The organism is Vibrio sp. 10N.222.51.C5 (assembly GCF_041474575.1).
GTDB lineage: Bacteria > Pseudomonadota > Gammaproteobacteria > Enterobacterales > Vibrionaceae > Vibrio > Vibrio crassostreae_C.
Genome location: NZ_JBFRUJ010000032.1, coordinates 115,343 through 161,116, shown reverse-complemented (window position 1 = coordinate 161,116; position 45,774 = coordinate 115,343). Strand labels below are relative to the sequence as shown.

General features: G+C 43.6%; 38 protein-coding genes (1 of these 38 running past the window's edge). 16 read left to right on the top strand and 22 right to left on the bottom strand.

Translation table 11 applies throughout. The annotated features are described in order from the left end of the window. Positions 1-99: 99 nt before the first annotated feature. The 5 genes from AB4558_RS11355 to AB4558_RS11335 all read right to left on the bottom strand — a co-directional run bounded on the left by AB4558_RS11355 (position 100) and on the right by AB4558_RS11335 (position 7,045). Complete coding sequence (locus AB4558_RS11355) at positions 100-600, bottom strand: YfbU family protein (RefSeq protein ID WP_017070032.1); 501 nt, start codon at positions 598-600, stop codon at positions 100-102. A 224-nt stretch (positions 601-824) separates the two neighbouring features. Further along, positions 825-1,565, bottom strand: coding sequence for a pyruvate formate lyase 1-activating protein (gene pflA / locus AB4558_RS11350; RefSeq protein ID WP_010437353.1), 741 nt, complete (start codon positions 1,563-1,565; stop codon positions 825-827). 164 nt (positions 1,566-1,729) lie between these two features. Further along, on the bottom strand, positions 1,730-2,719 hold the full coding sequence (locus AB4558_RS11345; RefSeq protein WP_372158810.1) for a lipid A deacylase LpxR family protein: 990 nt from the start codon (positions 2,717-2,719) through the stop codon (positions 1,730-1,732). A gap of 200 nt (positions 2,720-2,919) precedes the next feature. Beyond that, positions 2,920-5,196 (bottom strand): formate C-acetyltransferase, encoded by a 2,277-nt coding sequence (gene pflB, locus AB4558_RS11340; RefSeq protein WP_102427865.1) that lies wholly within the window; start codon positions 5,194-5,196, stop codon positions 2,920-2,922. Positions 5,197-5,503: 307 nt separating this feature from the next. Beyond that, a complete protein-coding gene (locus AB4558_RS11335; RefSeq protein WP_016767646.1) occupies positions 5,504-7,045 on the bottom strand; it encodes a DUF3360 family protein in 1,542 nt (513 codons plus the stop codon). A 791-nt stretch (positions 7,046-7,836) separates the two neighbouring features. Here AB4558_RS11335 and AB4558_RS11330 point away from each other — a divergent pair. The 4 genes from AB4558_RS11330 (at position 7,837) to AB4558_RS11315 (ending at position 11,015) form a co-directional block, all read left to right on the top strand. Continuing rightward, positions 7,837-8,607 (top strand): ABC transporter ATP-binding protein, encoded by a 771-nt coding sequence (locus AB4558_RS11330; protein ID WP_004736532.1) that lies wholly within the window; start codon positions 7,837-7,839, stop codon positions 8,605-8,607. A gap of 137 nt (positions 8,608-8,744) precedes the next feature. Beyond that, positions 8,745-9,515, top strand: coding sequence for an ABC transporter substrate-binding protein (locus AB4558_RS11325; RefSeq protein ID WP_017062125.1), 771 nt, complete (start codon positions 8,745-8,747; stop codon positions 9,513-9,515). Between the two features lie 79 nt (positions 9,516-9,594). Further along, entirely contained in the window at positions 9,595-10,335 is a 741-nt protein-coding gene (locus AB4558_RS11320) for an ABC transporter permease (protein ID WP_017062124.1), read from the top strand. A gap of 2 nt (positions 10,336-10,337) precedes the next feature. After that, positions 10,338-11,015: an ABC transporter permease gene (locus tag AB4558_RS11315; protein WP_017063494.1), complete on the top strand. Its 678-nt coding sequence runs from the start codon at positions 10,338-10,340 to the stop codon at positions 11,013-11,015. A 75-nt stretch (positions 11,016-11,090) separates the two neighbouring features. On the opposite strand, the gene xthA is transcribed toward AB4558_RS11315, so the two are convergent. From xthA to emrD, 3 genes are all read right to left on the bottom strand, one after another. Then, the gene (gene xthA, locus AB4558_RS11310; protein ID WP_372158809.1) at positions 11,091-11,897 is read right to left on the bottom strand and encodes an exodeoxyribonuclease III; all 807 of its coding nucleotides are present in this window, start codon (positions 11,895-11,897) and stop codon (positions 11,091-11,093) included. Positions 11,898-12,066: 169 nt separating this feature from the next. Further along, on the bottom strand, positions 12,067-14,157 hold the full coding sequence (locus AB4558_RS11305) for a S9 family peptidase (RefSeq protein WP_372158811.1): 2,091 nt from the start codon (positions 14,155-14,157) through the stop codon (positions 12,067-12,069). Positions 14,158-14,506: 349 nt separating this feature from the next. Further along, on the bottom strand, positions 14,507-15,712 hold the full coding sequence (gene emrD, locus AB4558_RS11300) for a multidrug efflux MFS transporter EmrD (protein WP_017065927.1): 1,206 nt from the start codon (positions 15,710-15,712) through the stop codon (positions 14,507-14,509). Between the two features lie 508 nt (positions 15,713-16,220). Here emrD and AB4558_RS11295 point away from each other — a divergent pair. Then, the gene (locus AB4558_RS11295) at positions 16,221-18,338 is read left to right on the top strand and encodes a methyl-accepting chemotaxis protein (RefSeq protein WP_372158808.1); all 2,118 of its coding nucleotides are present in this window, start codon (positions 16,221-16,223) and stop codon (positions 18,336-18,338) included. Between the two features lie 112 nt (positions 18,339-18,450). Here the strand turns inward: AB4558_RS11295 and AB4558_RS11290 are convergent, their stop codons facing one another. From AB4558_RS11290 to dinG, 5 genes are all read right to left on the bottom strand, one after another. Next, positions 18,451-19,584 (bottom strand): cupin domain-containing protein, encoded by a 1,134-nt coding sequence (locus tag AB4558_RS11290; RefSeq protein ID WP_017062116.1) that lies wholly within the window; start codon positions 19,582-19,584, stop codon positions 18,451-18,453. Positions 19,585-19,634: 50 nt separating this feature from the next. After that, a complete protein-coding gene (rsmS, locus tag AB4558_RS11285; protein WP_017055021.1) occupies positions 19,635-19,805 on the bottom strand; it encodes a pleiotropic regulatory protein RsmS in 171 nt (56 codons plus the stop codon). Then, complete coding sequence (locus tag AB4558_RS11280; protein ID WP_017062115.1) at positions 19,795-20,343, bottom strand: primosomal replication protein; 549 nt, start codon at positions 20,341-20,343, stop codon at positions 19,795-19,797. Before AB4558_RS11280 ends, rsmS begins: the two co-directional genes overlap by 11 nt. Positions 20,344-20,365: 22 nt before the next feature. Then, positions 20,366-21,145, bottom strand: a complete 780-nt coding sequence (locus tag AB4558_RS11275) for a TSUP family transporter (protein ID WP_017062114.1) — start codon at positions 21,143-21,145, stop codon at positions 20,366-20,368. A 128-nt stretch (positions 21,146-21,273) separates the two neighbouring features. Next, the gene (dinG, locus tag AB4558_RS11270) at positions 21,274-23,349 is read right to left on the bottom strand and encodes an ATP-dependent DNA helicase DinG (protein WP_136978344.1); all 2,076 of its coding nucleotides are present in this window, start codon (positions 23,347-23,349) and stop codon (positions 21,274-21,276) included. Between the two features lie 513 nt (positions 23,350-23,862). On the opposite strand from dinG, the gene AB4558_RS11265 reads away from it, so the two are divergent. Continuing rightward, on the top strand, positions 23,863-24,828 hold the full coding sequence (locus tag AB4558_RS11265; protein ID WP_372082689.1) for a porin: 966 nt from the start codon (positions 23,863-23,865) through the stop codon (positions 24,826-24,828). 133 nt (positions 24,829-24,961) lie between these two features. Then, a complete protein-coding gene (locus AB4558_RS11260; protein WP_372116047.1) occupies positions 24,962-25,633 on the top strand; it encodes a DUF2057 family protein in 672 nt (223 codons plus the stop codon). 63 nt (positions 25,634-25,696) lie between these two features. Here the strand turns inward: AB4558_RS11260 and AB4558_RS11255 are convergent, their stop codons facing one another. Continuing rightward, entirely contained in the window at positions 25,697-26,425 is a 729-nt protein-coding gene (locus tag AB4558_RS11255; RefSeq protein WP_102332492.1) for a pseudouridine synthase, read from the bottom strand. Positions 26,426-26,746: 321 nt separating this feature from the next. Between AB4558_RS11255 and AB4558_RS11250 the strand changes: the two genes are divergently transcribed. After that, a complete protein-coding gene (locus AB4558_RS11250) occupies positions 26,747-28,972 on the top strand; it encodes an NADP-dependent isocitrate dehydrogenase (protein ID WP_372158807.1) in 2,226 nt (741 codons plus the stop codon). A gap of 327 nt (positions 28,973-29,299) precedes the next feature. On the opposite strand, the gene cspD is transcribed toward AB4558_RS11250, so the two are convergent. Next, a complete protein-coding gene (cspD, locus tag AB4558_RS11245) occupies positions 29,300-29,521 on the bottom strand; it encodes a cold shock domain-containing protein CspD (protein ID WP_004736548.1) in 222 nt (73 codons plus the stop codon). A gap of 586 nt (positions 29,522-30,107) precedes the next feature. Here cspD and clpS point away from each other — a divergent pair. Together clpS and clpA are read left to right on the top strand one after the other, a co-directional pair. Beyond that, entirely contained in the window at positions 30,108-30,428 is a 321-nt protein-coding gene (clpS, locus tag AB4558_RS11240) for an ATP-dependent Clp protease adapter ClpS (RefSeq protein ID WP_004737430.1), read from the top strand. A 39-nt stretch (positions 30,429-30,467) separates the two neighbouring features. Continuing rightward, positions 30,468-32,741, top strand: coding sequence for an ATP-dependent Clp protease ATP-binding subunit ClpA (gene clpA, locus AB4558_RS11235; protein ID WP_017062108.1), 2,274 nt, complete (start codon positions 30,468-30,470; stop codon positions 32,739-32,741). 215 nt (positions 32,742-32,956) lie between these two features. On the opposite strand, the gene infA is transcribed toward clpA, so the two are convergent. From infA to aat, 3 genes are all read right to left on the bottom strand, one after another. After that, positions 32,957-33,175 carry a translation initiation factor IF-1 gene (gene infA / locus AB4558_RS11230; protein WP_001040192.1) on the bottom strand — a complete coding sequence of 73 codons (219 nt, stop codon included), beginning with the start codon at positions 33,173-33,175 and terminating at the stop codon, positions 32,957-32,959. An 81-nt stretch (positions 33,176-33,256) separates the two neighbouring features. Next, positions 33,257-33,955 (bottom strand): arginyltransferase, encoded by a 699-nt coding sequence (locus tag AB4558_RS11225; RefSeq protein WP_017062107.1) that lies wholly within the window; start codon positions 33,953-33,955, stop codon positions 33,257-33,259. After that, positions 33,955-34,665, bottom strand: a complete 711-nt coding sequence (aat, locus tag AB4558_RS11220) for a leucyl/phenylalanyl-tRNA--protein transferase (RefSeq protein ID WP_017063504.1) — start codon at positions 34,663-34,665, stop codon at positions 33,955-33,957. The genes AB4558_RS11225 and aat overlap by 1 nt, the downstream gene beginning before the upstream one ends. 53 nt (positions 34,666-34,718) lie before the next feature. Between aat and AB4558_RS11215 the strand changes: the two genes are divergently transcribed. Next, positions 34,719-35,174: a glycine zipper 2TM domain-containing protein gene (locus tag AB4558_RS11215; protein ID WP_004736438.1), complete on the top strand. Its 456-nt coding sequence runs from the start codon at positions 34,719-34,721 to the stop codon at positions 35,172-35,174. Between the two features lie 162 nt (positions 35,175-35,336). After that, positions 35,337-36,617, top strand: a complete 1,281-nt coding sequence (gene aroA, locus AB4558_RS11210; protein WP_017062105.1) for a 3-phosphoshikimate 1-carboxyvinyltransferase — start codon at positions 35,337-35,339, stop codon at positions 36,615-36,617. A gap of 61 nt (positions 36,618-36,678) precedes the next feature. Here the strand turns inward: aroA and AB4558_RS11205 are convergent, their stop codons facing one another. After that, entirely contained in the window at positions 36,679-36,924 is a 246-nt protein-coding gene (locus AB4558_RS11205; protein WP_017062104.1) for a YciN family protein, read from the bottom strand. Between the two features lie 439 nt (positions 36,925-37,363). Here AB4558_RS11205 and topA point away from each other — a divergent pair, with 439 nt between their 5' ends. The 4 genes from topA (at position 37,364) to AB4558_RS11185 (ending at position 44,275) form a co-directional block, all read left to right on the top strand. Then, positions 37,364-39,994, top strand: coding sequence for a type I DNA topoisomerase (topA, locus tag AB4558_RS11200; RefSeq protein ID WP_017067846.1), 2,631 nt, complete (start codon positions 37,364-37,366; stop codon positions 39,992-39,994). Positions 39,995-40,518: 524 nt separating this feature from the next. Next, positions 40,519-41,748: a glucose-1-phosphate adenylyltransferase gene (gene glgC, locus AB4558_RS11195; RefSeq protein ID WP_080582251.1), complete on the top strand. Its 1,230-nt coding sequence runs from the start codon at positions 40,519-40,521 to the stop codon at positions 41,746-41,748. Continuing rightward, on the top strand, positions 41,738-43,192 hold the full coding sequence (glgA, locus tag AB4558_RS11190) for a glycogen synthase GlgA (RefSeq protein ID WP_371720703.1): 1,455 nt from the start codon (positions 41,738-41,740) through the stop codon (positions 43,190-43,192). The genes glgC and glgA overlap by 11 nt, the downstream gene beginning before the upstream one ends. Before the next feature lie 285 nt (positions 43,193-43,477). Further along, positions 43,478-44,275 (top strand): alpha/beta fold hydrolase, encoded by a 798-nt coding sequence (locus tag AB4558_RS11185; RefSeq protein ID WP_017062100.1) that lies wholly within the window; start codon positions 43,478-43,480, stop codon positions 44,273-44,275. 131 nt (positions 44,276-44,406) lie between these two features. Here AB4558_RS11185 and AB4558_RS11180 read toward each other — a convergent pair whose 3' ends face one another. The 3 genes from AB4558_RS11180 to AB4558_RS11170 all read right to left on the bottom strand — a co-directional run. Continuing rightward, the gene (locus tag AB4558_RS11180; RefSeq protein ID WP_017062099.1) at positions 44,407-44,724 is read right to left on the bottom strand and encodes a DUF2007 domain-containing protein; all 318 of its coding nucleotides are present in this window, start codon (positions 44,722-44,724) and stop codon (positions 44,407-44,409) included. 64 nt (positions 44,725-44,788) lie between these two features. After that, a complete protein-coding gene (locus tag AB4558_RS11175; protein ID WP_017072239.1) occupies positions 44,789-45,469 on the bottom strand; it encodes a TVP38/TMEM64 family protein in 681 nt (226 codons plus the stop codon). 134 nt (positions 45,470-45,603) lie between these two features. Beyond that, a protein-coding gene (locus AB4558_RS11170; RefSeq protein WP_019820997.1) for a TfoX/Sxy family DNA transformation protein crosses the window boundary here: on the bottom strand, positions 45,604-45,774 show its 3' portion. It continues 420 nt past the right edge of the window; only the last 171 of its 591 coding nucleotides appear in the window; its start codon lies off the right edge, out of view; the stop codon is at positions 45,604-45,606.

The window sequence follows — 45,774 nt, the reverse complement described above, 5'->3', positions numbered from 1 at the left end:
ACATTTCAGGACGGGACAAACATTAAAAAAAGGGTTACTCATGATGAGTAACCCTTTTTCTTGAAACTTTTTAAAAGTTATCGCTGATCTATTAACGAATTAAGCGCTAAAGATTTGAGATAGCTCTGTCGCACATAGGTGGTACTGACGAGGGCAGTTGCGCCATGTTGTTAGCATGCGACGGTACTTCTCTAGCATTGGCATCTGGCTATTGAAGTGGTGATCGGCTTTGTCGAATTGAGGGTAAAGACCTTCAGAATCAACAAGGAAACGCACGTAGTGTACGATCTGCGCTTCAGAAGCGATATCAAAACCTAAGAACTGCAGGCGACGTTGGTCTACTTCAGCACGCTCTTGTTCTGCAAGCATTTTGTTCGACTCTTGCATTGCATGGTACATCTCCATGATGTCGATAATTTCGCGACATTCTGCTTCAGTCAAACAACCAAACTCTTTGTTAAGTTCACGCATTTGGAGTTCGTAACCACGTTCTACAATCGTTTGTAGACGCTGGTATTTCGCCGAGTTCTCAGGGTTCATTTGAGACATTAGGTAGTATTGATTTGATAGAATTAGACGCTGAGCATTGGTCATTTCCATGGGATGAGCCTCACTAAAAAACTAAATGTTATATTCTTTTGTTGCAGTAAGAGTAACAGCATTCCTACGCGTGGAAACATGATCTCAACACGGATTTAATATGATTTTTTTAATTGATAAACAAAAGTTGTAAAGAAAAGTGAAAGGATAGTTAGCGCTAGAAAAGAAAACGCCCCAATCGAAATTGAGGCGTTTAAAATAGAGGTTGAGCATCGTCTGCAGTATTAGTATTTTACGTTTGAATGATACTGGCTAAGAACAGCAACAATCTCATCCATTTTCTCTTTGCTTGGCGGATTTGTACCTTCAAGAGGGTAGTCAAAACCAAGTGCTTCCCACTTATGTGCACCCAGCTTATGGTATGGAAGCAGCTCTACTTTCTCGATGTTATCCATGTCTTTGATGAATTCACCTAGCAGATGAGCATCTTCAGGCGTGTCCGTGTAGCCAGGGACAATCACATAACGAATCCACGTCTTCTTACCGATTTTGTGTAGGTAGCGCGCAAAATCCAGAGTACGTCTGTTTGATACACCAATGAAATCGTGGTGAATCTCATCTCGCATGTGCTTAAGATCGAGCATCACTAGATCAGAGGCTTCTAGTACTTCGTCAACCACTTCAGTGTGCTTACGAATGTAGCCATTAGTATCAAGACAAGTGTGGATGCCTTCAGCTTGAGCTGCGCGGAAAAAATCACGAACAAACTCAGGTTGTAGCATCGCTTCACCACCAGAACAGGTGATACCACCGCCCGAAGCTTTCATGAAATGACGGTATGATTTTGCTTCGTTGATGATCTCTTCGACCGTTACTTCCTTTCCGTCATGAAGATCCCATGTATCACGGTTATGACAGTACATACAACGCATTAAGCAGCCTTGAAGAAACACAATAAAGCGGATACCAGGACCATCGACAGTACCACAAGATTCGAATGAGTGAATGCGACCAGTTGTAGACATGAGCTATTCTCGTAGAGGAATTTATACCGTTTATTTTATTACAAAATCGGTACATAAAATAGGGTCAAATGGTAACGAGACCTTTAAAAATAAAGGCAACCACCTGTGAAGATGATTGCCTTTATTAAACTTGAAAAGTAAAGGACGAAAGCCCTTACTGGTGGCTAGAAGAAAGCAAACATTGTGATACCGCCAGTGGTGTACACTGACTCTTTCGCTTCTTCGTAATCCGGTGTTTTTGCTGTTAGCGCGAAAGATGCACCAACGTATTGGTTATACCAAGCCACACCAAGCACAGCAGTAGCCTGAATGTTCTCTAAAGTCACATCGTATTGTTCTGGATTCGGCCAATTATCTTCGATTTCAGAACGATCGCCTTCGATAGTCAGGTCGTTGAATCGGTAGCGACCTTCGAGGCCTGCATAGGTAAACCAACCAGCGTTTGATGCGCCGATCATGCCCGGTTTGAATGGGTTTTCTGTGGTGATGTTAGCTGCACCAAAGTTACCGCCTAAGTCTGTACCCCAACGAAACATGAAGCCCGTTGAAATGTCACTTCTAAAGTTACCGACGTTGATTTCAGAAACGTTAGAGATTTCGTAGTCAGTATTCGCAAGAGCTTGATTACGCATTAGGTTGAAATGGCTTAGGTAACCAACGCTTCCCGCCCATTCATCATCGACTTGGTATTCCCAACCCATCGGCTCATCCGACTTAGTGATTGAGTGAACCAGCTTTTGAGCATCTTCAGACAGTGCACGTTCGCCCGTAGTACCAAACGTGATATTAAAACGCTGGGCTTGCTGTGGGTTTAAGCTGATGTAATTGAATTCAGTGTGAAGGTAACCTGCGTATGGGCGATCATTAGGCGATGGCGTTTCTAACTCAATGTCAGAAGGCGTATACATCTTGTGGCCAATGGTGATTTCCCACTTGTCTAGAGAGCTTGCGCCCCTGTAGGAAAGACTCAATGGTTTTACCCAGTTATATGGCGTAATACTTGATGATGTGTAACCCAGAAATAAGCCGTTGGTATAGTCTTGGTCGACACCAAAAATACCATCATTATCTAAAGCAAAAGTTAACGTAGAACGCTCAGAGGCTAAAGATGAGAAAGAGAGAAGAATCAGGGGTAAACAACGCAGGTATTTCATGGAGCAGTTACTCTTAAATTATGAACCGCGATATTACCGTAATTTGACAGAATTTGTGGAAAAAAAGTGAATGGCAGGGTGCTTTTTTGCTCAACCTAACATTTCGCGGGATAGGTGAGTGTAGTGCGATTTATTTCAGATATAAAAAAGCCCCGCACATTGGCGAGGCTAATATTATTTACTGTCTATTGAGCGTGAGCTTATAGAGACTCAGTAAATGTACGTGCGATTACGTCAGCTTGTTGCTCTGCAGTTAGAGAGTTAAAGCGAACAGCGTAACCAGATACACGGATTGTTAGCTGAGGGTATTTCTCAGGGTGCTTAACTGCGTCTTCAAGAGTTTCGCGGTTAAGAACGTTAACGTTAAGGTGTTGACCACCTTCAATGCCAGCTTCGTGGTGGAAGTAACCATCCATTAGGCCTGCAAGGTTAGCACGTTGGCTGTCTTGTTCTTTACCTAGTGCGTTTGGCACGATAGAGAACGTGTAAGAGATACCATCTTGTGCGTCAGCAAACGGTAGTTTACCTACAGACGTTAGTGATGCTACAGCACCTTTCTCATCACGACCGTGCATTGGGTTTGCACCAGGAGCGAAAGGAGCGCCAGCACGACGACCGTCTGGAGTGTTACCAGTTTTCTTACCGTATACAACGTTAGACGTGATAGTAAGAACTGACTGTGTAGGGATAGAGTTACGGTAAGTCTTAAGCTTACGGATCTTGTTCATGAACGTAGAAACTAGTTCACAAGCAATATCATCTACACGAGAGTCGTTGTTACCGTATTTAGGGTAATCGCCTTCGATTTCGAAGTCAGTTGCGATGCCATCTTCGTCACGGATTGGTTTAACAGTCGCGAACTTGATTGCAGATAGTGAGTCAGCTGCAACAGATAGACCAGCGATACCACAAGCCATAGTACGACGAACGTCACGGTCATGAAGAGCCATTAGAGACGCTTCGTAGCTGTACTTGTCGTGCATGTAGTGAATGCTGTTTAGTGCAGTCACGTATTGCTTAGCTAACCAGTCCATGAATGTGTCTAGGCGACCCATTACGTCATCGTAGTTAAGAACTTCGTCAGTGATCTTGTCTGAAACAGGACCAACTTGCATCTTAAGTTTCTCGTCCACACCGCCGTTGATTGCGTAAAGCATTGTTTTCGCAAGGTTAGCACGAGCACCGAAGAACTGCATTTGCTTACCAACGATCATTGGAGATACACAACAAGCGATAGCGTAATCATCAGACTCTAGGTCAGGACGCATTAGGTCATCATTTTCGTACTGGATAGAAGAAGTATCGATAGATACCTTCGCACAGAAACGCTTGAAGCCGTCAGGTAGTTGCTCAGACCAAAGAACAGTGATGTTTGGCTCTGGAGAAGGACCCATAGTGTATAGAGAGTTTAGGAAACGGAAGTTCGAACGCGTTACTAGCGTACGACCGTCGATACCCATACCACCCATAGACTCTGTTGCCCAGATTGGGTCGCCAGAGAACAGCTCATCGTACTCAGGAGTACGTAGGAAACGAACCATACGCAGTTTCATTACGAAGTGGTCGATCATTTCTTGTGCTTGTTCTTCAGTGATCTTGCCAGCAGCGATATCACGCTCGATGTAGATGTCTAGGAAAGTCGAAGTACGACCTAGAGACATTGCAGCACCGTTTTGAGATTTAACAGCAGCTAGGTAGCCGAAGTAAGTCCACTGGATAGCTTCTTGAGCTGTTTGAGCTGGCTCAGAGATATCGAAACCGTATTTCTCAGCCATTTGCTTGATTTGACCTAGAGCACGATGTTGCTCAGAGATCTCTTCACGCAATTGCATTGTTGCAGAAAGATCTTCGCCGTTCTCGAAACGCTCTTGTAGAGAAGCGAATTGAGCCGCTTTGTCTTTCATTAGGAAATCAATACCGTAAAGTGCAACACGACGGTAGTCACCAATGATACGACCACGGCCGTAAGCATCAGGAAGACCAGTCAGAACACCAGACTTACGACATTTTAGGATATCAGGAGTGTAGATATCGAAAACGCCAGCATTGTGTGTTTTGCGGTATTCTGAGTAGATTTTTGAAACCATTGGGTCAAGAGTTTCACCGTATGCTTTACAAGAACCTTCAACCATACGCACACCACCGTTAGGGATGATTGCACGTTTTAGTGGCTTCTCAGTTTGTAGACCAACGATAGTCTCAAGATCTTTCTCAATGTAACCTGCATCGTGAGCAGTAATGGTAGAGATAACAGAAGTATCGAAATCTACAGGTGCTTTAGTTGCGTTTTCCTGTTTGATACCTTCCATTACCGAAGACCAAAGCTTGTTAGTTGCTTCAGTACCCTCAGAAACTAGGAAAGACTCGTCGCCTTCATACGGCGTGTAGTTCTTTTGAATGAAATCACGAACGTTTACTTCGCTTTGCCACTCACCTGCAGCAAAATCTTCCCAAGCTTTAGCAAATTGCTCTGCCATGACATACCTACCTTTTTAGTAGAAAAAATACGTACATTAACACTGTTGAGCCAGCGCCCCTCGTAAGGGTAGTACACTCTTATTAATAACAATATATATGAGCATATAAGCGTCATATGGTTATATATATTGTCACTACCTTTTATATGTTGTCTTTACTCTATGAATTCAAGACTACGCTAAAAAATTTCTGTAAACCTTAAACTAAATCAATAAATGCCAAAAAAAGTTGAAAAAATTTGAGTGGCAGGGGTTGCCACCCAAACTTTTTTTTAATCCTAATACTACTTTTGTGTAGTAAGGACCATTATAGCCAAGCTTTTAGGCCATATTGACTTTCTAGCATACCAACTGCAAGCATTGCTACCAGACAGATAACTAAAACGCCAACTGGGATAACAATCTTATCTACAAATGATAGACGCTTCGCACGCTCTTTATCACCAATTAGACCGTTATTATCTAGAAGCATAGTCAGTGCCCATGCTAATACTGGGTTAACAACCGCTGAACCGAAGATACAGATACCAGCTGCTTGAGAGTCTTTTGAATCTTTAACCATCTGCATACCCGCTTCAAGTAGAGGTAGAGATACACCTACAAGTAGCGCAACACGCATCACTGGTGGCCATACTGCTACGTCCATTGGGAAGCCAAGAATCGCAACAATAATACATAGAGAGCCAAGCAAGATTGCGCCGCCAGGAATTGGACGTTTCGCGATTGCTGCTGGGATCATGTAAGTACCCCAAGAAGATGTGATGTTACCACCACCTACTGCAGTACCGACCATTTGACGAACAGAACACATCGTCATTGTGTCATCTACGTCCATCAGAACTTTTTCAGAACGTTTAGGGTAGTTCAGCTCTTGGAAGATACGGTGACCTAGGAAGTCTGGTGACCACATTGCTACTGCAAGAATAGCGAACGGTAGCGAAGCGATGAAGTGCTCAACATTTGGCAAGCCAAGCATCCAACCTTCAGAAGTCGAACCCCACCAGTAAACTGGGTTTAGGTTTGGAATGCCCATTTCAGTTTCGAACACGATATCGAAACCAGCGCCTAATGCTAATGCAATAGCAAGGCCTGTAAACGCACAAACTGGAATAGCTAACCAACGCTTGTTCACTTTTGCTAAGAAAGCGTAGATAGCAATAGTAATAGCAAGAACGATAAGACCCACGTAACCCATGCTACCCGCTTCAACAGTAGAAGATTGAAGACCAACCGCCCATGCTTGAATTGAGTTGATTTGGCTCATGGTACCGGTTAAGCCTAAGAATATGAGCAAGCCACCTGCTGTACCTTCAGAAGTTAGGTTAACAAGTTTAGATCCGCCTTTTAGGAAACTTAGGATGAGACCGAACACACCGATCAGGATGGCCAATGCAAGAGGGTGAGCACCAGCGAGAGCGATGGTACCGATAAGAGGGATCATTGGGCCGTGGTTGCCGGCAAGGTTTGCTTTAGGGTTAAAGAAACCAGAAGCAAGGATACAAAACAGTAGTGCAGGAATAAGCATTTCTACACGAGCGACTTCAATTGCGAAGTCTTTACCTAGGTTTACGTGATCCCAAGCTTGAGTTAGGCCATCAGCCCACGACATCATTACTGCAGAGTACATCGCAATGATACCAATAGTACCAGCCAGTGCAGGAACAAGATCTTCAAGTTCAAAGCGGAAGTCACGACCTGGAAGGTTTAAACCGAAGCGGCGAGGCTTCATGATTTGAAGTTCGTGATCTAGATAATCTGAGCGGCTCTCAAATTCAGAAGCAGGACGGTGTAGCTCTTTATAGCTTTTCTCTTCTACTTCAGAGTTCGCATTATTGACAACGTCTGACATAGATTCCTCATATTTTTTGTTAGTAATTCTAAAATTGAATTCTATAAGTTCGCGTAATTGCGTTATTTCTTAGTTATAACTCATTAACATTATGTTGCACGGTTTTGCTGTGCTTTATGCAGCTAAGTTAAAAGAAATGTTTGGCATTTTTAATGCCTTATTCTTTGCTGAGGAGTCTAACAAGCTTACCCTTTAGGGTGATTGATCTTGATCACTTTATGAGTATATGTGAAAGAAAGCTACAAAACGCAGCGATTCATTAACTTCCCATTGATGAATCGTGTAATTAGTTTTCACAAATTGACGTTTACCTATCTTCTTCGAGCCTTTGTCGTCATGGCTCGAGTTCAATACTCAATTCTTACTGAGTTATTTCACTATTACTTGCTTCCCAACTGTTCCGAGTGAAATGCTTACAATGTAATAACCTTAAAATAATTGTGCTTTAAGGTGAGGGCAGTGTGCTGAATGTGTGCGCTATATTTTGTCGACAGTAATGTTTATAAGTTCACAAAACGTGTTTTTCTTGTGAGACATCCAGCTACGAGAATCTCATTTTGATTAACTTTATTTAAACAATGTAAGGGGTGTAATTGCAGCTTATTGATAGAACTCATTCATTAAATTGAGGCGAAAACGCTACCTTTTGCATAATAAGTCAGAGTGAATCGCTATTTATTCCAATTTATCAGGTTAATAATTTGTTGCATGTTGTTTCGTGTGGTGCTAGTTTGTATCGCATGAAAAGGTCGGAGTACCTTGCATTTTCACAAACTTGGGAGAGAAAGCGCATGAAAGATGTACCAGCGCTGGACATAAAGGATCTACACAAAACGTTTGGTCAAAATGAAGTTTTAAAGGGAATTTCACTTTCTGCGCATAAAGGCGATGTTGTATCGATTATCGGATCTTCAGGGTCGGGTAAAAGTACTTTCCTTAGATGTATCAACCTTTTAGAGACACCAACTGCAGGCGAGATTTGGGTTAATGGCGAATTAATTCAAATGAAAAACAACCGCCAAGGCGTATCTGTTCCTGCCAACGAAAAACAAGTACAGCGTATCCGTTCACGCTTAGCGATGGTTTTTCAAGGCTTCAATCTTTGGTCTCACCTAACCGTTCTCGAAAATGTTATCGAAGCACCCGTTCACGTATTAGGTGTACCTAAAGCTCAAGCGATTGAAAATGCAGAACTACTACTTAAAAAAGTAGGCTTGTATGAGCGCAAAGATTACTACCCAGGTCATTTATCCGGTGGACAACAACAACGAGCGGCAATTGCTCGAGCGTTAGCGGTTGATCCGGAAGTGATGCTGTTTGATGAGCCAACATCAGCACTTGACCCTGAGTTAGTAGGGGAAGTACTCGGTGTAATGCGAGATCTAGCAGAAGAAGGAAGAACCATGCTTGTGGTAACACATGAAATGGCTTTTGCTCGTGACGTATCAAACCATGTGATGTTCCTGCACCAAGGTCTAGTGGAAGAACAGGGCGATCCAGCTAAACTGTTTACGGAACCTGAATCTGAACGTTTACAACAATTTATCTCATCGATTTACTAATCAGAATTGAAACGCCGTTGCCAACGGTAAACAGCGACGGTGTGAACAATAAAACACAACAAGTAAGTTAATAAGCAACAACAAACACAATATTAAAACTAGCAAAACATAAAAACCTAAATCACAGGAGTAGGGATATGAAAAAGTGGTTATTAGTCGCGGCACTTGCTGCAACTGCTGCAACGGGCGTAGCTCAAGCAAAAGAATGGAAAACAGTACGCTTTGGTATTGAAGGTGCTTACCCTCCATTTAGCTGGACAGAAGCTGACGGGTCACTGAAAGGCTTCGATGTCGATATGGCTAACGCACTTTGTACTGAAATGCAGGTGCAGTGTAAGATCGTTGCACAAGACTGGGATGGTATCATTCCTTCTCTACTTGCTCGTAAATATGATGCGATCATCGCGGCAATGTCTATCACGGAAGAGCGTAAGAAAAAAATCGACTTCACTGGTAAATACGCACTTATCCCAAACAAGTTCATCGCTAAGAAAGGTGCAGGCCTTAACTTTGATGATCTAAGCGGTCAAAAGATTGCAGTTCAACGTGCAACAACTCACGATAAATACCTAACAGACAACTACGGCGATACAGTAGAGATCGTTCGTTACGGTTCATTCGACGAAGCTTACCTTGATCTAGCAAACGGTCGTGTTGCTGCTGTACTAGGTGATGCATCTGCTCTAGAAGAAGGCGTGCTGAACAAAGCTGGTGGTGAAGACTACGAGTTTGTTGGCCCCTCTCTAACGGATCCTAAGTGGTTCGGTGAAGGTATGGGTATTGCTGTTCGTAAGCAAGACAAAGATCTGACTAAGCAATTAGATGCGGCAATCCTTTCACTACGTGAAAAAGGCATCTACCAAGATATCGCGGCTAAATACTTCAACTACGACGTATACGGTCAGTAATCTTTAGCGTCAATTCTTAAGGGAGAGGTTCTCCTCTCCCTGTCTTACCAACTTTTTCGCAGTTCTGTTGGAATCCATTATGTTTGATTTACAAGGATATGAAGCGTCGATCCTGAAAGGGGCGGTGCTCACAATCGAAGTTGCCTTGCTGTCGCTAATTTTAGCTATGGTTCTTGGTATGCTAGGTGCCTTAGCAAAACTCGCGCCTTATCGCTGGGCTCGTGCTATTGCAACCCTCTACACAACCGTCATTCGAGGCATTCCAGATCTCGTACTGATGATGCTGATTTTCTTTGGTGGACAAATCCTTTTAAACAACAGTTTGTATTCCATCAACGAGTGGCTCAACGAGTGGTTTGCATCCAGTGATCCTAACCACGAATGGACCGCTTACTTACCTGATTATATTGATGTCAGCCCATTTGTTGCTGGTGTCTTAACCATAGGCTTTATTTTCGGTGCCTATATGGCAGAAACGTTCCGTGGTGCCATCATGGCTGTCGACAGCGGTGAAATGGAAGCGGCAAAAGCTTATGGTATGAGCCCTGTAAAGGCGTTTCACCGCATACTGCTACCGCAGATGATTCGTCACGCATTACCGGGTTTTGGGAACAACTGGCTGGTATTACTTAAAACCACTGCGTTGGTTTCCATTATTGGCCTAGAAGATATGGTACGTGTTAGTGCACTGGCGGCGGGTTCAACCAAAATGCCATTCACTTTCTACATGACTGTGGCGATTATCTTCTTATTCTTCACCAGTGTTTCAACGGGCTTACTTAAGCTGGTTGAACGTAAATTCAGTATCCACGCGAGGTAGTTATGGACTTTTCATTGATAATTGAAAGCCTGCCGATTTACCTTGGTGGTTTATGGACAACGGCTTGGATGGTTTGCGTTGCTTTGATCATTGGCTTATTCGTCGCCATACCACTAGCTATCGCTCGTAACAGTCCAAATATGCTGATTAATGCTCCGGCTTGGTCATTCATCTATTTCTTCCGTGGTACGCCATTACTGGTTCAGCTGTACCTGATTTACTACGGTATGGACCAATTCTTCCCAGTGAAAGACACATTATGGGAAAACGCATGGTTCTGTGCTTTGGTGGCATTCATTCTTAACACGTCAGCTTATACCGCAGAGATCATTCGTGGTGCGATTAACGGCTTACCTAAAGGTGAAGTCGAAGCAGCAAAAGCTTACGGCATGAGTACACCGAAGACTTACCGTCGTATCATTTTACCAAGTGCTCTGCGTCGCGCATTGCCGGCTTACAGTAACGAAGTCATCTTCATGCTTCACGGCTCTGCGGTAGCGGGTATCGTAACCATTATGGACTTAACCGGTGCAGCACGTTTGGTTAACTCACGTTACTACGCTCCATTCGAGTCTTTCCTAACGGCAGGTCTGTTTTACATGGGGTTGACGTTTATCATCATTGCGATTTTCAAATTCGCAGAGAAGCGTTTCCTTGCTTATCTAAGACCCCTTAGCTAATTGCACGGTATTCACACAGTTAACAAAACGGCGCTCATTGAGCGCCGTTTTTATTGAAAGTGTCTGTTTAACTCGTTACTTGAACGTCGACCAAATTGGCGCGTGATCTGACGGTTTTTCAATGCCGCGTAGCTCGTAATCGATGCCAGCTTCAGTACACTTATCGGCAAGCTTTTGAGTCGCTAGGACTACATCAATACGCAGGCCGCGGTTGTCTACGAAGCCTTTTGAGCGGTAATCAAACCACGAGTATTGATCATTCGCTTCAGGGTGCAGCAAGCGGAAGCTGTCTACAAAGCCCCAGTCCATCAATGTTTTCAACCATTCTCGCTCTTCTGGTTGGAAAGAGCATTTACCTGTTTTTAACCAACGTTTCGCATTAGGTTCACCAATGCCGATGTCTGCGTCGATAGGGCTGATATTAATGTCGCCCATCACAATCACTTGCTCATCTTTGTTGTGATAATCGTTTAAGTAAGTCATTAAGTCTTTATAGAACTGGCGTTTGTACGGGTATTTTGTTTCATGCTTGATGTTATCCCCTTGAGGGAAGTAGCCATTTAGCACGGTAACCTTTTCACCATTTTCATCTTCAAACGTCGCCATGATCATGCGTTTTTGATGGTCTTCATTATCTGTTGGGAAACCCTTCTGCACAGAAATAGGCTCTTGCTTACACAACATTGCCACACCGTAGTGGGCTTTTTGACCGTGGAAGTAAACCTTATAGCCCATTGCTTCAACATCAGCAATTGGGAAGGCTTCATCGTGCACTTTTATCTCTTGCAGACCAATCACGTCGGGTTGGTGTTTGTCGATAATAGCTTGCAGTTGGTGAAGGCGGGCTCTAAGACCGTTGATGTTGAAGCTAATTACTTTCATTTGTTTTTATACCTCTCGTAAACCTTTGTCACTGCTTGTTTTTAAAGGTTTTTGATTTGGTGGATTTCATGGTTCATCGTATTTAACCATGCTTAATAATTTCTGTCGCCACTTTGTAGAGACAAAATGGCGACATTAAATGATGTGAATACTTACAGTTACGTAGAGTCTATTGAGTCTTAAGTAAATCCAAAAAGAACGCGTATTCAAGTGCGTCTTCTTTTAATCGTTTAAATCGGCCAGAAGCGCCACCGTGACCGGCTTCCATATCGGTTTTGAACAGCAATACGTTGTTGTCTGTTTTCATTTCACGCAGCTTCGCAACCCATTTCATTGGCTCAAAGTACTGCACCTGTGAGTCATGCAGGCCTGTCGTTACCAACATGTTCGGGTAGTTTTGTACCTTAATGTTGTCGTACGGTGAGTACCCCAGCATGTAATCGTAGTAGGCTTTATCGTTCGGGTTACCCCATTCGTCATACTCATTGGTGGTTAGAGGGATCGATTCATCGAGCATGGTTGTCACAATGTCTACAAACGGAACATGTGCACCAATACCACGGTACAGTTCTGGTGCTTGGTTGATGATTGCTCCCATCAATAGACCACCAGCAGATCCCCCAACGGCGAACACTTTATCTTTCGCGCCGTAGCCTTCTTCAACAAGCTCTTTGGTTACATCAATAAAGTCGTTGAACGTGTTTTGTTTGGTCAGTTTTTTGCCATCTTCATACCAAGGGCGACCAAGCATTTCTGAACCGCGGACATGTGCGATGGCATAAACAAAACCTCTATCCAGTAGGCTTAGGCGAGTTGAGCTGAAGGTAGGTTCAATCGTAGAGCCGTAAGACCCATAGCCGTATTGGTAGATTGGGTTAGTGCCGTCTTTCTTAAATAAGTCTTTACGATAAACCAAAGAGACAGGAACTTGCTTACCATCGCGAGCCGTAATCATGATTCGCTCTGATTGGTAGTTATCCGCTTCGAAATCACCTAATACGGGTGTTTGCTTCATGAGCTCGGATTCACCTGTACTTAGGTCGAAATCATAGTAAGTACCTGGCGTGGTTAAGCTGCTGTAATAGATACGAACTTTTGCGTTATCTAATTCATAGTTACTCGTTAGGTAAGCGGCAAATGCGGTGTCGTTAAATTCAAGTGGAAACTCGTGGCCTGTTGAGAGTTGGCGAACTTTCACTGTAGACAAGCCATCCGCGCGTTGCTCGTAGACAAGATGGTCATCAAACAACTCGAAATCTACAAGCTGAGTATTATCGTCCGCTGGGATGACATCGACCCATTTTGAGCGATCATGCATCTCTTCGGTTGTGACTTTCATTAAACGGAAGTTGACCGCTTGGTAGTTGGTGTAGATGTAATACAAATCACCTAGCTTAGCGATGCTGTACTCTATGCCGCTCTCTTTTGGGTAGAAAGCCTCAGCTGTAGCCTTTGGGTTGTTGGCATCGATGACTGAGACACCGCTGGTTTCTGTGCTCGAATGCCAAATGTAGACCTGTTCTCCATCTTTGCTTTTACTCAAAGAGGTGTAGTAAGCGCTATCGGCTTCTTCGTAGATTAACTGATCGCTTGCCTGAGCTGTGCCTAACACGTGGCGGTAAACTTGATAACCCAGCAATGTTTGTGGATCTTTTTTGATGTAGTAGAAGGCTTGGTTGTCGTTTTGCCACGCGATTGCACTTGAAGCGCCTTCAATTTCATCTTTTAGGTATTCACCTGTTGTGAGGTCTTTGATCTTGATGGTGTAAATTCGTCGGCTCAGCGTATCTTCGCCATAGGCCAACAAGTTTTCGTCTGGGCTGATCGTTAAGCCACCAATACTGAAGAATTCATGCTCTTTTGCTAGCTCGTTTACATCTAAGATGACTTGCTTGTCTGTGCCTAAAAAGTTTTTTTCACGCAGGTGAACTGGGTATTCGTTGTCGCCTGTGACCTTATTCGAGTAGTAGTAACTGCCTTTGCGAACCGGTACCGAATTGTCGTCTTTCGCGATTCGGCCTTTGATCTCTTGAAATAATTGTTTTTGTGCTGCTTCTGTATGTTTTAACACTGTATCTGCGTACTGATTCTCTTGCTCAAGCTGTTGCAAAATCTCTGGATCTTGGCGTGCATCATCGCGCATCCAGTAGTAATCATCGATTCGGGTGTCACCATGAATCGTCATTGTGTGAGGGACTTTCTTAGCAACGGGTGCTTGGGTTTGCTGAGCGACGAGTTGTGATTGAGAGTAGTGGTTCATGGTTGAGATTCCTTGATTGCTGCATCCGGCGACAAGCGCTATTGATACGGCTAATGTGGTTAAAGCGATACGCATCTATATATCCTTAGTCTGTACCTTACTCGTTTTTATGCCAGCATCCTTTGTTGTGAGAGCTCAGGTACGTTGGTGTTCTTCCAGTGATGTTATTTATAATTGGATTCTGGATATGCACCTTCATCGTAAGTGTCTGTTATTGTTTTCAAAAAATCAAAGCAATGTTAAATGAAATTACTGATACGTGAGAGTGGAAGGAATAAATGTGCAACAAAAAAAGGACACACTTTTCAGTATGTCCCTTTCTTTTGTTTGGCCGGATTTGAGCTTTACGTTAAATAGCCAATGGCATTTCGTTTGAGTGGTCAGGTTTACGATTAACCCAACGTAAACCAAGCATAGCGATGAATGACATTGCAATCATCAAGCAACCGAGTGGCAACTGGTCTTGAGCTGGGAAGAACGATGCCAATAGTGTTGCGATGCCAGCACCTAGGTTTTGCATGCCACCTAAAATCGCGCCTCCTGTGCCAGCGTGGTACGGGAATGGCGAAAGCGCCCCTGTTGTCGCAGCTGGAAATAAGATGCCAGCGCCCAAGAAGTAAATGGTGGCACCGCCAATCAGAGTCAGTGCTGTCGTTTGACCAAACAGACCCGGTATCAACACCACTGTTGAGCCTACCAATATAGCAACTAGACCAACATTCAGTGCGCGGCGCTCAGAGCGACGTTGTGCGATGTAACTAGATAAGCCTGCACCGACTAAGTAACCTGGAATAGGCAAGACAAACAGCAAGCTTACTGTGGTTGCCGGTAAGCCAAGTACGCCACCAAGCAACACACCTGCCGCTGCTTCAAATACGGCTACACCAGCAAAGGTTGCGACTAATACCAATAAGAAACCTTGGAAACGTTTATCAGACAGAACGAACTTGTAGCTGTTGGCAACCGATTCATGCTTGCGTCGTTCTTTCGGCAGTGTTTCCATCATGCTCGTCATCATAGTGATCACAACAGCAATACCAAACAGCGCAAGGAATAAGTAGCTAGAACGCCAGCCGAAAACTTCTGTTAGGTAACCACCCAGTACAGGAGCCATCAATGGTGAGAAAATCACACACATGCTAATCAAGCTGTTTGCACGGTGCAGCTCTGCGCCTTCAAAACAGTCGCGAGTCAATGTACGAGACATCGCACCACCACAACCGATGCCCAAACCTTGGATAAAGCTGCCCGCTAAGAACCATTCATATTCGTGAGCGAACAATGCTACCAAAGTACCGATGATGTAGATGATCAAACCAATCACGATGATCGGTTTACGACCTAGGCGATCTGAAAGTGGGCCGTAAACAAATTGCGACAGACCATAAGGGATCAAGTAACACGCCATCACTGCCTGCAGTGAAGATGCCGAAACTAAGAACTCACCTGCCATATGACCGATAGAAGGCACGTACATCGTTTGAGTCATTTGACCTACGGCAGTCAGAATAGCGATTAAAAAGGTAAGTTTCGCTAATGGAAACGAGGCGGACATTTGCGTATCTCTCCAAAAATTAAGACGTAAAAAGCCTTAGCGCTCCATTAAAGGAGAGCCAAATGAATAAAGTGTTCAGGGAATCTAGGCGCGAGATATTAGAGCTTGATTGCGGGCTTAGCAATCAAAAAGTGTGAAGTTGAGCAAGATAAAAATCTATAACTTGGATTATAAAAACTAATCCGAAATTACTGCATTTTAAAGAGGGAGAGGGTGGAGTGGGCTTCCTTTAAATATCGATGTTCTGGCTATGTCCGCTATGTCCAAAGCGCTAAAACCTAAGCAACACAGCCAATGATTATATGAGTACATCATTTTAAATCACAGAAAAAAGGAAGAAAACACGCTCTATTAACATTTGTATAAACTTTCGTTTTATATGTAAGCAATTTGTGCTGTAATTATCCGCTAAGCTATTCGTCTAACTTGTTTGCATTTTGTACAGCAATTCGTTGTCGATGTGATAGTTATGGTTATGGAAGTCTTTTGGCTTAAATAAGGATATTAAATGCGCTCTCTATCGGTACAGTGGAAAATAACCCTCTTAGCAGGTTGTTGTTTAATCATTACGTCACTGTCTCTTATTGGTTTCTCGATCTACAACGCAACGAGCAATCAACAAGTCATCAAATCTCAAAGTTCAGAATCAGTTATCAATAAAACTCAGCAGCTGCTGGCGTCTGTTTCTCAGCTTAATGCTCAAGAAACTCAACGTTATGTAGACGAAGCTATTTACCGCGCAGAAATGCTTGCGGCCAGTGCTCAGTTTCTAAAAAACAATGCAGACGAAAACTTTACACCAAGTGAAGAGCTTCGTACCGCCTTGGATGAAATGGTTCGTCGCTCGGTTTTAAACTTCGACTCTATTCAAGGAGCGTATCTAGTTTTCAAGCCTGACTTGCTCGATAGTGAAGATGCGAATTATGTCGATGCTGATTATGTTGGTTCTAACGAAAAAGGTCGTTTTGCTCCTTACTGGAAGGTGGCAGATAACGGTGAAAATGTTCTAGCGAACGTTCTTTCAGAATCTATCTTGAATGATGACAGCAATAGCGAACGTTTTTACTGTCCTTTGTCTTCAGGGCAAACGTGTATTAGTACGCCGAGAGTCGTGAACAGCGGTGGTGTAGCACTACTTACGTCCTCTATTTCAGTCCCTATTTTGGTTGACGACGTTGCTATTGGTTTTCTTGGTATTGATCTAAGACTTGATGGTTTAACCAGTGTGATTACTCAATCTGACCAGAGCTTGTTTAACGGTGCGGGTAAAGCTTACGTGGTTAGTCTAGATGGTTCGGTCATCGCTTCTGATGATTCAAGCATTGCAGTCGGTTCAACTTTCCAAAGTGGCAATACAAACAGTGATTTAATGACCGACTTTATCTTTGGTGGTGAAGTGACAACGCAATGGAGCGAGAACGGTGAGTGGTTACTTGCCTTTGCACCTGTTGTTGCAGCTAACCAAACTTGGGGGGTGTTGTTTGAGATCCCAAGAGACAGTGTCGTCGCTGACGCAAATAAATTGGATTCCATCATTAGCACTAAGCTAAGTGAAGGCATCAAAACAGAAGTGATCGCCGGTACAGTGTTTATTATCTTTGGCTTAGCCATTATCGCGTTTGCCTCGTTGTCTATTGTGAAGCCGATTCGCCAGGTTGTGGAAAGGTTGAATGACATCGCTTCAGGTGAAGGTGATTTGACGCAGCGCTTGGAAGTGAAGTCTCAAGATGAAATCGGTCAGTTGTCAAAAGGATTTAACCTGTTCCTAGATAAGCTGCAACACACAATCAAAGAAGTCATCCACACCACAGAACAAGTGGCAAATACTACCAGCCAAGCGAAAGCATCAGCATCAAGTACTCGTGAAAGCAGCGAGTCTCAATTTAAAGAAGTGGATCTAGTCGCGACAGCGGCCGAAGAGATGACTCAAACTGCGGGCTTAGTGGTACAAAATGCAGAAGTGGCCGTTGATGCAGCGTGCGAAGCGAATCGTTCTGCTCAACAAGGGCAACAAGTCATCGAACTTTCAGCAGGTGAAATGAGAAAGCTGGTGGAGCGTATGTCGAGTGCTGTTCCTATTGTTGAAGAATTGGCAAAAAATAACGGAAACATCACCGAGATCTTAAGTGTGATTGAAGGGATCTCTGAGCAAACTAACTTACTGGCATTGAACGCGGCGATTGAAGCGGCTCGTGCTGGCGAACAAGGTCGAGGTTTTGCTGTTGTTGCGGATGAGGTAAGAAACCTCGCAAGTCGCACCCAGTCATCGGTTGGTGAGATCAGAGCGGTGATCGACAAGGTTCATGCTGGAACTCAAGATGTCGTTGAAGCAATACAAGAAGGCAATATCCTAGCTAACGATACAGCACTACACGTTCAGAAAGCAGTTGAAGATCTGGGGTCGATCTTTACTTCTATTGAGGCGATCAGTGATATGAACAGTCAGATCGTTCGAGCAGCCGAAGAGCAACAATCGGTTTCCGGTGAAGTAAATCAAAGCGTGGCTAATATTCGCGATTTGAGTGCGAAGATCTTGGAGCAAGCCGCGGCTTCTGAGCAAGTCGGCAATGAAATTGACCAACTGTCTCAACAACAACAGAAGTTGGTCAATCAGTTCAAGGTATAAGCATTAAGCCTTAACCAGTTCTTGAATAGAAAAAGGGACAAATGAAGATTTCATTTGTCCCTTTTTTAATTGTTTATTTAGAGGCTAGGCAATAACCAGCGGTTGACGCTGCTTACTCTTCGATAAACCAGTAGCCTTTGTTGACCAATTCAGTCACGACAGTTATGCCCGAAGGAGATAGGGCAGTAGCCGAGGTAATCATGGTCTCATCGCAAAGTATGTTGAGTAACGAAGAATCCGCTTCATCAACCTTAACCACTTCGCCATTGATGTAAGCCGTGTTGCTTTCATTTTCGTGGTAGAGCGCCTTTAAGCCTGATACTCGGTGAATCTCACCTTCAGACTCTAAGTATTGAGCGATCTCTTCTTGAGTCCATAGTGGCTCTGGAGCAACGATATCAAGCTGGTGGCGTGATTGGCTTAGCAGACAACCCATGAATTCACTGATGGTTTCAGGTTGCTCTAGTGCAGATTTCAACATGTCTGTGAGATTGCTTAAGTCCGATGAACGAATTTTTCCGTAGCCATCTTGCGTTTTGAATTCTGGATCGTGAAGATGAACGTCACCCATATCATGTGCAAGTACAAAATCGGCAAAGTTGCTGATCAGTTCTTGTTCTTTAGGCGAGCGGTAGCCAATAGAGTAGCTCATTGACGGCTCTAACGTGTTCCCTTCATGTGGGAAACCTGGTGGGATATAAAGGATATCGCCCGGCTCTAAAGTTTCATCGATGATTGGGTCAAAACCTTCAATTTGACGAAGTGCAGAAGCTTGAACAGTCTCTTTGTATTGGCCAACATCTTTAGCGCCAACCTTCCATTGACGTTTGCCTTGACCTTGAATGATGAAGACATCGTATTGATCAATATGTGGGCCTACGCCGCCTTCAGGTGCTGAGTAGCAGATCATGAGATCGTCGAATAACCAGTTTGGTAACGCTTGGAACGCCTCAGTCAGCTGATTTGCGCCTTGGTGCCAGTGGTTCGCTGCTTGAACGATCAGTTGCCAATGAGTTTCGGTTAATTCGCCAAACTTTTCTTCAGAGAATGGGCCGTGTTCTGCAGTCCACTGATTGTCGAGGTTAGAGACAAAGCGAGAATCCACTTCTTCTTCCATCGATAAACCAGCAAGTTCTTCCGGCGAAATTGGGTCGACGAAGTTTTGGAAGCCACCCTTTAAGATGGTTGGTTTTTTATGCCAGTAGTTTTCAAGAAACTCGGGCATAGAAAAGCTGAGTTGGTACATGTGAATCCTGTATATTTTTATGCTAGATGCTAGATGCTAGATGCTAGATGCTAGATGCTAGATGCTAGTTTGGCTTGTAAATCTTGCTGGACAATTTTGATTGCTTCTAACGCGACTTTTGGATCGATTTCGTTGCTTTCGAGCAGATAGATCAGGTCGACAGCTAACTTAACTTCTTCTGGTGCGTTATCCAGTGGTGATGGTGTGTTATCAGTGTTCATTTCGCTTAGGGTTCTCTAAGTTAATCAGTCTCTCAATATTTTTCATTGAGTCTTCACAGCGTTCTAATCGCTCTTTTGCTAACTGCCAAGCCTCTTCCGCTTTTTTCTTACTGTGGCGAGGCGCAGAATCAAACGTTAACTTTCGTACTCGTACTAAATCGACCAATCGCTTTTGCCAGTCTTGGTGCTGGGCGAGTTCGTTGTATAGGTCGTTCAGGGTTTTCCCTGACTTGCTTTTTCGGTCCAAGCGTAAATCGTGGTTGGCTAACTCTCTTTGGATTGCTGCAATCTGATTGGTCAGCTTTTCTGTCAGGTAGTTGGCTCTGGACGCGGTCAGTTGATTTGAGGTTTGTTCACGTACAATGGTGCGGTACGTTGCCTGAGTTTCAAGTGCATAGGGAAGCAAAACAGAGGCGCCGCATTTAAATAAGGCTCGGTCAAACAAGGCTTGATGATAAGCCCCTCGAGATTTGTCAACCTGCGAGCAATGGCCAATCAAGGTATCAATAACACTTTTTAGCTTTGAAAATTGATTCATTTCACTTCCCGTTGGCTACTGCCTATAAGTTCACAAACCAAGCTTCGTATGCCAGTTTAATTGCAAGTACGCTTACAACTGTAACAAACACAGGTCTTATAAATGTAGCACCGAACCGAATAGCAGAGTGAGCGCCAACAAATGCACCGGCCATCAAACAAAGGCCCATGGTTAAACCTAGAACCCAATCAATATGACCAAGAATCGCGAAGGTCACCAAAGAGGTAAAGTTACTGGTAAAGTTCATGGCTTTGGATAGACCAGAGGCAAGTAAGATGTTTAAGCGATAAAGCGCCATAGAGCTTACCGTCCAAAACGCGCCAGTTCCTGGGCCAGCAACCCCATCATAAAAGCCAAGAATGAATCCTTGGTACTTTTGTTTTCTCTTAAGCACAGGGCATGGCTTAGGAGACACATTATGGCTCACATCTGGAGTCTTATGAAAAATGGTATAGACCGCTGCGGCAAGAATGACTAACGGCAATACCTTCTCTAACCACTCGGTGCTAATGGCATCAACAGTGAGTGTGCCGATGGTCGCACCTATTAAAGTAGATATGAATGCATTGACCCAACACTCAGGCTTGAACAGCTTTTTACGGTAGTAAGTGAATGCAGCTGTAGATGAAGCGAAGGTTGCTGCAAGCTTGTTAGTACCCAATGCGATGTGTGGCGGTAAACCAAGTGACAGTAAAGCTGGAACGGTTAACATCCCTCCGCCACCTGCGACAGCATCAATAAAGCCTGCTGCAAATGCAACCAGAGCAAGTATGACCAACATGGTTGGCTCAATCATTTCCATAAATAGCTAGTGTTCTCGTTATCGGCTGATAGGGCAGCCACATGAAAAATCTATGGATTAGTCATGTTGGGTTGTGAATGCAAGGGCCTAGCGATGAAGGCCCATAACTACCTCAAGGGCAGGGGATATTAGTATTTTATTGTTCTTTTAAAAGGCGGTAGTGAATCGAGTAGGGACTTTCCGTATCGCTTCGTTACTATGCGTCTATCAAGGATCGTGACTTTACCAGAATCTCTTTCCTTACGCAGTAGTCTACCCACAGATTGAATAAGCTTTTTACTCGCATCTGGAACAGTAATCTGCATAAAAGGGTTACCACCGCGTGATTCAATATATTCTGAATGTGCTTGCTCTACGGGAGAGGTAGGAACACCAAAAGGAATCTTGGTAATAACGAGGTTTTCAAGAAGCTCACCCGGTAGATCAAGACCTTCAGAAAAGCTGCCAGTTCCAAAAAGAACGCTGGTTTTACCTTGGTCTATTAGCTTTTTATGTTTTTTTAGAATTTCAGTTCGTGAAGTATCGCCTTGAACCTGCAATGCCCACGACTTTTTAACGAAATCTGTTGTTAAAGCCTCTGCAACTTTGTTCATTTGCCAGTAAGAAGAGAATAGAACGAGATTGGCTTTTTTGTCTTCTATTACCTTAGGCAAAATTTCAATAAGATATTCGGTAAACTGAGGTGCTTGTGGTTCGTACTTCATTGCCGGAACGATCAGCTCAGCTTGATTCTGGTAATCAAACGGTGATGCCAAAGCCAAAAATTGTACGCCATCTTCTGCTTTTTGGCTGATACCTGCTTGATGACAGAAAAAGCTGAAAGAGTTGAGCGCCCTCATGGTCGCAGATACTAATACGGCACCCACACAGCGGCTCCAGATTTGTTGATCCAGTTGCCAACCTACCTCTAGTGGCGAAACATTCACAACGAAATCGCCTTCGCTTTCTTTGTTAAGTTCGAGCCAACGAGCCAAAGGAGCACCTTTTTCTCTCTTCGGTTCAGCCATTAAGCGCCAAACTTGAGCAAGGTTCTCTGTTCTTTGTATATAGAAGCCAATTTCTGCCAGTGCCGGCTCTGCAAGCTTTGCTGAAAGCTCGCCGTCTTTAACTCGTTCCGCAATCAGGTCTGCAATCTTCGCAACTGCTTGGCTCGCCTTTTGTGTGAGTTGCTTGAGGTCTTTTGATTCATTCTCAAGCCACTCAGGTAAGTCGCCATGTTCGAAGCGATACAAGCCGTCTTCAAAGTGGTTAGCGTCAAACTGTTTACTCATTTGAGTCAGGGTAGGGATCAGCTGTTGCACTGAGTCTTGCAGCTCATTTCGAAATCGATGGACACGTTTCTCGTCAGCGAGGCCTGAAAGCTTAGTGATTGATTGATTCAAACGCTCCAACCACGATGCTGCGCCTTTTAAGCTCGCAGCCGCAGAAGAGTGATCTCTGGCTACATGCGGTAAATGGTGAGCTTCATCGAATATATAGATGCTATTTTCTGGTTCAGGCAGTATCACGCCGCCGCCTAAGTCTGCATCAGCCATCACTAAACTGTGATTGGCGATAATCACGTCTGCTTTATCTAGCTCTGAGCGAGCTTTCTGGAAAGGGCAGTCTCTATGCGTAGGCATACTGTTGTTACAGCTGTGCTTATCGCTGACAATCATCTGCCAAATCATGTTGTCGATGGGTTTTGGCCACGAATCACGGTCACCATCCCATTTACCTTGGGTTAGGCTACGATACATGGTTTGAAGTTGGTCGATATCCTTCTTCTTTGGCTTAGATTCGAACATGGCCATTTGTCCGCCATCAACCCCGCAGGCAGCGGCTAGCTTTTCGGAACAACAATAACGCTGTCTGCCCTTCGCTAATATGAAAGAAAACTCTCGATCAGTCAGTCTTCTATATAGAGGGAGATCTTTATTGACGAGCTGTTCTTGTAGCGCAACCGTCGCCGTTGATATGACTATTTTTCGGTTATTGAGCACAGCGACAGGAATAGTTGCCATTAAATAAGCCAGTGATTTCCCGATCCCGGTTCCCGCTTCTGCAACAATCATGCGATTACTTTTGTGGTATTGACCACAAAGTGTCTTCGCTATTTCTGCAACAAGGTAATTTTGAGCACGTCGAGGTACAAAGTTGTCCAACTGATCTTGGAGGTTTTGATAACTGGTGCGAATAGATTTTTGAATTTTAGTAGTTAGCATACTGTGACCTACGTAACGGAGCGAGGATAGTAGCACATATCACTAGTCGGTACATTTACGGTGAAATAGCTTGCTTTTGAATCAAAGGTAGATCTTGTTCACAAAAAAAAACTGAACCATCAGGAACTTAACTATTTTATTTATGTTGCGAAATATAAATATTAAAAAAGACTTGCTTGTAGGTGTTAAATCCTGAGATGTGGCGTTTTTACAAGTTGTTTGTGGTGTTAAATGCTGTTTTGTTCTTTTTTTGGATTATTATATTTCCTGATAAAACTAAGGATAAGCTGCTCGTAAAACTATGAAAAAAAATGTAAGTGGTTGATTTTGATTGCTTTGTGTTTTTTTTAGGTTTGTTTTTAGTTTATTTGACACGCAGGATAATCTTTTGCAATCTAGACCTCGAAATTTAGTGACGGTGATTAACCAACAAAGAGTGGTAATGACCAGTCATAAAAATAAAAGGGAACCGGGCAAGGATCTCCCATTCTTAGAAAAGGCAGTGGATTTATTATGAAAAAGACTCTATTAGCACTAAGTGTTATGTTTGCAGCAACATCGGCACAAGCAATCGAAATTTACAACCAGGAAGACTTATCTGTTAACCTAAGTGGCGACATCGAAGTTGTTTACGTTAAAGGTTTTGCAAAAGATTCAGAATTCCAGCAAGAAATTCAAGATGCTGACTTTGGATTTGATGTTCGTTATGCGCTTAATGACGAGCTAACTTTTGGCGGTTATTGGGAGTTTGATGGAGCATCTGGTGAAGTAACTGGCGGTTCTTCTACATCTGCAGATGTTGGTGATGTCTATGTGGCTTTATATACTCAAAACTACGGTTCTGTGAAGGTTGGTCGTACGTGTGGCGCGCTAGACGATGCTGGTGTTGGTTCTGATTACCAGTTTGGTGTGAGCTCTTTCTTCGAAAATGGTAGTGAGTTCTGTCAAGATGAAATGATTCGTTATGATATCGATACAGGGACATTCTATGCTACAGCATCTCTTGCTCAAGATGAGAATGACAGCACAGATGCTCTTGGCAAAGATGGAGCGTATTACGATCTTAAACTTGGTGGTCGTGTAGCTGATTTTGATTTCACTGCATACTATGGCTACGCAGAATTGGAAAAGATGGCGCCTGGCGCGGACGACGCTATTTGGGCATTAGAAGCTCGTTTCTCTGGCGTTGAAAGCTTGAATCTTGAGTTGGGCTATTACGCGACAACAATGGATACAGGAGTTGTAAAAGTAGATGCAGATACTATCGCTTTTGCTGCTGATTACACTATTGATGCAGTAACTATCGGTGCTGGCTACAGCACTTCTGATAGTGACAACAATGACAATGACGCCGACAACTGGTTTGTAAATGCTGGTTACGGCTTTGCTCCGAACACTACGGCTTACATTGAAGTTGGTGGTACAGACCAGAAAAACACGGACACTGGTGTTGCTGTAGGTGTTAAAGCTAGCTTCTAATTGAGTTTAGTTAAAAACTTTCTTATAAAGCCACCTCAGGGTGGCTTTATTTATTTTTACAGTTTAATATTTCATATAATAATTACTTAATTATTTTTGGCAACGTGCCTGATGAAAGGAGTCAATCTCTGTGATGTTTAAAAAGCAATTATTCTTTGTTTTAACTATGCTTGCATTTTCTGCACATGCTATAACTCTGGTTCCTAGCAAAGGTGTCTCTGTTCTTTACATTAATGGTGTAGAGGCTGATTCTAAATTGGGGACGAATATAATAAGAAATGGTACGACTCAAGTTGTTGTCCGAATGGACAAAGAAGTTGGTCGTGGTAGTGGTAATAGCGTATTTACTTCTAAGCCATATTTATTAACGTTTGAAGCAGGTGGGAATGAAATTAAATTGGATCACCCGGTTGCTCGAAGTAAAAGCGAAGCGGAAAAAGCTTTCAGAAAGCAAAACCCCGATTGGCGTTTAACTCAAGACGGTAACGAACTTGTCTATCAACAAGAGTTACTTCAAGGCAAGAAAGGTCTACTTCCATTTATGGGAATGGACAAGCTTGTAAAAGAACATAACGATCAACGAGGAATCACGTTTGTCGATGGTGCGTTAGTCACTGCCACGACTACTGCGATAGTTCCCTCTCCAGTTACAACTCAATCGGATACTCCGAAACTAGATCTTAAAACTGCCCCAAGCGTTGTGGGAAGTGTTACTCAAAATGTCGAGCAATTGAAAGCTTGGTATCTAAAAGCTTCTAAAAAAGAGCGCAAAGAATTCCGTAAGTGGATGATTGACCAAGAGTAATCAATCTTCATGTGTAAAAAAGCGAGATATAATAAATATCTTGCTTTTTTATATTGCTATGAGTTAAATCTCTTTCCACTCACCAGGCTGTAGCTGCCCCACATTCATGTTGCCCATTGAATAGCGGATAAGACGTAGGGTAGGGAAGCCGATATTGGCTGTCATTCGTCTTACCTGACGGTTACGTCCTTCAATGATTGTAATAGCCAACCATGTTGTCGGTATCGCGGCTCTGAAGCGTACTGGAGGGGTTCTATCCCACACAACAGGTTCAGACATCACCTCAACCTGAGCGGGCAGTGTCATGCCGTCTTTTAGTTCGACACCTTTTCTCAATTTATCTAAATCTTCCTCAGAAGGTACGCCTTCAACCTGTACCCAGTAAGTCTTTGGGGATTTTGAGTTTGGTTGAGTTAGCTTAGCTTGAAAAATACCATCGTTGGTCAAGACCATTAACCCTTCGCTGTCGCGGTCAAGGCGACCTGCAGCATAAACGTCTTTCACTGGAATAAAGTCCGCTAGCGTTTTTCTCCCTTCGCCATCTGTAAATTGGCTTAGAGTATCGAAAGGCTTGTTGAACAGAATTACTTTGCGATCTTCGAGCGCAACCTTAGGTTTTGCATTGGTAGGCTTGCCTTTATATCGGTGCTTGCTTGAGTGAGATTTGTTGTGCGAATTGCCAGTGTTATTCTTATCACTGCTTCGGCTTTGTCTATTACCGCTTTGTTTTAATGTTGCACCAGAACGAGCCGGTTTGTCTGAACGAGATGCGCTGCGTGAGCGAGTAGACATGTTAACTACCTTGCAAAAATGTAAACGAAGTGTGCTGAAAAGTTTTCACTGAAACGGAATTGAGCTATCATTTGCGCGCCTAAAAGACACAAAATAGAACAAGTTGATGGACTCTTAAGCCTGATTTGTTTAATTATACCTTCGTGTTTTATTATAACAACGCACTCACGGATTTGGTTCATGCTGTCATCAAGATTGTATGAAAAATAAGATAGAGTACGACTATCGAGTAAGCAGTTTTCACTCTTAGAGTGGCTTACTGGTCAATTTATAACACGCTCACTACTTTAAATGAGCTTGTAAGAACTATAGGGAAATTTCATGCCTACTGAAAAACCAACGATCATCTATACCATTACAGACGAAGCTCCGGCGCTAGCAACATACTCTCTGCTGCCTATCATTCAATCTTTTACAGCTTCTTCTGGTATTAACGTTGATACTCGCGACATTTCACTTGCAGGGCGTATTATTGCCAACTTCCCTGACTATTTGAACGAAGAGCAACGTATTGGTGATGCATTAGCAGAACTAGGTGAATTGGCTAAGACACCAGAAGCAAACATTATCAAGCTTCCAAACATCTCTGCATCTGTACCTCAGCTTCAAGCAACAATCAAAGAGCTACAGTCAAAAGGTTACGCACTTCCTAATTACCCAGAAGAAGCAAACACTGACGAAGAGAAAGCAGTAAAAGCGACTTACGACAAAATCAAAGGCAGTGCAGTAAATCCAGTATTGCGTGAAGGTAACTCGGATCGCCGCGCTCCACTTTCTGTTAAAAACTACGCGAAGAAGAACCCACACTCAATGGGTGCTTGGTCTGCAGATTCTAAGTCGCACGTTTCAAGTATGGACGACAAAGACTTCTTCGGTAGCGAAAAGTCAGTAACCATTGAAGGTGCTACAGAAGTTAGCATTGAATTCGTTGGCAAAGATGGTGCGAAGAAAACATTGAAGCCGGCTTTTGCACTGCAAGATAAAGAGATCATTGATGCGTCAGTGATGAATAAGGCCGCTTTGGTTGCGTTCTTCGAAAAAGAAATCGCATCGGCTAAAGAGCAAGGTGTATTGCTTTCTCTTCACATGAAAGCGACGATGATGAAAGTATCTGACCCAGTGATTTTTGGTCACGCGGTTAAGGTTTACTACAAAGACGTATTCGCTAAACACGGTCAGCTGTTTGAAGAGCTAGGTGTTGATGTTAACAACGGCATCGGTGATGTATACGCAAAAATTGCTGCGCTTCCTCAAGAGCAGAAAGAAGCAATCGAAGCTGACCTGCAAGCGGTATACGAGACTCAGCCACCACTAGCGATGGTTGATTCGGACCGTGGCATTACTAACCTACACGTACCAAGCGATATCATTGTGGATGCATCTATGCCTGCAATGCTGCGTTCTTCTGGTCAAATGTGGGATCCAGAAGGTAAGCAAAAAGATACCAAAGCAATGATCCCAGATCGTAGCTACGCGAGCATTTACCAAGCGGTTATTGATTTCTGTAAAGAGAACGGCGCGTTCGATCCAACAACGATGGGTAGCGTACCAAACGTTGGCTTGATGGCTCAAAAAGCGGAAGAGTACGGTTCTCATGATAAGACTTTCATCCTTGAAGCTGCTGGTCAGGTTCAAGTTGTTGACGCTTCAGGCGCTGTGCTTCTTGAGCAAGACGTAGAGGAAGGCGATATCTTCCGTATGTGTCAGGTTAAAGATGCACCAATCCAAGACTGGGTTAAGCTTGCGGTAACGCGTGCTCGTGCATCGGGTGTTCCAGCGGTATTTTGGCTAGATGCGTCACGCGCACATGATGCTCAGCTTATCAAGAAAGTTGAAGCATACCTTCCTGAATACGATACCGATGGTCTTGAAATTAAGATCCTTGCTCCACTTGAAGCGACTCAATACTCACTGGTTCGTATCAAAGAAGGCCTAGATACTATTTCGGTTACTGGTAACGTATTACGTGATTACCTAACTGACTTGTTCCCGATTTTAGAGCTTGGTACATCAGCTAAGATGCTATCGATTGTTCCACTGATGAACGGTGGTGGTCTGTTTGAAACAGGTGCTGGCGGCTCTGCTCCTAAACATGTTCAACAAGTAGAGAAAGAAAACCACCTGCGTTGGGATTCTCTAGGTGAATTCTTGGCACTAGCGGCATCTCTAGAGCACCTGAGCGTAGTAACAGGTAACGCTAAAGCACAAGTTCTAGCTGATGCGCTTGATAAAGCGACGGGTGAGTTCCTTGATAACAACAAGTCTCCTTCACGTCGAGTAGGTGAGCTTGATAACCGTGGTAGCCACTACTATCTAGCGGCATACTGGGCTAAGGCGCTTGCTGAGCAAACGGCTGACGCTGATCTTGCTGCTGAGTTTGCAGGTGTGGCAAGTCAACTGGCTGAAAGTGAAGAAGTGATCGTTGCAGAGCTGAACAACGCTCAAGGTGTGGCTGGCGACTTAGGTGGTTACTACCTACTTGACGATGCATTGGTTTCAACACTAATGCGCCCAAGCTCAACGCTAAACGCGTTTATTGATGCATAGTGATTGGACTCATCGTTAGTCACTCATGAACGTGATTTGCTAACGAGTTGCTTAGGCTGATAGCTAAGTTATAGATAAAGTCAAAACGAAAGACGCTTTAACGATAATGTTAAAGCGTCTTTTTTCTGTCTAATACTTCTTAAGACCTAGCTTAAGGGGAGTAGCTCTTCGAGCTCATTGTCCAGTGAGCAACTTTAGAGCCCCCAAAACGAAAAAAACCGCTCACGTAATCCTGTGTTACAGGTATTAAATGAGCGGTTTCAATATTCTGTTTACCTATCAGCCGTTAATGACGACTGCTGGAGGTTAACATGAGTTGGCAATCGCCTATTTTGCGGCGCTGCCTTCTACAGGAACAACTGAGCTAGCATGCGAGCCTTTAGGTCCACTTTCTACTTCATAGTCGACCTGCTGACCAGCCTTTAAGGTTCGATAACCTTCCATTTGTATTGTGGAGTAGTGCGCGAAAATATCGCCGTCTTCACCTTCTGGACAAATAAAGCCAAACCCTTTGGCATTGTTAAACCATTTTACTGTACCTGTAGCCATGCTATACATCCCTCATGCATTTTGTTACTAACGTTGTTATATCAATTGTTGTAAGTGCGATTGATATCATTCCTACCAGCTAAAGAATTTCAGCTAATAGCTTGAATCTCGTACATTGCTTACGGAAATTAACGCTACCCTGCGTAATTATTCCTTATTGTTAATTTTTGAAGCGTGTTACTGATTTTAATTCATGTTGCAAAAATGTATTAAAAAAACCTTTTAGCTCCAATGTAGCTAATGATTGAGCACAGTCAATAGCAAATTGGTATAAAATTGATCAATTTTAATAACAAATCACATTCGAGATTAACTGCAAACTATTAACTAAATAGTAACTTAGCGGTGATCTTATCGTTAGCATCAATAGTTGTGGTGTCTTTTTAATCAATCACATATGTTAATCCTGTTAATCGAGATCTTTTATTTGCAGCGATGGAAATGGTGGATTAGGCTCAGTATAGAGGAATATTTTTTGGTACTGTTTCTCGGTGCAGTTTCTTAGTACACCGTAAAGCGTGAATGTGGTAAATTTGAGTTAGGTAAACACTCACGACTTCCGAAAAATAACCCTTAGCAAAGCGATATGAGCAGAAACTTTGAATGGGCATCTCCAGGCTCAGATTTACTGGAGAAAGAAGCAACAAAAGTAAAGCCACCGGCGATGTATAACGTTGTGTTGAATAACGATGACTACACGCCCATGGACTTTGTAATCGAGATCCTAGAGCGATTCTTCTCACTAGATATCGAAAAAGCAACGGAAGTGATGCTCAAGGTTCATTATGAAGGTAAAGCTATATGCGGCACATACAGTGCTGAAATAGCGGAAACAAAGGTAGCGCAGGTCACGATGTACTCAAAGGAAAATGAGCATCCGCTACTATGTACAATGGAGCAAGTATAAATTGCTCGAACAACACTGTTGTTCCCTTAGGAGGTACTTATGCTAAATAAAGAATTAGAGACGAGTTTAAATGGCGCATTTGCTCGTGCGCGAGACAAGCGACATGAATTCATGACTGTCGAACACCTCCTACTAGCATTATTAGAAAATGATGCGGCCAAGGAAGCGCTCCAAGCTTGTCAGGCTGATCTCGATGCTCTTCGCAATGAGCTCGATATTTTTATCGATCAAACGACCCCACTTATCCCTGAAAGCGACGAAACTCGCGAAACTCAGCCTACGTTGAGCTTCCAACGAGTACTTCAACGCGCTGTTTTTCATGTTCAATCTTCAGGTCGCAGCGAAGTAACAGGTGCTAACGTACTTGTGGCTATTTTTAGTGAGCAAGAATCTCACGCGGCATATCTTCTTAAGAAAAACGACATTAGTCGCTTAGATATTGTTAACTTCATCTCACACGGTATTACCAAAGCGAGCAACGAAGGCGACAGTCCTTCATCATCCGATTCATTTGGTGGTGCAGAAAATGCTGAAGAAGCTAACTCTGAAGACCGTTTAGAAAATTTTGCTACTAACCTTAACGAAGTCGCAAAGCAGGGCAATATTGACCCACTAATCGGTCGTGACAAAGAGCTAGAACGCACTATCCAAGTTCTGTGTCGTCGTCGTAAGAACAACCCTCTGTTAGTGGGTGAAGCGGGGGTAGGTAAAACTGCCATCGCGGAAGGTCTTGCATGGCGCATCGTTGAAGGACAAGTGCCTGAAATCATTCAGAGCAGCGTAATTTATTCTCTAGATATCGGTTCACTGTTAGCCGGAACCAAATATCGTGGTGACTTTGAGAAACGTTTTAAAGCGATTCTTAAGCAACTGGAGAAAGAAGAAGACGCGATTCTGTTCATCGATGAGATCCACACCATTATCGGTGCCGGGGCTGCATCGGGTGGTCAGGTTGATGCGGCAAACTTAATTAAACCACTACTAAGCAGTGGCAAATTACGTTGCATCGGTTCAACAACGTACCAAGAGTACAGCAGTATTTTTGAGAAGGAGCGTGCTTTAGCTCGTCGCTTCCAGAAAATAGATATTATTGAACCATCGCTAGACGATACGACCAAGATCCTGATTGGCTTGAAGCCAAAATACGAAGCTCACCACGAAGTGCGCTACACCAACAAAGCGTTGCGTGCCGCTGTGGAACTGTCAGCTAAATACATTAATGAACGCCACCTTCCTGATAAGGCCATTGACGTAATCGATGAAGCGGGCGCTCGTAGTCGTTTGGCACCTGCAAGCCGTCGTAAGAAAACGGTAAGCGTGGCTGATATTGAGTCAATGGTTGCGAAAATGGCGCGTATTCCTGAAAAGTCAGTATCGTCTTCAGACAAAGATACACTCCAGAAACTGGATGAGCGCATGAAAATGTTGGTATTCGGACAAGACCCTGCAATCGATGTATTGAGTGAAGCGATTAAGCTGACCCGTGCTGGATTGGGTGCAGACAATAAACCTGTTGGTTCATTCTTGTTTGCTGGTCCTACTGGTGTCGGTAAAACAGAGGTGACTGTTCAGCTGTCTAAGTTGATGGGTATTGAGCTTCTGCGCTTTGATATGTCTGAGTACGGTGAGCGACACTCAGTGAGCCGCTTGATTGGTGCGCCTCCTGGTTATGTTGGTTACGACCAAGGTGGTTTGCTAACGGATGCCGTAATCAAGAACCCGCACTCTGTTGTGTTACTGGATGAAATCGAGAAAGCTCACCCAGATATCTTTAACTTGCTACTGCAGGTAATGGATAACGGCACGCTAACTGACAACAATGGTCGCAAAGCGGACTTCCGTAATGTGATTCTAGTGATGACGACCAACGCAGGTGTGGCTGAAACCGAGAAGAAATCGATCGGTCTGATCCAACAAGATCATGCGCCAGATGCGATGGGCGAAATCAAGAAGGTATTTACTCCTGAGTTCCGTAACCGTCTTGATAATATCATTTGGTTCAACAGCCTTGACCCAAGTGTGATTAGCCAAGTAGTTGATAAGTTCATTGTCGAGCTTCAGGTTCAACTGGACGCTCGTGGCGTGTCTTTAGAGGTTTCTGAGGATGCTCGTCACTGGTTAGCTGATAAAGGCTATGACAAGACCATGGGTGCTCGTCCAATGGGACGTGTTATTCAAGAGAAGCTTAAGAAACCACTTGCTAACGAGTTACTGTTCGGTAGCTTGGTTGATGGCGGTACGGTTAAAGTATCCCTGAAAAAAGACGAATTGGATTTCATCTATGTTGGTGCTAAAGAAGAGGTCATGCACTAACGAAGTGATTGATAAATCAAAGGCTTAAATATAAAACGCATGACTTAGGTTGTGCGTTTTTTTATGCTTGCGAGATGCGAGATGCGAGATGCGAGATGCGAGATGCGAGATGCGAGATGCGAGATGCGAGATTGATGTGCTTGTGTAGTAAAAAGCTCAGGCAATAAAAAACGGAGCCTTAAGCTCCGCTTCTTATTGTATTCGCTAATTAAAAATTAACGAGCACGGAAGACGATGCGGCCTTTAGAAAGGTCGTATGGAGTCATCTCAACAGTTACTTTATCACCAGTAAGAATACGGATGTAGTTCTTACGCATTTTACCAGAGATGTGTGCTGTCACTACGTGACCGTTTTCAAGCTCAACACGGAACATTGTGTTTGGTAGAGTATCAAGGACAGTGCCTTGCATCTCGATTACGTCTTCTTTAGCCATCTAATCCTCTTTCGAAATTTGGCGGTTTTCAACGGCTTGATTGTGCCGTTAAAATCAAAATATGTAAAGTTGTCGCGTATTCTACCCTTGCCACCGCTGATTTACTAGCCTTTGATGACGTTGAAATCGTACTTTATAGTTCATCGCAGGGCATTCATCGATTTGATAACCCAAATATAACCATTGTTTTTGTTCTTTCTGGGCATGTTGGATCTGAAATAGAACGCCAAGTGTTCCCATCGAAATGTCTATATCAGGAGCGAAGAAGGTATAAAACGCGCTCGTACAGTGAGCCATGATGTCGGTTACGGCGATACCAACCAACTTGTTCTCATCATAGATGTGCATGAACTTTGTAGTAAGCCACTCATTTTTAGAGAATTGTAGAAACTCTTCTTTCTTGGGTGGGTACATGGTTCCCGAACGGTGACGAGCGGTGATATAGCGACTGTATAAGTCAAACCAGTTGTCATCCATCTCATCTTTCAGTTCCCAACGTAGTGATTTTCCTTTGTTAAGGATCCGTCGTTGGCTTTTGGAAAGCTTAACCTCAGGAATTGAAAGCCGAATCGCTTGGCATGCTGAGCAATTATCGCAATGTGGCTTATAAATGGTTGAACCACTGCGGCGAAATCCATTCGCAAGCAGAACTTCATAGTTATCTGAGGTGTGCATGTGTTCGTCAAGCGTGACCGCCACTCTCTCTTCGAAGTGAGGTAAGTAGCTGCAAGCGTGATTGTCTGTTAATCCAATTCTGATTTGTTGTAAATCTGGATTCATTAAGGCATTTCCTTTAGCCATTGGGTTTTAAAGCATGCATCGTCAACGGAGAACTCTTTGAGTAATTGCAGAGAGCCTAGGAATTCATCCCTATCAACCTCGATAGCGCCCAAGGATTCCAAGTGAGGGTTCATGACTTGGCAATCAATCAGTTGTCCGCCGAATCGGGTAAAGTGTTTACAAAAGTACCACAGCGCAATTTTAGAGGCATTGGTCTTTAGGCTGAACATCGATTCACCGCAAAAGACTTGGCCTCTTTGTAAGCCGTAAAGTCCACCGATCAGTTCATCATCTTGCCAAACCTCAACCGAGTGGCAGAAACCTAATGAAGCGAGTTTGCGGTAGGCTGACTGCATGTCGCTGTTTAGCCAGGTTTCTTCTTCGGGTCTTAGTGAAGAGCAATAACCAATTACTCTGTCCGTCGCTTGGTTGATGCTGACTCGGTAATTGTGCTTTCTTTGAAACTTTTTAAGACTTTTTGACGGTTCGAATGTCTTAGGATTAAATACCGCTCGCGGTGCAGGGCTCCACCAAAGTATAGGCTCACCTGGGCCATACCATGGAAATATACCTTGGCTATAAGCGTTTAAAATTCGCATTGGTGATAAATCACCACCGAAGGCGAGCAGACCGTTGGGGTCATCAAGCGCGTCGAAAGGCGAAGGAAACTCTATACTAGTAGTATCAAGTTCGGTTAGGTATATAGTCATAAGTACCGCATTACAGATTAATCACTGACCAAGAGGTCTTTAGGAGTTTTACCATGAAGAAGTTGCTTTGGATTTTACTTGTTTTGCCCATGTTGGCAAATGCAGCTTACAACAGAAACCAAGCTCGACCAGTAAACGAGGTGGTTTATGGTGAGATTGATACGGTCAGATACATCACTCAGCAAGAGATCGTTGAGTCGAAAGCGAATGGTTGGGAAACCTTGTTAGGTGCGGCGATTGGTGGCTTGATTGGTAACCAGTTTGGCGGCGGCACTGGTAAAGAAGTGGCGACAGCTGTAGGTGCAGTAGCAGGTGCGGGTATTGCTCGTAACCGAGGTAACACACAATATAAAGTAGAGTACAAACTGGTCGAGTTATTGGTCAAAACCAAAGACGATAAGTTGGTCAACATTATCCAAGATGTCGATAACTCGATGCTGTTCAACCGAGGCGATGATGTACGAATTCTTTATTTTTCAGATGGTGTTCGAGTTGATCTCGTGTACTAGTATATAAATACGATTGATTGGCTAATTAATCACCGGTTTGGGCCGGATTAGCTCTGGAGTTCGTTGGAAAAGTTCGTTAGTCTGCAAGTACGAAGAATTATTCATCACCCGAAAATAAATACGCACCAGTGACTTCGGGTGGTACAAGGACTATAAGATTTAATGGAAAGCCTTACGTTACAACCAATTCAAAAAGTGAACGGGGAAGTTAACCTACCTGGTTCAAAAAGCGTTTCCAACCGTGCACTTCTTTTGGCTGCACTTTCTACGGGAACCACTCGCCTAACAAACTTGCTAGACAGTGATGATATTCGTCATATGTTGAATGCATTGACTCAGTTAGGTGTTGATTATCAGTTGTCTGCAGACAAAACCGTTTGTGAAGTGACAGGTGTTGGTGGTGCATTCTCAAGTGACAAAGCCCTAGAGCTTTTCTTAGGTAACGCGGGTACGGCGATGCGTCCGTTGGCGGCTGCACTATGTTTAGGTCGCGGTGAATACGTTCTTACTGGTGAGCCTCGCATGAAAGAGCGCCCAATTGGCCACTTAGTAACAGCACTACGAGAAGCCGGTGCCGACGTTGAATATTTAGAGAACGAAAACTACCCGCCATTGAAGATCACAGGTACCGGTTTGAAGAGCGGTACGGTTTCTATCGACGGTTCGATCTCTAGTCAATTTTTGACGGCATTTTTGATGGCTGCGCCTTTAGCTGAAGGTGAAGTGACCATTAAAATTGACGGTGAATTGGTTTCTAAACCTTACATCGATATTACGCTGCACATCATGAAGCAATTTGGTGTGGACGTGATCAATAATGATTACCAAGAGTTTGTGATTCCTACCGGGCAATCTTACTCGGCACCGGGTGATTTCTTGGTTGAAGGTGATGCATCATCTGCGTCATATTTCCTTGCAGCCGCTGCTATCAAAGGTGGTGAGATTAAGGTCACTGGTATTGGTAAAAACAGTATCCAAGGTGATATCCAATTCGCTGATGCGCTTGAGAAAATGGGTGCGGAAATCGAATGGGGTGACGACTACGTTATTTCTCGTTGTGGCGAGCTGAAAGGCATTGATATGGACTATAACCATATCCCAGATGCTGCGATGACTATCGCGACAACCGCATTGTTTGCGAAAGGCACAACGGCAATCCGTAATGTCTACAACTGGCGTGTGAAAGAGACAGACCGCTTGGCTGCAATGGCAACAGAGCTACGCAAAGTCGGCGCTGAAGTGGAAGAGGGTGAAGATTACATTATTGTTAACCCTGTGGCTGAACTGACTCATGCGGCGATTGATACTTACGATGATCACCGTATGGCGATGTGTTTCTCGCTGGTTGCTTTGAGCGATACGCCTGTGACGATTAATGATCCAGGTTGTACGTCAAAGACATTCCCAGATTATTTCGACAAGCTGAAAATGCTAAGTCTATAAAAATGCTTAGTATGTAAAGGTTTAGGAACAAAAAAGCTTGCCTAAGTGGCAAGCTTTTTAATTATTGCTGAATTGTAAATTCTTTCGAAAGGTGGTGCGCTAAGTATTTAAACATGTTAAATACCGCGGTTGTATTCTCTGTCGGCATTCCATTGCTGTCTAAGAAGTATTCACCTTTGAAGACGAGTACATCGTCTTTTTCTACTACGCTGTTTGCGCGCATGCCTTCAATGTAGTCATCATGTGATTGGATAATTTGGTTTGCGATAAGCAGTAAATCAAATTCTGCTATTACTTTCTTTGTCATGAGTTTATCTCTGATAACTGAATATAACGTTGAGTTTATGGTGTCGAACTAGAAATTCAATGATTTCACAACCGATTAAGAGAGTCTTTTCAAACATCCACAATTTATTTTGTGATTTACGGCAAAAATAATTGAATGGGGCTCGCGTTAGATTCGCGGACAAGCTTAGTATGAGCCCGTTTAGACGTAATGCCTGATGAATAGGCTCTTGCAAGTATTCTTAGTGAGTACTTTATAGCTTCTTTATATTGTGACCCTTTTATCTATGAGTCGTCGAATTGTCGAGCGATCAGATCCAATTTTGAAAAAAGCGGTTGATCTTCTAGTAATCTCGCACAATAGTAAAAAAAGAAGCAATGAATTTAGAATATCATGCGTAAAAGCCCACAAGCTAAATTGTTGGTGCTGAAGCATCGTGATTAAGGACGTTAGAGTCAATATGGGTAAATCGCTCGTTATAGTGGAGTCGCCAGCCAAGGCTAAAACTATCAATAAATATCTTGGCAAAGACTTTGTCGTTAAGTCGAGTGTAGGTCACGTACGTGATTTACCAACGGCAGGTCAAAGTACTGGTCAAAAGGCTGCAGCAGTTTCAACCAAGGGTATGAGCCCAGAAGACAAAGCTCGTATCAAAAAAGAAAAAGATCGCAAAGCTCTTATCAAAAAGATGGGTATCAACCCATATAAAGAGTGGGAAGCGAACTATCAAATCCTACCTGGTAAAGAGAAAGTCGTCGCTGAATTGCAAAAACTGGCTGAGAACGCAGACCATGTTTATCTCGCAACCGATTTGGACCGCGAAGGAGAAGCTATCGCATGGCACCTTCGTGAGATCATCGGTGGCGATGAAACGCGATACAAGCGAGTGGTTTTTAACGAAATCACCAAGAATGCTATTCAACAAGCTTTCGAAACTCCAGGTGAGCTAAATATTGATGGCGTAAACGCACAACAAGCACGACGTTTTATGGACCGTGTTGTTGGCTTTATGGTGTCACCTCTGCTTTGGAAAAAAGTAGCACGAGGCCTGTCCGCTGGCCGTGTTCAATCAGTAGCGGTAAAACTACTGGTAGAGCGTGAGCGCGAGATCAACGCCTTTATCCCTGAAGAGTTCTGGGATGTGCATGCTGATACTAAAACAGCAGAGAAAACCGACTTTAGACTGCAAGTTGCACAGAAAGACGGTGTTGCGTTTAAACCTGAAAATGAAGCGCAAACACAAGCTGCTGTTAGCGTTTTAGAAAAAGCGCAATACGAAGTATGTAAACGTGAAGACCGCCCAACAAAGAGTAAGCCGTCTGCACCTTACATCACGTCGACGCTGCAACAAGCGGCGAGTACGCGTCTTGGTTATGGCGTAAAGAAAACCATGATGCTGGCTCAACGCCTGTATGAAGCGGGTTACATCACTTATATGCGTACTGATTCAACCAACTTGAGTTCAGAAGCTGTAGAAGCCGCTCGTGAATACATTGGTTCTGAGTACGGCGCGCAATACCTTCCACCTAAAGCTCTTGCATACGGCAGCAAAGAGGGCGCTCAAGAGGCCCACGAAGCGATTCGTCCTTCAAGTGTAGATGTTAAGTCGGAAGATCTAAACGGCGTAGACGCAGACGCACACAAGCTTTACTCGCTAATTTGGAATCAATTCGTAGCGTGTCAAATGACGCCAGCTCAATACGATTCAACGACAGTAAGCGTTAAAGCAGATGAGTACACGTTGAAAGCGAAAGGTCGTATCCTTAAATTTGATGGTTGGACTCGTGTTCAGCGTCCAATGGGCAAGAACGAAGATACGATCCTTCCAGCAGTACAGATCGGCGATAAGCTTGATCTGATTGCGCTAGACCCTAAACAGCACTTCACTAAGCCACCGGCTCGTTTCACTGAAGCGGCGCTAGTTAAAGAGCTTGAGAAGCGTGGTATTGGTCGTCCTTCAACATACGCATCAATCATCTCAACGATTCAAGATCGCGGTTATGTAAAAGTTGAACAGCGTCGTTTCTATGCTGAGAAGATGGGTGAAATTGTTACTGACCGTCTAGATGGCAGCTTCAATGACCTAATGAACTACGACTTCACTGCTCGTATGGAGCAGAAGTTGGACCAAATCGCAGAAGGCGAAGCAAGCTGGAAAGGCGTGCTAGATAACTTCTTCGAAGACTTTACTGGCGATTTGGAAAAAGCAGACTTAGACGAAGATGCGGGTGGCATGAAGCCAAATCATATCGTGGAAACCGATATTGAGTGTCCGACTTGTAGCCGTAAAATGGGTATTCGTACTGCTTCGACAGGCGTATTCCTTGGTTGTTCTGGCTATGCACTTCCACCAAAAGAGCGTTGTAAGACAACAATCAACCTTGGTGATGAAGAAGGCATTATCAACGTGCTTGAAGAAGACGTTGAAACAGCAGCACTTCGAGCTAAAAAGCGTTGTCCTATTTGTGAAACGGCAATGGATGCCTATCTAATCGATGATAAGCGTAAGATGCACGTATGTGGTAACAACCCGAACTGTGAAGGTTATGTGGTTGAGCACGGCGAATTTAAAGTGAAAGGCTACGATGGTCCACTTGTTGAGTGTGACAAGTGTGGTTCTGACATGGTTCTGAAGAACGGTCGTTTTGGTAAATACATGGACTGTACGAGTGAAGATTGTAAGAACACTCGTAAGATTCTGAAAAATGGCGAAGTTGCGCCACCAAAAGAAGACCCGGTGCATTTCCCTGAACTTCCGTGTGAAAATTCAGACGCGTACTTTGTTCTTCGTGATGGTGCTTCTGGTCTATTTATGGCTGCGAGCAACTTCCCTAAATCACGTGAAACACGTGCACCATTAGTGGAAGAGCTGGTTCGTTTTAAAGACCGTATCTCACCTAAGTTCCAATACCTAGCATCAGCGCCAGTTGCTGACCCTGATGGTAAGCCGACAGTGGTTCGTTTTAGTCGTAAGACCAAAGAAAACTACGTGCGTACTGAAGTAGATGGAAAACCGTCCGGTTGGACTGCGTTGTACATCGACGGTAAGTGGGAAGTTACGGATAAGCGTAAAAAGCCTAAAGAGAAATAACTGAACGTTATTGATGAAAAAGCAGCCTAATGGCTGCTTTTTTTTGATCTCAATATGACTAAATATGCAACTTGTTGAAATGGTGTTTCGTCTGCGAGAATTTATTAAATTCACATCGAAAAATAAATAATGCCAATTAATCAGATTTTCTTATGCAACTTTAACGAGAATGTAACTTAATTAAAATATTGTAACTCACAGATCAGCGTTTAGTTGTATACCTGATGTGTGTCGGGTGTTAATGTAATGTTTCGTCTGGACGGTGTAATGTGAGCTGCTTTAAGTCTTGGGAAAGCAATCAGCTTACGTACCACAGAATGGCGTATTAAAAATTGAATTCGGCCGAAAAGTCGATAACGTATATAAAACCAAGTGCAAAGAATAGTGCACACATAACAACGTTTGGCTTAGGATATTGTCACTGTATGTGAATGGATATTCGCTAAATACCGAAATAAGTGTTGGTGCTCATCCCCCAGAGGAAGATACCTCTACGAGTACTAACATCGACAAGCTATAGATATATGGAGAATAAAATGGCTGGTGTATTGGGAATGATTCTTGCTGGTGGTGAAGGCTCTCGCTTAAGACCTTTAACTGAATCTCGCAGCAAACCCTCGGTTCCTTTCGGTGGTAGTTACCGCTTAATTGATTTCGCTTTGAACAACTTCGTTAATGCTGATCTAATGAAGATCTACGTATTAACACAATTTAAGTCACAGTCACTGTTCCACCATATGAAAAAAGGCTGGAATATCAGTGGCATAACAGACCGTTTTATCGACCCAATTCCTGCGCAAATGCGTAAAGGAAAGCGTTGGTATGAAGGCACAGCAGATGCTATCTACCAAAACATGGGCTTTATGGAGTTGGAAGAACCTGATCAAGTATGTATTTTTGGTTCAGACCATATCTATAAGATGGACATCAAACAGATGCTTGATTTCCATAAAGAGAAGAAAGCGGCTCTAACAGTATCAGCATTGCGCATGCCGCTTGCTGAAGCATCAGAATTCGGTGTTATTGAGGTTGATGCTGACGGCCGTATGATTGGCTTTGAAGAGAAACCTGCAAATCCGAAGTCGATCCCGGGCGATCCAGAATCAGCGCTCGTTTCAATGGGCAACTACGTGTTCGAAGCGAAAGAGCTTTTTGCCGAACTAACGGAAGATGCTGATAGAGAAGGTTCGACACACGATTTCGGCAAAGACATTATTCCAAACATGTTCCCACGTGGTGATGTGTTTGTTTATGATTTCAGCACCAACCGTATTACTGGTGAGAAAGAAGAAGTTTACTGGCGCGATGTAGGTACGATTGACGCGTACTGGCAAGCGCACATGGACCTTCTTAAGAAAGATGCGCCATTCTCGCTATACAACCGTAAATGGCCTCTACACACTTATTACCCGCCACTACCACCAGCTACGTTTACTGATTCGGCAAATGGTCGAATTCAGATCATTGATAGCCTTGTGTGTAGCGGTAGTTATGTACGTGGTTCGCGTATTGAAAAGAGTGTACTGGGCTTCCGCAGCAATATCGCATCAGCGTGTGATATTAGCGAAAGCATCTTACTCGGTGATGTAAAAGTGGGTGAGGGTTGTATCTTGCGCCGCGTTATCATTGATAAAGACGCAGATATCGCACCGGGTACACAGATTGGTGTAAATCTGACAGAAGACAAAAAGCATTACCACGTATCTGACGATGGTGTCGTAGTGATTTCTAAAGGAGCACGAGTTGGTTACTAAGACTCTCTCGGTACTTTTTGTAGCGTCTGAAGTTGAAGGCTTGATTAAAAGTGGTGGCTTGGCTGATGTAGCCAAGGCACTGCCGAAAGCGTTGCAAACACTCGAACAGGACGTTCGAGTGACTATCCCCGCATATAGAAACATTCCAAACATTGATTCAGCAGAAGTTATTTTATCGACTGAACTCGATCATTGGCCTCATACGGCTTATCAAGTTAAAAAACTGAGCGTAGAAGGCGTTCCAGTTTTTGGTATTGAATGTGCCAAGTATTTCGACCGCCCGGAAATGTACGCAGAAAACAATCAAGCTTATGCTGATAACGGAGAGCGCTTCTCGTTCTTTAGTGCAGCCTGTCTTGATATGCTTCCTAAGCTTGGTTTCCAACCGGATATCATTCATGCAAATGACTGGCATACTGGTTTCGTTCCTTTCTTGCTTAAATCGCGTTATCAACAACACGATTTCTTTGAAAATACGCGCAGTGTTATTTCGATTCACAATGCGGTTTTCAAAGGTGTGTTCGCCTACGATGAACTTCAATTCCTGCCAGAGATGCACCGTTACCATGCGCCTGAAGCTTCAGTGAGTGACACTCATGTCACTATGCTAAGAGCTGGAGTGATGTGTGCGGATAAAGTGAACGCAGTAAGTCCTACCTATGCAGAAGAGTTGAAAACGGAATTAGGTAGCCACGGTATGGCTGCAGAATTCCAACACAGATCTGCTGATCTGTTCGGCATTTTGAATGGGTGTGATTATGGGGCTTGGAATCCGGAAACTGATGCTTTCCTTCCTCGTAAATACAAAGCGACCAAGCACAGCATGGCTCGCGGAAAATCAGCTTGTAAGCAAAAACTGCAACAAGATGTAGGTTTACCCGTTGCCGATTGCGCGGTTTATGGCATGGTTTGTCGCTTGACGAATCAAAAAGGTGTTCATTACTTACTGCCTATCATCGAACAGTTTTTGAAAAATGATCTTCAGATCGTGATTGTCGGTACTGGCGATCCGGTTTTGGCGAGTCAATTGAAAGAGCTATCAGCGCTTCACTCAGATAAGTTCTCGTTCGTAGAAGCGTACAATAATGAACTTGCGCACTTGGTTGAAGCAGGCTCTGATTTCTTCTTGATGCCTTCGGAATTTGAACCGTGTGGCTTAAACCAAATCTACAGCATGGCTTACGGTACTTTGCCGATTGTTCGTTCTGTGGGAGGTTTAAAAGACAGCGTGAATGATTACGATGAAGATCCTGAAGTCGCGACTGGGTTTGCTTTTGAAGAGCCAACACCGCAGGCGTTATTGGCTGTGTTACATCGTTCATTACTGCTTTATGCACAAAACCCATCTGAAATTAAGCGTGCTCAGCTTTATGCGATGCAGCAAGATTTTAGTTGGGAAGATGCGGCTAAAGAATACCTAGCTATGTATCATTCAGCATTTTAACTTGTTGACTTAGCTTTAAAATTAGCGGGCGGGCAACAACAGCTCGTAATAAATGAAGGCGCTCTAATTGTTGAGTGCCTTTTTGTTTCCTGGTCAGAGCACATCACGTTTACGAAGACAAAGCTTGCAAACTCATTTTTGTCAGGTAGAAAAGGTGAGGTAGGTATTCACATGACTAATGATAGGTTTGACACTATTATCACTTAAAGTTCTTAATAGCGTGGTATCCTTAGTCATCGCCTCGTGATGAGGCATAGCTCCATTCCAATAATTAAAGCGATAGGTATGTCTGAGAGTTTACTATTTCATAAAACATTTACTCACCCTACGAGCGATGAGTGGGTTGTATTTGTGCATGGCGCAGGAGGCAGTTCCTCCATCTGGTTCAAGCAGATCAAAGCGTATAAACAGCATTTCAACTTACTTCTCATTGATCTGAGAGGGCACGGTAAATCAGACAATATACTTAAAGGGCTGATTTCGAATCGTTATACGTTCAAATCGGTGACGCTTGATATTCTTAAAGTGTTAGACCATCTTAAGATCCGTTCTGCACATTTCGTTGGCATGTCTTTGGGCACGATTATTGTGCGTAACGTTGCCGAACTGGCGGCTGGCCGTGTACGTTCAATGGTACTGGGTGGCGCTGTCACCAAGCTAAACACTCGCTCTCAAGTGTTAATCAAGTTGGGTAACCTCAGCAAGCACATCATTCCTTACATGTGGTTATACAGCCTTTTTGCTTATGTTGTGATGCCACAAAAAAGCCAAAAAGAGTCTCGTCACCTTTTTATCCGCGAAGCCAAAAAACTGTGCCAGAAAGAATTTAAACGCTGGTTTATCTTAACGGCTGATGTAAACCCCTTGATGAAATATTTTAAAGATAGAGAGCTACCAATACCGACTCTTTATTTGATGGGTGAACGTGACTACATGTTTATTAAGCCGGTAAAAGAAATGGTTGCAGCGCATGAATCGAGTGAGCTAGTAGAAATCCCGAATTGTGGACACGTGTGTAACGTGGAAAACCCTGAAGAGTTTAATCAGCGTTCGATTGCGTTTATTCAAAAACAAATTCAGTGATTTTCTAGGCGTGAAATCAAAGATGATGAGTTAATCGAATTGAAATAAAAACGGGAAGCTAACTTTAGCTTCCCGTTTTTAATTGGAGGAGGTATCTGACCGAATCGTTCTATCAGGTCACTGAAACCCTGCTATTCAGGTGAGGCAGCACCGCACTGCCAGCAAGAGCCGAATTGCGCTTCGTTGACTTCATGACACTCACCACAACGCCACTCTTCATAGATGATCGAATCTTGCTGCTTTTGGTAGTCATTGACGAGCATGCGAGCTTTACTGGCCAATTCTGGCTCATATAACCATACGTAAGGGTCAGTTTCTTCAGTGAATGGGATTTCCCCCTTTAATCCGAACAACCCCTCACCACGGACTTCACAGGCAATATTCTCGCTTTCTAACAATCCACAGATGATATGAGCTTCTGTCGGATTCGATGCACTGAAGATTTTCATTGAAATAGAACCTTATTCGGCTATCTGTGTTGTTTAGATATTATAAACTATTCTGCTATATACATTATTCAGCTACGGGTGCTGAGCGAAACTTACCCATCAACCATTTAGCCACTATTGGGAATATCCCCAATAATGCAAATGACAATAGTACTGAAGGGGAGACGATGCCCGAAAGTGAATCAATTTCTGCGAGCTGAGTACCAGCATTCAAGAAAACCGCCGTCCCCGGTAACATCCCGATTTGACTCGTAATGTAGTAACGACTCACTGACATCGGTGTTAGACCCATCAATAGGTTGATAAGGAAAAATGGGAATACAGGAATCAGACGCAGAGAAAACAGGTAAAATGCGCCGTCTTTTTCAACCCCCTTGTTAATCGTCGCCAATTTGTCACCAAACTTGGTTTGAATCCAGTCACGCAACAGGTAACGGCTACTTAAGAAAGCTAAGGTCGCACCGATCGCACTTGCGAAAGATACCAGTAGCAAGCTGTTCCAGAAGCCAAATAGCGCGGCCCCTAATAAGGTTACAACAGCGGCACCAGGAATGGAGAAAGCCGTAATCATGACATACGCGACAAAATAGATAGCGGCAGCCGCAATAAAGTTGCTGTCAATGTAGTCATTTAACACAGCTTGTTGGGCCTTAGCATTTTCAAGCGTTAAGTATTGGCCGAAATTGATGCCTAACAAGACGATGGTTACGACCAACACAATACCCAATATCATTTTCTTACTCATTGATACTTCCTCTAAATTTTCAATGCATACCGATAGTATAGATAGACAGGCAAAGCATAGATTAACTTTCACCAGATATAAAAAAAGCCGCAGTAAATGCGGCTTAGTTATGTATATAGATTGCACTGACAATGTTAATTGACGCGATTGATAAGCTCCTCGCGACGCTGCTGCGGTATAACAGACCAATGTGTACCATTGATCGCGCCTTCTAGCGCCCAAAGTAGTTCAATACTGACAGAAGACGCATGCGATTCTTTGATGGCGTTAAATGCGTTTACAGAGCCAGATTCATATAAACGTTC

Coding starts and splice junctions, on each gene's coding strand:
- AB4558_RS11175 (WP_017072239.1), bottom strand. CDS start 45,469: ATGAGTAAGAAAATGATATTGGGTATTGTGTTGGTCGTAACCATCGTC.
- pflB (WP_102427865.1), bottom strand. CDS start 5,196: ATGGCAGAGCAATTTGCTAAAGCTTGGGAAGATTTTGCTGCAGGTGAG.
- AB4558_RS11260 (WP_372116047.1), top strand. CDS start 24,962: ATGTTTAAAAAGCAATTATTCTTTGTTTTAACTATGCTTGCATTTTCT.
- pflA (WP_010437353.1), bottom strand. CDS start 1,565: ATGTCTACAACTGGTCGCATTCACTCATTCGAATCTTGTGGTACTGTC.
- emrD (WP_017065927.1), bottom strand. CDS start 15,712: ATGTCCGCCTCGTTTCCATTAGCGAAACTTACCTTTTTAATCGCTATT.
- infA (WP_001040192.1), bottom strand. CDS start 33,175: ATGGCTAAAGAAGACGTAATCGAGATGCAAGGCACTGTCCTTGATACT.
- AB4558_RS11265 (WP_372082689.1), top strand. CDS start 23,863: ATGAAAAAGACTCTATTAGCACTAAGTGTTATGTTTGCAGCAACATCG.
- AB4558_RS11345 (WP_372158810.1), bottom strand. CDS start 2,719: ATGAAATACCTGCGTTGTTTACCCCTGATTCTTCTCTCTTTCTCATCT.
- AB4558_RS11325 (WP_017062125.1), top strand. CDS start 8,745: ATGAAAAAGTGGTTATTAGTCGCGGCACTTGCTGCAACTGCTGCAACG.
- AB4558_RS11205 (WP_017062104.1), bottom strand. CDS start 36,924: ATGACAAAGAAAGTAATAGCAGAATTTGATTTACTGCTTATCGCAAAC.
- clpA (WP_017062108.1), top strand. CDS start 30,468: ATGCTAAATAAAGAATTAGAGACGAGTTTAAATGGCGCATTTGCTCGT.
- clpS (WP_004737430.1), top strand. CDS start 30,108: ATGAGCAGAAACTTTGAATGGGCATCTCCAGGCTCAGATTTACTGGAG.
- AB4558_RS11295 (WP_372158808.1), top strand. CDS start 16,221: ATGCGCTCTCTATCGGTACAGTGGAAAATAACCCTCTTAGCAGGTTGT.
- aat (WP_017063504.1), bottom strand. CDS start 34,665: ATGACTATATACCTAACCGAACTTGATACTACTAGTATAGAGTTTCCT.
- glgC (WP_080582251.1), top strand. CDS start 40,519: ATGGAGAATAAAATGGCTGGTGTATTGGGAATGATTCTTGCTGGTGGT.
- AB4558_RS11330 (WP_004736532.1), top strand. CDS start 7,837: ATGAAAGATGTACCAGCGCTGGACATAAAGGATCTACACAAAACGTTT.
- xthA (WP_372158809.1), bottom strand. CDS start 11,897: ATGAAAGTAATTAGCTTCAACATCAACGGTCTTAGAGCCCGCCTTCAC.
- AB4558_RS11280 (WP_017062115.1), bottom strand. CDS start 20,343: ATGAATCAATTTTCAAAGCTAAAAAGTGTTATTGATACCTTGATTGGC.
- AB4558_RS11225 (WP_017062107.1), bottom strand. CDS start 33,955: ATGAATCCAGATTTACAACAAATCAGAATTGGATTAACAGACAATCAC.
- cspD (WP_004736548.1), bottom strand. CDS start 29,521: ATGGCTACAGGTACAGTAAAATGGTTTAACAATGCCAAAGGGTTTGGC.
- aroA (WP_017062105.1), top strand. CDS start 35,337: ATGGAAAGCCTTACGTTACAACCAATTCAAAAAGTGAACGGGGAAGTT.
- AB4558_RS11180 (WP_017062099.1), bottom strand. CDS start 44,724: ATGAAAATCTTCAGTGCATCGAATCCGACAGAAGCTCATATCATCTGT.
- AB4558_RS11355 (WP_017070032.1), bottom strand. CDS start 600: ATGGAAATGACCAATGCTCAGCGTCTAATTCTATCAAATCAATACTAC.
- AB4558_RS11315 (WP_017063494.1), top strand. CDS start 10,338: ATGGACTTTTCATTGATAATTGAAAGCCTGCCGATTTACCTTGGTGGT.
- AB4558_RS11290 (WP_017062116.1), bottom strand. CDS start 19,584: ATGTACCAACTCAGCTTTTCTATGCCCGAGTTTCTTGAAAACTACTGG.
- AB4558_RS11255 (WP_102332492.1), bottom strand. CDS start 26,425: ATGTCTACTCGCTCACGCAGCGCATCTCGTTCAGACAAACCGGCTCGT.
- AB4558_RS11185 (WP_017062100.1), top strand. CDS start 43,478: ATGTCTGAGAGTTTACTATTTCATAAAACATTTACTCACCCTACGAGC.
- AB4558_RS11275 (WP_017062114.1), bottom strand. CDS start 21,145: ATGGAAATGATTGAGCCAACCATGTTGGTCATACTTGCTCTGGTTGCA.
- AB4558_RS11320 (WP_017062124.1), top strand. CDS start 9,595: ATGTTTGATTTACAAGGATATGAAGCGTCGATCCTGAAAGGGGCGGTG.
- AB4558_RS11335 (WP_016767646.1), bottom strand. CDS start 7,045: ATGTCAGACGTTGTCAATAATGCGAACTCTGAAGTAGAAGAGAAAAGC.
- dinG (WP_136978344.1), bottom strand. CDS start 23,349: ATGCTAACTACTAAAATTCAAAAATCTATTCGCACCAGTTATCAAAAC.
- AB4558_RS11305 (WP_372158811.1), bottom strand. CDS start 14,157: ATGAACCACTACTCTCAATCACAACTCGTCGCTCAGCAAACCCAAGCA.
- AB4558_RS11215 (WP_004736438.1), top strand. CDS start 34,719: ATGAAGAAGTTGCTTTGGATTTTACTTGTTTTGCCCATGTTGGCAAAT.
- rsmS (WP_017055021.1), bottom strand. CDS start 19,805: ATGAACACTGATAACACACCATCACCACTGGATAACGCACCAGAAGAA.
- topA (WP_017067846.1), top strand. CDS start 37,364: ATGGGTAAATCGCTCGTTATAGTGGAGTCGCCAGCCAAGGCTAAAACT.
- AB4558_RS11250 (WP_372158807.1), top strand. CDS start 26,747: ATGCCTACTGAAAAACCAACGATCATCTATACCATTACAGACGAAGCT.